Genomic DNA, 55,554 nt, shown 5'->3' with positions numbered 1-55,554 from the left:
GTCATCTCATGGGCGGGCGGGGGGAGCCCCTCGGTGTCCTCTCGGTGTGCGCCCTGGCGGTGACTCCTCAGCTTTTCCTGGTGCCCCTCAACGTGCTGCTGGTTCTGGCCAAGGTTGCCGAGCCGGTGGTGGCGAGCGTGGGGCTGGTGGCCGGCCTGGCGGTGGCCGTGTGGATGCTGGTGCTCCTGGCGGCGGGGCTGCGAGAGGAGCACGAGCTGGCTACGGGACAGGCGGTTCTGCTGGTGCTGATTCCTATACTCGCCACCGTGTTTCTAGCCCTCCTCTTCGCGGTCGTGGTGGGGTTGATAGCGGCTGCGGGTTTAGGAGGATTGAAGTAGGCCTTGAGCTACGTGCTGGTGATCGACGACGAGCCGCTGGTGCGGCTGGTGGTGCGGGAGGCCCTGAGCGCTTCCGGCTGGCGGGTGGCCGAGGCGGCCGGCGGGGAAGAGGCTTGGGAGCTGATCTCCCAGGAGCGGCCGGATCTGGTGCTGCTCGACCTGCGCTGCTCCGGCGGGGAGGAGCTCCTGGCCCGTTTGCGGGGGAAGGTTCCGGTGGTGGTCATGACCGGGGACGAGGAGGCGGCGCAGGGGCTAGGGGTGGAGGTGCTGCTTAAACCCTTCGACCTGGACAAGCTAAGAAAGCTGGTCCGAAGCAAACTTTCCGGTATTTGAGTGCAGGAATTGTGCCGGTCGTAGCGAAATAATTAAGCCGAATTTAGCTCGGCGGTTCACCCTTGACCGATCTGGGAGGCTCTGAACTATGGTTGTGCGCACCGATACTTACTTCCTTTTGTCCTGTTCCTTCTGTTCCCGCGAGGACCTTTCTCCCCTTTCCCGCTTCGCCGTCACCCCCGAGCGGCCGCTGCGTCTCCTCTGCTCCTGCGGGGAGGAGAAGGCCAGGATTTCGACACGGGACCGGGTGAGCTACACGGTGGAGGTCCACTGCCCTTACTGCGACTACCCACACTCCTTCCGGCTGAAAGGCAAGAAGATCTGGGGCAGCTCGGAGGTTACCCGCCTTTTCTGCTCCCAAACGGGGCTGGAAATCGGGTACATCGGCCCCTACGAGAAGATACGACACCTCTCGCGCACCGTGCGGGAGGAACTGGAGGCGCTCATAGAGGAGCTGGGCGGAGCCGACTATTTTGTCAACCCGGAGGTGATGTTCGAGGTCCTCTACCAGGTAGAGGAGCTGGCGGAAGAGGGAGGGATCTATTGCCCCTGCGGGCGTGATGAGGTGGAGGTGGAGATCCTTCCCGACCGGCTGGTTTTGCGCTGCCGGGCCTGTGGACGTAAGCTGGCGGTGCCGGCGCGGAGCCAGTCCGATCTTCAGGCTCTAGAGGAGGCGGGGCATCTCCTGCTTTCCCGGTCGGGGCGGGTGGAGACCACCTCCCTGGCGCGGCGGAAAAAAGGAGCGAAGCGGAGAAAATAAAAGCCGAGTAGGATTTCCGGGGAGGTGGTTTTCTTGCCGCTGGTCACTCTGCGGGAAGTGTTGGGCGCGGCTGCGGCGGGAGGATACGCGGTGGGCGCTTTTAACTGCAACAATATGGAGATTTTGCAGGCCATTATGGCGGCGGCCGAGGCGGAGAGGTCGCCGGTGATCATCCAGGCCAGCCAGGGGGCCATCAAGTACGCGGGCCTGGACTACATAGCGGCCATGGCCAAAACGGCTCTGGCCTCCGCTACCGTCCCGGTGGTCCTGCACCTGGACCACGGCACGAGCTATGAGCAGGTGATAAGGTGTCTGGCCGCTGGCTTTTCCTCGGTGATGATCGATGCCTCGCGCCTTCCCCTGGAGGAGAACATTGCCCTCACCAAAGAAGTGGTCAAGGCGGCCAGGGCGGTAGGGGCTTCGGTGGAGGCGGAGCTCGGCCGCATAGGGGGTACCGAGGACGATATCTCGGTGGCGGAGCGAGAGGCCTTCTTCACCGACCCCGACGAGGCGGCCTACTTCGTGGAGCAGACCGGGGTGGATGCTCTGGCGGTGGCCATCGGCACCGCCCACGGCCCTTACCGCTGGGAGCCCAAGCTCGACTTCGAGCGGCTAAGCCAGATAGCGGCCAAGGTGAAGGTGCCCCTGGTGCTGCACGGCTCCTCGGGCGTCCCGGCGGAGGACATAAGGGAGGCCATAAAGCGGGGCATCCGTAAGATCAACATCGACACCGACATCCGCATCGCTTTCGTCAAGCGGATGCGGGAGGTGCTGGCGGCCAACCCGGACGAGATCGACCCGCGCAAGATCCTGGGGCCGGCGCGCGAGGCGGCCACGGAGGTAATCCGCGAGAAGATGCGCATTTTCGGTAGCTCTGGCAAAGCTATCGGCGTATAATTCTTAAGTAAAGGGGGAATGCAGCCATCAAACTCTTTCTCGACACCGCCAACCTGGAAGAGATCCGCACCGCCGTTTCTTGGGGAGTAATCCAAGGCGTGACCACCAACCCCACCCTGGTGGCACGGGAAGGTCGGGAGTTCAAGTCCCTCATCAAAGAGATAGCTGAACTGGTCAACGGCCCGGTGAGTGCCGAGGTGATAAGCACCGAGGCGGAGGGGATGATCGCGGAGGCGGAGGAGCTGAGCCGCCTTCACCCCAACGTGGTGATAAAGATCCCCATAACGCCGGAGGGCTTAAAGGCCGTGAAGGCGCTGAAAGCCCGGGGAATCAGGACCAATGTCACTCTGGTCTTTTCCGCCAACCAGGCCTTGCTGGCAGCTCTGGCGGGGGCCAGCTACGTCAGCCCCTTCGTGGGGCGCCTGGACGATGCCGGTCACGACGGCATAGCCCTGGTGCGTGAGATCGCCGAGATCTTTTCCCTGCACGGCATTGCCACCGAAATAATCGCGGCCAGCATTCGCCATCCTTTGCACGTGGTGGCCGCGGCGCAGGCGGGGGCGCACATCGCCACCGTTCCCTTCCGCGTGCTGGATCAGATGGTGCGCCATCCTCTTACCGACATCGGTATTGAACGCTTCCTGGCCGACTGGGCCAAAGTGCAGAACCTCCCCCAGAAGTAAAAGCCATTCCTTTTCGCATTAAGTGAGGTAGATCATCTTGACCCCACTGGTTTGGTACAAGGTTCCCCGTGGACAAGTGGATAGAGGGAAAGGGGTGAGTCAGGTGACCCCGGCTGGCGACCTGGAAAGCAAGACTGTGCTGGAGCTGAGGGCTATAGCCAAAGAGCTAGGGGTGCCGGAGTACTACCGTTTGCGCAAGCAGGAGCTGATCGAGGCCATAAAGGCGCGGTACGCGGCGGAAAAAGAGGAAGAAGCGGTTCGAAGCGCACCCGAGGTGGTGGCTGAAGCCAGGCCACCGGAGCCGGAGCCGTCCGCCCTCCCGCGCGCCCGGGGGGTGCTGGAGATCCTGCCCGACGGCTACGGTTTCCTGCGCCCGCACAAGTACCTCCCCTCCCCCGATGACATTTATGTTTCCGCTTCGCAGATTCGCAAGTTTGACCTGCGCACGGGCGATCTGGTGGAAGGGGTGGTGCGCCGGCCCAAGGAGAACGAGAAGTACTTCGCCCTTCTGAGAGTGGAGCGGGTGAACGGCGTGCCGGCGGACGAACTCCCTCCCCGCCCCCACTTCGACAACCTCACCCCCCTTTACCCCTGCGAGCGCATCCGCCTGGAGACCACTCCCGACCGCATAGCCGTGCGGATAATCGATCTCATAGCCCCCCTGGGCAAGGGGCAGCGGGGCTTGATCGTGGCTCCTCCCAAAGCAGGCAAGACCACGCTCCTGAAGGAGATAGCCAACAGCATAACGGCCAACCATCCCGAGATTTACCTCATCATCCTGCTCATCGACGAACGCCCGGAGGAGGTAACCGACATAAGCCGCTCGGTCAAGGCGGAGGTGGTGAGCTCCACCTTCGACGAGCCGCCGGAGAACCACGTTAAGGTAGCGGAGATGGTGCTGGAGCGGGCCAAGCGCCTGGTGGAGCACGGGCGCGATGTGGCTATACTGCTTGACAGCATCACCCGTCTGGCGAGGGCCCATAACCTGGTAATCCCTCCCAGTGGGCGCACCCTTTCCGGCGGGGTGGACCCGGCGGCCTTACACAAGCCCAAGCGGTTCTTCGGGGCGGCCCGCAAGCTGGAGGAGGGCGGGAGCCTCACCATCCTGGCGACGGCTCTCATCGAGACGGGAAGCCGCATGGACGAGGTGATCTTCGAGGAGTTCAAGGGCACCGGAAACATGGAGCTGGTGCTGTCAAGAGCCTTGGCCGAGCGCCGGATCTTCCCCGCCATCGATGTCAAGCGCTCCGGCACCCGCAAGGAGGAGCTGTTGCTGAGCCGCGAGGAGCTGGAGCTGGTTTGGTACTTCCGGCGGGCCACCAACGAGATGACTCCCTGGGAAGCTATGGAGCACCTGCTGGAGGAGATTCGCCGTACCCGCTCGAACGAGGAACTGGTGCGCAACTTCCAGGCCTTCAAGCAGGCCAGCGGCGAAGAGGTCCTGGGCCTCTCCCCTCAGTGCCGGTAAGTGACCGGGGCGAAGTTCACTTGGTCGTTCCACATCCGCTCGAACTCCCGGCTACACGCCCGGCTAAGTTCAGCTGATTTTACCACCAGAAACATCTCGTCGTTTTTCTCGCTGGCGCTGCGGGTGAAGTTGTAGCTGCCGGTGGTGACTATCTCGCCGTCGATCACGACCATCTTGAGGTGCATGAGCCCCGCGTGCCGGTTCTCCTTAACCGGTATGCCCGCCAGCAGAAGCACGTTCACGGCGTGGCGCTGGGAATCATTCCGCTGCCACTCTTTGTCGGTGATGACCCTGACCTTCACTCCTCGTTTGTGGGCCTGCACCAGAGCCTTTACGATGTCGGGATGAGTGAGGCTGTAGATGGCCACGTCGCAGGAGGACCGCGCCTGCCCGATTAGGCTGCAAAGGGCGGGGGCCGGGTCCTGCCCTGACCGGGGAAAGTAAAGGGCCCAGCTCCCTTCCTCCAGCCGTCCGGTGGCCGTCGGGCCTGTGCTCAGGCAGCCGGAGGCGAGAAGGAGCAAAAAAAGGAGCAGGAAAAGGGAGAAAGCTTTCGGCTTCGAGCGCATGCTCTTAAAAGCCAAAAGTCGCTATGGGTTCCTTGAGCCGGTAAAGCCAGCCGGCCAGGTTTTCCTGCTCAGCTGCTCCCTCTTCCTGCCCGCCCTTCTGGAGGTAGCTCACGGTCATGTGGGAGATAATGGTTTCGTTCAGGCGCTCGAGCTCCTCCTCCCGATAGCCCACCCGGCCGCAGCGGGGGCACTCCAGGTAGTGCAGCCACCCCAACCAGGCCGCTCCCGCTCTCAGAGGCAGGGGGAGAAGGGAAGAAACCTCGGAGGCGAAAGAGCCGCAGAAGGGGCAGCGGAGGCTTGCCTCTTCACCCATCGCCGACCTCACCTCGCACCCTGAAAGGAATTCCTCGTTTCAAGATCTAATATTCGCCGGCCTCGCCCCTTAATCCTGCCGCAATTGCGGAGGGAAAGGGCCTAATGTTATAATAGCAAGCGGTTTCTGGAGAAAGAGAGGTGACAGAAGATGAAGAAGGGGATCCATCCGGAGTACGGCCCGGCGCGAGTTATTTGCGCCTGCGGCGCCACTTTCGAGACTATGTCTACCAAGAAAGAATTGCGGGTGGAGGTCTGCTCCCAGTGCCATCCCTTCTACACGGGACAGCGGCAGATGATCGTGGAGCGCCGGGGGCGTGTGGAGCGCTTCAAGAAGAAATACGGACTATAAACCGGAGGAGCCTGCCCCGCTACGGCGGCCAGGCGGTCATCGAAGGGGTGATGATGCGCGGGCCCGGGGCGTGGGCAGTGGCGGTTCGCCGTCCCGACGGTTCCATTGCGGTTAGGCGCGAAGAGCTCCCCGACCGGCCGGGCGGGTGGCGCCTCCCCTTCCTGCGCGGGGTGGTGCTTCTCTACGAGGCGCTGGTCCTGGGGGTGAAGGCCCTGAGCATTTCCGCCGCCGAGGCGGCAGGCGAGGAGGAGAAGCTGGGCCGCGGGGAGATAGCGGCCACCCTTATTTTCGGCTTAGGCGCGGGAGTGGTGCTCTTCGTACTCTTCCCAGCTGGGGCGGCTTATTTCTTCCGCCACCAGATACCCGCTTACTGGTTGCAGAACTTGCTGGAGGGTCTGGTGAGGCTGGGAGTTTTCCTGGCCTATCTCTGGCTCATCGGGCTTCTGCCCGACATCAAGCGGGTTTTCGCCTATCACGGCGCGGAGCACCGGGTAATCAACGCCTACGAGGCGGGAGCGCCCCTTACCTTAGAGGGGGTAAGAGGTTATCCGATTATTCACCTGCGCTGCGGTACGAGCTTTCTTCTCCTGGTGCTGCTTTTGAGCATTTTCTTCTTCTCGCTGGTAGGGCAGGGACCGCTCTGGTGGCGGTTCCTCTCGCGGCTTTTGCTGCTGCCGGTCATAGCCGGGGTAAGCTACGAACTTTTGCGCTTGTCCAGCGGAGTTCAGCATCTATGGCTTAAAGTTCTGGTCGCTCCCGGCCTGTGGCTGCAGCGGCTCACCACGCGGGAGCCCGACGAAGGACAGGTGGAGGTGGCCATAACCGCTCTGCAAGCCGTTTTGCCGGAAGGAGGTGAGGGTGATGTGGGAAAAGCTAGCGGATCTAGAAACTCAGTTTGAAGATCTCACGCTGAAGATAGCCGATCCAGAAGTGATGGCCGATCAGAAGCGCTGGCGGGAGTACGTTAAGCGCCACGCGGAACTCGAGCCCATCGTCAGCACCTACCGGGAATACAAGCGGGTGCTGGAGGGGATCGAGGAGGCCGAGATGCTGCTCGATCAGGAGCAGGACGAGGAGCTCCGGGAGCTGGCCGAGGAGGAGCTGGAGACGCTCAAGGAGCGGCGGGAAGAGCTGGAGAAGGAGCTTAAGATTTTGCTTTTACCCAGGGATCCCAACGACGAGAAGAACGTAATCCTGGAGATAAGGGCCGGCACCGGTGGCGAGGAGGCCGCCTTGTTCGCGGCCGATCTCCTGCGCATGTACCTCCGCTACGCCGAGAAGCGCGGCTGGAAGACGGAGCTTTTGAGCGCCAGCCCCACCGATCTGGGGGGGTTTAAGGAGGTCATCGTCTTAATCGAGGGGCGGGGGGCCTACAGCTTTCTCAAGTACGAGAGTGGCGTGCACCGGGTGCAGCGAGTGCCGGTGACCGAGGCGAGCGGGCGCATTCACACTTCGGCGGCCACGGTGGCGGTGCTGCCCGAAGCGGAGGAGGTGGAGGTGGAGATAGATCCCAAAGATATCCGCGTGGACACCTTCTGCTCCTCCGGGCACGGCGGGCAGTCGGTGAACACCACCTATTCTGCCGTCCGCATCACCCACCTGCCTACGGGGATCGTGGTCACCTGCCAGGACGAGCGCTCGCAGCTGAAGAACCGCGAAAAGGCCATGAAGGTCCTGCGGGCCAGACTTCTGGATCTCAAGCGGCGGGAGCAGGAGGCGGCTATAGCTGCCGAGCGCCGGGCACAGGTGAGAAGCGGCGACCGGAGTGAGCGGGTGCGTACCTACAACTTCCCCCAGAACCGGGTGACCGACCATCGCATCAACCTGACTCTTTACCGGCTGGAAGAGGTTCTGGAAGGGGATCTGGACGAACTGATAACGGCGCTGGCGGCGGCGGACCAGGCAGAGCGCCTGCGCCAGATAAGTTAAAGGATTTTATGCGGGTAAAGGAGCTCTTGGCGGCGGGCACGCGAAGACTTCTGGAGGCGGGAATCAAGGAGGCGCGCTTGGAGGCGGAGGTCTTGCTGGCGCATCTCATGAAGCGCGACCGCCTCTTTTTGTATGGTGCGGCCGATCTGCCGGTGCCTTTTCTTACGCAGCTCCGCTTCTGGGAACTGGTGGGACGCCGGCTGGCCGGAGAACCGTTGGCCTACCTCCTTGGGAAAAGGGAGTTCTGGGGGCTGGAGCTGGAGGTTACCCCGGCCGTGCTTGTTCCCCGTCCGGAGACCGAGCTTTTGGTGGAGACCGGTTTGGAGAAGGTGAAGGGGAAGGAAAGCCCCCTCCTGGTGGACGTGGGGACCGGCAGCGGAGCGGTAGCGGTGAGTTGGGCGGTAGCTTTGCCGCAGGCCCGCCTTCTGGCTCTGGACGCCAGTCCGGAGGCCCTGTCCTGCGCGCGGCGTAACGCCCGGCGCCACGGGGTGGAGGAGAGGATAACTTTCCTGGCGGGCGACCTCCTTTCCCCCTTAGAAGCTTCGCCGGTGATGGGGAAGGTGGACCTGGTGGGGGCCAATCTCCCCTACATCCCCCGCGCCTTTCTTCCCACCCTGAGCCGTGAGGTGCGGCGGGAACCCCGGCAGGCGCTGGATGGTGGCACGGACGGGCTGGCTTTCTACCGGCGCCTGGTGCCCCAGGCCAAGAAGATCTTACGCCCGGGGGGCTATCTTCTTTGTGAGGTGGCTCCTTGGCAGCGCTCGGGGATGCTCGAGCTTTTCGATGAGGATTGGGAAGAGCTCGAGGTGAGGCACGATCTGGCGGGCAGGGCGCGGCTTGTGCTGGCCCGCCTTCGGGGGAAGGCCTGAGGTAAAGGTGAGGGTGAGTTGGTGGCCAGGATCAGCAAGCTTCTCCGGCCTTTTGAAACCTTCCTTAAGCACGAGGTGGCCAGTGGTATTGTCCTTCTCGTCGCCACCGCAGTGGCCCTGGCCTTGGCCAACTCGCCCCTATCCCCCTCCTATCACCAACTGCTGGAGCGTCCGGTTTCCGTCGGTATCGGGCCTTTTACCTTTACCGAGCCGGTGCAGCGGTGGATTAACGACGGCTTGATGGCCGTCTTCTTCTTTACCGTGGGCATGGAAATTAAGAGGGAAATCTTGCGGGGGGAGTTGAGCGCCCCGGGTAAAGCCACCTTACCCGTGGTGGCCGCCCTCGGTGGAATGGTACTTCCTGCCGTCATTTACCTCGCCATCAACTGGGGCACCCCTACCGCCCACGGCTGGGGAATTCCCATAGCCACTGACATCGCTTTCGCCCTGGGGGTGCTGACCCTGGCGGGCCGCAATGTTCCCCGGGGGCTGGCCGTGTTTCTGGCCGCCCTGGCCATTGCCGACGATCTGGGCGCCATTATCGTCATCGCCCTGTTTCTCACCGAGAAGCTGTTTCCTCCGGCCCTGCTGGCCGCGGGCTTAGTCTTTCTGGCACTCCTTCTGCTGAACAAGCTCGGGGTTAGGTGGACGCCAGCTTACTTCCTCCTCGGGATCGCCCTGTGGGTAGCTGTCTTCGAATCGGGCGTGCACGCCACTTTGGCCGGTGTTCTCCTAGGTATGACTGTCCCCGCCGAGCCCGGGCCCGGCGAGCAGCATTCTCTCCTGGAAAGACTGGAGTGCAGGCTGATTCCGTGGGTGTCCTTCGGCATTCTCCCCATCTTCGCCTTGGCCAACGCCGGTGTCACCCTGCAGGCGGAGTGCTTCAAAGAGCTGGTTAAAAACCCTGTCTTCTGGGGCGTGGTGCTGGGCCTGTTCGTGGGGAAGCAGCTGGGGGTTTTTCTCTTTTCCTACGTCTTGGTGCGCGCCGGGATGGCCACCCTTCCGGACGGAGTTAGTTGGGGTAAGCTTTACGGGGCAGGGATTTTGTGCGGTATCGGTTTTACCATGGCGATCTTCATCGCCGAGCTTTCCCTGAAAACCCCGGTATCTCTGGAAGCTGCCAAGCTGGGGATCATCTGCGCCTCCCTGGTTAGTGGAATGGTGGGGGTTGGCGTGTTGAAATTAGCGCAGGAGGTAGGGAAATGACCAAGGTGTGGCGGATCGACCCCTTGCATCCCGAAAGCCCGGCTCTGGAGGAGGCAGGGGAGCTCCTGAAGCGGGGGGAGTTGGTGGCCTTCCCCACGGAGACGGTGTACGGCCTGGGAGCGGTGGTTCGGGAGGAGGCCCTGTGCCGGGTCTTCGCGGTAAAAGGGCGCCCGGCTCGCAAGCCCCTCACCCTTCACCTGGCGGATCCTGAGGAAGTTTCCCGGTACGTGAAGGAAGTTTCCTCTGTGGCTGGCCGGCTTATCTCCTCCTTCTGGCCCGGGCCCCTCACCCTGATACTTCCTGCTGCTTCCGGGCTGCCGCCGAGCCTCACGGCTGGGAGGGAGACCGTGGGGGTTCGGGTGCCCGATCATGCGGTGGCGCGAAAGCTTATTCGCACAGTCGGTCTCCCCTTGGCGGCGCCCAGCGCCAACCTCTCCGGTCGGCCTGCTCCTACCAGGGCGGAGCACGTTCTCGCCGAGCTGGGAGGTAAGATAGCGGGAGTGCTGGACGGCGGTCCCACTCCCTTGGGGATAGAGTCCACGGTGGTGGAGGTGAGGGGAGAAGAACTTGTCGTCCGGCGGGTGGGAGCTCTTCTACCGGAGGAAATAGAAGAGAGGACGGGAATTAAGCCCTTGGTGGACCTGGCCAGAGGGAGCTGGCGGCTTAAAGCCCCGCTTGTCTTGGTGGAGGGGGAAGAGCCCGAGCCGGTGGTGGCGCGGGTTATGGCCGAAGCTTCCCGGCAGGATCGGGTGGGCCGGCGGGTGGGGGTGCTCACCCGCGAAGAGCGGGTAGCGCTCTACCGTCCCTTCACCGTCCTGGCCTGTGGCCGGGTTAGGGACGGGTCCCGCAGCGTGGCCGCCGCTTTTTACGCCGCCTTGCGGGACATAGAAGGGCGGGTGGAAATCATAGTGGCGGAAGCGGTGGTGGCGGAGGTGGGGAAGGCGGTGCTCCTGCGGCTGCGGGAGATGGCCGCCGAGAGGTACAAGGTAGGTAGGGTAGGTAGGAGCTAAGCCTATGGAGTGGCTGACTTTATTCTTGCTGGCGGTGGTGCTGGGTACCGATGCCTTCTCGGTGGCAGTGGGACTGGGCTTGAGCGCTCTTTTGGGCCGGAGGCGGGCGCTGGGCCTGGTCTTCACCGTGGCCACCTACCACGTCTTCATGCCCCTGGCAGGCTGGTGGGCGGGAAGGGCGGTGGAACTCTTCTTGGGCAGGCTGGCTTCCTTTCTGGGGGCAGCCGTGCTGATTTACCTGGGGCTGCGTTTGGTCTGGAGCAACTTCCGCCCGGCCGGGGAGGAACCCCCTGTGCTGCGCCCCGGCTTTTGGGGTATATTGCTCTTGGGAGCTTCGGTGAGCCTCGACGCCTTAAGCGTGGGCTTCTCTTTAGGGGTTTACCACTTCCCCCCCTTGCTGGTGGCCCTGGTTTGCGGAGCGATAGCGGGTCTCATGACCGCACTGGGGCTGGGGCTTGGGCGCCTGGCCGGGGTTCTGGTGGGGCGCCGGGCGCAGCTTGTGGGAGGATTGGTGCTCATAGGAGTGGGGCTTCACTTTCTGCAAGGAGTGGGATAGATGGGGCGCAAGGGCAAAGTGCTCTTCGTGTGTAGCGGTAACACCTGCCGTTCCCCCATGGCCGAGGGGATCTTCCGGCAGCTGCTGGGGGCCTACGGGGTGGAGGGCGTGGAGGTCTCTTCCGCCGGGCTTTACGCCCTCGAGGGCATGCCGGCTTCGGAGGAAGCGGTGACGGTCTTGGCCGAGTGGGGGATAGACATAAGCGGACACCGGGCGCGCCGGGTGACGCAAGAGATGCTGGCAGAAGCCGACCTGGTGCTGGCCATGACCGAGCGGCACAAGGCCCACCTTCTGGAGCTGGCGCCCGAGGCTAAGGAGAAGATCTTTACTCTGGGGGAATATGCGGGCCGGCCGAAAGATGTGGACGACCCCATTGGCCTCCCTCTGTACTACTACCGACAGTACGCCGAGGAGATAAGGCAGCTTTGCCGACTGGCGCTAGAAAGGTTCCTGGAGGAGCAGGAACGCTGAGACTCGCGTGCGAATTAACTCCTTTTTAAGGGAAGAAAAGAGGAGAGTGAGCGACGCGTGAAAATAGCCATAGGTTCGGATCACGGCGGCTTTCAGCTCAAGAAGGCCATTTGTCGCTTCCTTGAGGAGCAGGGCCTAACCTACCAGGATTTCGGCACCTATTCCCCCGAGTCTTGCGACTATCCGGACATAGCCTTCGCCGTGGCGGAAGCGGTGGCGCGTGGGGAGTTTGATCGGGGGATTCTGGTCTGCGGCACCGGCATAGGGATGGCCATTGCGGCCAACAAGGTGCCGGGGATAAGGGCCGCCTTGTGTCACGACACCTACTCGGCCCGCATGTCCCGTGAGCACAACGACGCCAACGTGCTGACTCTGGGGGAGCGGGTGGTAGGACCAGGCCTGGCTTTGGAGATCGTTAAGACCTGGCTCTTTTCTTCCTTCGCGGGGGAGCGGCACAGCCGCCGCGTGGAGAAGATAAAGGCGCGGGAAAGAGGAGGTATGTAGCAATTGCGCAGGATTTTGCAACCTTTGGAGGAAGTCGATCCGGAAGTTTTCCGGGCTATAGAGGAAGAAAAGCGGCGGCAGGAGGAGAAGCTGGTGCTCATCGCCTCCGAGAACTTTGCTAGCCGCGCCGTGATGGCGGCTCAGGGCTCGGTCTTGACCAACAAGTACGCCGAGGGCTATCCGGGGAAGCGCTACTACGGGGGTTGCGAGCACGTGGACGTGGTAGAGGAGCTGGCCATCAAGCGGGCCAAGGAACTCTTCGGAGCGGAGCACGCCAACGTGCAGCCGCATTCAGGGACCCAGGCCAATTTTGCCGTCTACTTCGCCTTGCTCAAGCCGGGCGACGTCATCATGGGCATGGACCTGGCCCACGGCGGCCATCTCACCCACGGTAGCCCAGTTAATATGTCGGGTGTTTACTTCCGCTTCGTCCCTTACGGGGTAAGGCGGGACACCGGCACCATCGATTACGACGAAGTGGCGGAGCTGGCCAGGCGCCACCGCCCCAAGCTCATCATCACTGGAGCGAGCTCCTACCCCCGGGAGATAGATTTCGCCCGCTTCGCCGCCATTGCTCGGGAGGTGGGAGCCAAGCTCATGGCGGACATAGCCCACATAGCGGGGCTGGTGGCGGCGGGGCTGCACCAGAGCCCCGTGCCTTGCGCCGACGTGGTCACCTCCACCACCCATAAGACGCTCCGGGGCCCGCGCGGGGGGCTCATCCTCTGCAAGAAGGAGTACGGACCCTTGATCGACAAGGCGGTGTTCCCCGGCACCCAGGGTGGCCCCTTGATGCACGTCATTGCTGCCAAAGCGGTGGCTTTCAAAGAAGCTTTGCAGCCGGAATTCAAGGAGTACCAGCGGCGGGTGGTGGAAAACGCTCGCGCCCTGGCAGAAGCCCTTAAGGAGTATGGCTTTGAGCTGGTTTCCGGCGGCACGGATAACCACATGGTACTGGTCGATCTCCGCAACAAGGGGATCACGGGGGCGGAGGCGGAAGCCGAGCTTTACGAGGTGGGGTTGGTGGTCAACAAGAACGTAGTTCCCTTCGATACCCAGCCTCCCCGGATTACCAGCGGTATCCGGTTGGGAACGCCGGCGGTGACCACCAGGGGCCTGGGGCCGGAGGAGATGCGGGCCATAGCCACTGCCATCCACTACGCCTTGGATCACCGTGGGGAAGCTCGGTACCAGGAGATGGCTCGTGCCATAGTGCAGGAGCTCTGCCGGTCCTACCCCCTTTACCGGGAAGGTTAAGCCCATGCGGCCCGACTGGGACACCTACTTTATGACCGTGGCCAAGGTGGTGTCCCTGCGTTCCACCTGCCTGCGTCGGCAGGTGGGGGCAGTGCTGGTCAAGGATAACCGCATCCTGGCCACGGGTTACAACGGCGCCCCTTCGGGGCTCAAACACTGCCTGGAGATAGGCTGCCTGCGCGAGGAGAAGGGCATACCTTCGGGGGAGAGGCACGAACTCTGCCGGGGTCTTCATGCCGAGCAAAATGCTCTTTTGCAGGCGGCCGTCTATGGGGTGAGCATCGCCGGTGCCACCCTTTACACCACCCACTTCCCCTGCTCCCTCTGTGCCAAGATGCTTATCCAGGCGCAGATAAAGAGGGTGGTGTACCTGGAGTTTTACCCAGATCCCTTCGCGGAGGAGCTCTTCCGCGAAGCGGGAGTCAAGCTGGAGCCTTTCCGCGGAAAGCTCCGCTTTCCTGGGGAGAGAGGAGAAAATGGAGAGGAAGCATAAGGTTATTGCCCTGCCGCGTCTCAACCGCCTTTCCCCCACACTGGAGTCCACCGCATTGAAGCTCATGGAGGAGGCGGGGGAGCTGGCCCAAGCCATAGGAAAGCTGCGCGGCCTTTCGGGGGAGGCCTGCCCGGTCGATGAGCGGGCGGTTATGGAAAAGGTGACGCGGGAGCTTTTAGATGTGGCCCAGACGGCCGTTTCCATGATGTTCGTGCTGGAGGAGCAGTACGGCATCGACATCGAGTCGGCCTTGGAGCAGCACATCCAGAAACTCATCGCCAAGGGATATCTCACCCCATGAAAAGGATACTGGTGATTTTCGGCACCCGGCCGGAAGCCATCAAAATGGCGCCGGTGGTTAAAGCCTTGGAAAACTCAGACTATTTTCAACCGGTGGTGGCAGTGACCGCCCAGCACCGCGAGATGCTGGACCAGGTGCTGGAACTGTTCGGTATAATACCCGATTACGACCTGGGCATCATGCGCCCTCGGCAGACCCTCTTTGAGGTCACCGTACGGGCACTTCAAGGGCTGGAGAGAGTGCTTCAAGAAGCGAGGCCCGATCTGGTGCTGGTACACGGCGACACCACCACCACTTTCGTGGGAGCCCTATCCGCCTTTTACTTCCAGATACCGGTGGGGCACGTGGAGGCGGGGCTGCGGACGGGGAACAAATATGCTCCCTTTCCCGAGGAGATGAACCGCCGGCTTGCGGCGGTATTGAGTGACCTGCATTTCGCTCCCACGGCCCGCGCCGCCGAGGCTCTTAAGCGGGAGGGGGTCGACCCGGAAAGGATTTTCGTCACCGGCAACACGGTGATCGACGCCCTGCAGGCGGTGGTGCGGGAGGATTACCAGTTTGCCGATGAGCGTCTGCTCCGCTTTCTGGGAGAGGGAAAGAGGATTATCCTGGTGACCACGCATCGGCGGGAGAACTGGGGGGAGCCCCTGCGCCAGGTCTACCGTGCCCTGCGCCGGGTAGTGGAGCGGTTTGAGGATGCGGCGGTGGTTTTTCCCGTGCACCGCAATCCGGTGGTGCGGGAGGCGGCGGAAGAGATTTTCGCTGGGCTTAACCGCGTTCACTTGATGGAGCCTCTTCCCTACGCCGACTTTGCCAACCTCATGGCTCGATGCTACCTGGTGCTGACCGACTCGGGAGGTCTTCAGGAGGAAGCGCCTTCGCTGGGCAAACCGGTTCTGGTCCTGAGGGAAGTGACCGAACGTCCTGAGGCCCTGGAGGCGGGCACGGTGAGGTTGGTGGGAACGGGGGAAGAGCGGGTGTTCCGAGAGGTGGCGCGCCTTTTAACGGACGAGGCGGCTTACCGCCAGATGGCCAGCGCGGTGAATCCCTACGGGGACGGACAGGCATCCAGGCGCATTCTCGAAGCCCTTCTTCATCACTTCGGCCAAGGTCCGCGGCCGGAACCCTTTCTCCCTAAAGTGCTTGCGAGCACAAGTTTTTGTTCGCCACCACAATTTTGTGGTGGCGAGGAGGAGGAATAAAATCGAGAGCGTAGAAGATATATAGAGGACAAGAGCCCGCCTGCATGTACCATGCAAGAAAAGGTTTTGGTGTTTAGTGGTTAAAGCGGGTAGAATCTTGTAAAAAAAAGCACAAGGGGAACGAGCTGAGTGGCCAACGGTCGATCGGGATGGGGGAAGGCCTTAAAAGCCTTCGCTCTGGCCTCCAGTATTAGCATTCAATTTGCAGCCTCGGTAGTGGTGGGCTGGTGGATAGGAAACTACCTTGACCACCGCTGGCATACTGCGCCCTGGCTCGGGCTTCTGGGATTGCTTCTGGGGATCGGGGCAGGGGTGTACGGCATCGTGCGGTTGCTCAGCCGGTTTAGTACCAACAACCGCGCTTAGAAGGCGGGGAGGGAAGGCATGGGCTTCAAAGAGCTGGAGTTCGAGGTTTTCGCCCGGCGCATACTTTTGCGGGCAGGCTGGCTGCTCGTAGCGCTGCTTCTCCTTCTGACTTTTTACCCGCACAGCTCCCTCTGGGCTGGAGCAGCGCTAGGGCTAGGGGTGGGCTGGCTCAGCGCCTTCTTTCTCTGGCTGCGCCTCACCCGGTCGGTCCAGATCATGGCTTGGGGCATGGACAAGGCTAGGTTGTTCCTCAATATGGGTTTCCTGGGGCGCTGGGGAATGCTTTTCGCCGCTCTCCTCTTTGCCGTACACACTGGCTGGTTTGATCTGCGTGCTTTCTTGGTGGGGATTCTATTCGTTCCCCTGCTGGGGGTGGCGGAGGCAATAAGGGTTCTTAGACATAGCCGGGTTGAAGCGGAAGTCTAGGAACCCTTGTTCTTCTTTAGTTGCTCTTTAAGGGAAGGAGGTGAAGGCGAGTTTTGCAGGAGAGGAAGCGGGCCAAGAGGAGTTGGCTTCTGTGGGCCTTGCTCGGCTTCGTGCTCGTCACGGCAGCGGGTTGCGCGGAAGACTTTTCCCTGGAAAAGATTCACCACGACCTTAATGTCTGGCATATCCCACACGGTCCCTGGCACCTGGGCACCATAGCGGGGTTCCCGGTAGACGTTAATCCCAGCACCATTATCTTTACCTGGGTGGCAATGCTTTTGACTCTGCTCATAGCCCTCGCGGCCGTGAGGGGCGCGGACGTGCGGCGTCCCACCAAGATGCAGGCCCTTTTCGAGATCATGTTGGAATCTTTCCGGGGCCTCGTTTACGACAGCATGGGGGAGAAGAAGGGACGCCCCTTGTACTACCTCTTTGTAACCTTCTTCTACTTCATCCTGATCTGTAACCTTCTGGGCCTAGTGCCTACCTGCGTAGCCCCGACGGCGGACCTCAACACCACTTTGGGCCTAGCGGTCATCACCTTTGTGTTGATGTACGTCTGGGGGCTGAGGTTCAAGGGGCCAAAGCTTTTCCTCCATTACATTTATCCTATACCCCTTCTCCCCATAATCGAGGACCTGGCGAAGCCGGTCACCCTGGCCTTCCGACTCTACGGAAACATGTACGGTAAAGAGGTAATGCTACTGGCCCTGCTGGGACTTATCCGAGGAGCGGCGGAGTGGTGCGGGGGATTCACGGCTTCGGTTATCTGGCTAGCTTTCGGTGTATTCGTCTCCTTCATCCAGGCTTTCGTGTTCGCCGTGCTGAGCATCGCCTACATATCCTTAGCTTCTGCTGAGGATCACTAAAATGCTAGATTACTAACCGAGGAAGGAGGGGAAACGCGTGACGACGGGTGCTGCGGCTGCTTTGGGCATGGCGCTGGCGGCTGGGCTCGGTGCCCTCGGTGCAGCCATCGGCGACGGAATCTGCACCTCCAAGCTCTTGGAGGGTGTGGCTCGTCAGCCGGAGGCGCGGGGGCAGCTCATGACCCTCATGTTTATCTCCGTGGGTCTGATCGAGTCCATACCCATCATTGCCGTAGTAGTAGCGTTCATGCTCATGGGCAGGATTGCTTAAGAGGCGCTTTAAAAAAGCTAGAGGGGGACCCCCACCGAGGTCATCTCGGTTGGGGGCGGGAATCATCGTCAGGTTCTTTTTCGGTGGGCAGGCGCAGGTTTCGGCCTCGTCGGTGGGCTCGAAACCTGCCGCCCGCACCCTTTTGTGCGGAGGGAGGAGAAAACTTGTTGGGGCTTAATGCCACCCTGGTGATGCAGATATTCCACTTTCTGCTCCTGCTGCTCCTGCTCTGGCTGGTGGCTTACAAGCCACTCATGCGCCTCCTGGAGGAGCGGCAGAACCTCATAGCCCGGAATATCGAGCAGGCGGAAGCCCAGCAGGAAGAGGCCCGGAAGCTCAAAGAGGAGATGGAGGCCACCCTGCGCCGGGCTCGGGAGGAGGCCCAACTCATCATCGAGCGGGCTACCAAGGCCAGCGAGGAGCAGGCTCAGGCTATCTTGGATGCTGCCAAGGAAGAAGCCGGCCGCATAAAAGAGAGCGCCCTGGCGGAAATCGAGCGGGAGAAGGAGCGGGCCTTGGCCGAGCTCAAGGATCAAGTGGCCAGCCTGGCCATTTTGGTGGCCGGCAAGGTGATAAGGGAAGCTTTGCCGGAGGAGCTGCAGCAGAAGCTTGTCCAAGAGGCCATAAGTGAGGTGAAGCGGCTGCCATGCTAAAAGGGGCGGTGGCGCAGCGCTACGCTGAGGCGCTCTTCGAGTTAGCCCAGGAGAAGGGTCTCTTGGACAGAATAGAGGAAGATTTGCGCGCGGTGGAGGAGGCGCTGGCTGCATCAAGCGATCTGCGGCGGGTATTTTATCATCCCCAGGTGCCGGCGGAAGTTAAAAAGGCTATTGTCAAGGAGCTCTGGGAAAAGGACCTTCACCCTTACTCACTTAACTTCCTCAACGTGGTGCTGGACGCCCGGCGTGAGATCTTCTTCAAGGACATAGTGGCGGAGTACCGGCGCCTGCTCAACGAGACCAAGAATTTGGTCGAGGTGGAAGTGACTTCGGCCATCGAGCTCTCGCCGGAGCAGGCCTCTGCCTTGACCGAGGCTTTAAAAGAAGCGGTCAAGCGGGAAGTTACGGTTCGCTACCGCGTCAACCCCGACATCTTGGGGGGGCTGGTGGTACGCATAGGCAACCGGGTCATAGACGCCAGCGTGGCGCGGCAGTTGGAGAGGCTACGGGAGCAAATCCGTGAAATTCGGGTAGGTTAAAGGGGTGACGGGAGGAGATGAAGCTTAGGCCCGAAGAGATAAGCTCCATAATTCGCCAGCAGATAGAGAAGTACGAGGTTCAGGTCGAAGTGGCCGACGTCGGCACCGTAATTTACATCGGTGACGGCGTGGCGCGCGTTTACGGCCTGGAGGGTTGCATGTACTCCGAGCTTTTGGAGTTCCCGGGCGGCGTCTATGGAATGGCGCTGAACCTGGAGGAAGACAACGTAGGCGCTGTTATCCTGGGCCCCTACACGCATATAAAGGAAGGGGATGTGGTCAAGCGCACCGGTCGCATCGCTTCGGTGCCGGTAGGGGACGAGCTCATCGGCCGGGTGATCAACCCGGTAGGTGTGCCGCTCGACGGTAAGGGACCCATTAAGTCTCAGAAATTCCGTCCCATCGAGCGCATCGCTCCCGGTGTTATCTACCGCGAGCCGGTGAACACCCCCGTGCAGACCGGCATCAAGGCCATTGACTCCATGATTCCTATCGGGCGCGGGCAGCGCGAGCTCATATTGGGCGACCGGCAGACGGGTAAGACGGCCATCGCGGTGGACACCATCATCAACCAGAAAGGGCAAAACATGATTTGCATCTACGTGGCCATCGGGCAGAAGGCTTCCACCGTGGCCAATGTGATCGAGAAGCTACGGGAGTACGGCGCCATGGACTACACCGTGGTAGTGGTGGCTACTGCTTCCGACCCGGCGCCGCTGCTCTACATCGCTCCCTTCGCCGGGTGCGCCATCGGCGAGGAGTTCATGGAGCAGGGTAAAGACGTGCTCATCGTCTACGACGACCTTTCCAAGCAGGCGGCGGCTTACCGTGAGCTCTCGCTTCTGCTGCGGCGTCCGCCGGGGCGCGAGGCTTACCCCGGTGACATCTTCAACCTGCACTCGCGCCTGCTGGAGCGGGCTTGCAAGCTGCATCCTAACTACGGCGGTGGCAGCCTGACGGCCCTGCCCATCATCGAGACCCAGCAGGGTGACGTTTCGGCCTACATTCCCACCAACGTGATCTCCATCACCGACGGGCAGATCTACCTAGAGCCGGACCTCTTCTACGCCGGTATCCGGCCGGCCATCAACGTAGGTCTTTCGGTGTCGCGCGTAGGTGGTAAGGCACAGCGCAAGTGCATGCGGCAGGTAGCTGGTCGGCTGCGTCTGGATCTGGCCCAGTATCGCGAGTTGGCGGCTTTCGCTCAGTTCGGCACCGACCTCGACAAGGCCACGCTGGCTCGGCTGCGCCGCGGCGAGCGCCTGACCGAGCTCCTGAAGCAGGACCAGTACTGTCCCATGCCGCTCGAAGAGCAGGTCATGTCGATTTACACCGGCGTGCATGGCTACCTCGACGACCTGCCGGTAGATAAGGTGCGCGACTTCGAGGCCGAGTTCCTGAAGTTCATGCGCACGCAGTACCCCGATGTGGGGGAGTCCATCAGGAAGGAACTGGAGATCAAGCCGGAGGTTGAGGAGAAGCTTAAGCGGGCCATTGAGGAGTTCAAGAAGGACTTTAAGCTCCAGCATGGGCTGGCCTAAGAGCGGGGGTGGGAGACGATGCCCAGTCTGCGCGACTACCGACGTCGCATAAAAAGCCTGCAGAGTACCCAGAAGATCTGCCAGGCCATGAAGGCGGTGGCCACCGCCAAAATGGCCAAGGCGCAGGCGGCCCTGCTGGCGGCGCGACCCTACTCCCGCCACTTGCGGGAGGTCCTGGCGCGGCTTGCCCGCGCGGCAGGTGACGTGCGTCATCCCTTGCTGGCCGTGCGCGAGCCCCGGAAGGTTTGCTATGTGGTCATGACCGCCGACCGGGGCTTGTGCGGCGGTTTTAACAGCAACCTGCTGCGCCTGGCCATGCGGGAGATAGGCGCCTGCACGGGCGAGGTAGCTCTGATTGCGGTGGGGCGCAAGGGGCGCAACTTCTTCCGCTTCCGGCGCATGGCCATGGACGCGGAGTTCACCGGGCTGGGGGAGGAAATCCGCTTCGCCTACGCCCGGGAGATCGCCAAGGTCATTATCAACAAGTACTCGGCTGGGGAGTACGATGCGGTCTACCTGATCTACCCCCAATTCATCAACATCTTGGTGCAGCGCCCCATTGCGCAGAAAGTGCTTCCCATCGAGCCGCCGACGGAGGAGCCCAAGGCCAAAGGGCCGGAGCCACTCTATATCTTCGAGCCTTCGGCAGAAGGAGTGCTCTGCGATCTCCTGCCCAAGTACGTGGAAACGGCGATCTTCCACGCTCTGCTTGAACTCAAGGCGGGTGAGCACAGCGCCCGCATGACGGCTATGGACGCGGCCACCAAGAACACGGAAGATCTCATTGCCCGTTTGACCCTCAAGATGAACCGGGTGCGGCAGGAGAGCATTACAAAGGAGCTGCTTGATATCGTGGGTGGCGCGGCCGCACTCGAGTCCTAAACAAGTTTTCCTGGAAGGGGAGGTTGGCGAGGAAAGATGGCGGAGAAGAATGTAGGCGAAGTGGTTCAGGTTATCGGCGTAGTGGTGGACGTGCGCTTCCCTCCGGGTCATGTGCCGGAGATTTACAACGCCCTTAAGGTGGAGTTCGACGACCCCACCACCGGGGAGAAGAAGGAGCTTACCCTGGAGGTGGAGCAGCACCTGGGGAACAACGTGGTGCGGACGGTAGCCATGTCCACCACCGACGGCCTTAAGCGGGGCACCAAGGTCATCGATACGGGGGCGCCCATATCGGTGCCCGTGGGGCGGCCGGTGCTGGGGCGCCTGCTGGACGTGCTGGGCAACCCCATCGACGGCAAAGGCCCCATCAAGGCCGAAAAGTACTACCCCATTCACCGGCCGGCTCCGCCCCTGGTGGAGCAGTCCACCAAGGTAGAGCAGCTGGAGACGGGGCTTAAGGTGATCGACCTGCTGGTGCCCTTCATGAAGGGCGGCAAGATCGGCATGTTCGGGGGCGCCGGCGTGGGCAAGACGGTTATCGTCATGGAGCTCATCAACAACATCGCTAAGCAGCACGGTGGTATCTCGGTGTTCGCCGGCGTAGGTGAGCGCACCCGCGAGGGTAACGAGCTTTACCTGGAGATGACCGAGGCCGGCGTGCTGGACAAGACGATGATGGTCTTCGGGCAGATGAACGAGCCTCCGGGATGCCGGTTGCGCGTGGGCTTGACGGCTCTCTGCCTGGCCGAGTACTTCCGCGACGAAGAAGGGGCGGATGTGCTCCTCTTCATCGACAACATCTTCCGCTTCGCCCAGGCAGGTACCGAGGTCTCCGCTCTCCTGGGCCGGATGCCCTCGGCGGTAGGATACCAGCCCACCCTGGCCACGGAGATGGGCCAGCTGCAGGAGCGCATCACCTCCACAGTGAAAGGCTCCATCACCTCGGTGCAGGCCATTTACGTGCCGGCAGACGACCTGACCGACCCGGCGCCGGCTACCACCTTCGCCCACCTGGACGGTACGGTGGTGCTCTCGCGGCAGATCGCCGAGCTGGGCATTTACCCGGCGGTGGACCCGCTCGACTCCACTTCCCGCATCCTGGACCCCAAGGTGGTGGGGGTGGAGCACTACCAGGTGGCGCGAGGCGTGCAGAAAGTCCTTCAGCGCTACAAAGAGTTGCAGGACATCATCGCCATCCTGGGCATGGAGGAGCTCTCGGAAGAGGACAAACTGATCGTGGCTCGGGCCCGGAAGCTGCAGAAGTTCCTGTCCCAGCCCTTCCACGTGGCCGAGGCCTTCACCGGTCGCCCCGGTGTCTACGTGCCGCTTAAGGAAACCATCCGCGGCTTCAAGGAGATCCTGGAGGGCAAGCACGACGACCTGCCCGAGGATGCCTTCTACATGGTGGGCACCATCGACGAGGCGGTGGAGAAGGGCAAGCAGCTCCTGGCGGCGGCCTCCTAAGGGGTGAGGGTATTGGCGGAAAAGTTGCAGAAGCTGGTGGTGGTAACCCCGGCGCGCGTGGTCTTCACCGACGAGGTGCGCATGGTGGTTGCCCGGGGGGTAGAAGGGGAGCTCGGCATACTGCCCGACCACGCGCCCCTCATCACCCGCCTGAAGACTGACGTGGTGCGCATCCAGAAGGATGGACAGTGGCGGGTGATGGCGGTAAGCAATGGCTTTTTAGAAGTGAAGAACAACCAAGTGACCATTCTGGCCGATGCGGCGGAGCTGGCGGAGGAGATCGATGTGGAGCGGGCGCGGCGGGCCAAGGAACGGGCGGAGGAGCGCCTTAGGGCCCGCACGCCGGACATAGATGTGGCGCGGGCTGAAGCGGCCTTGATGCGAGCCTTAGCCCGCCTCAAGGCGGTGGAGCTGGCCCAGCGCTACCGCGGCGCGGCCAGATAGAAACTCTCAGACGCTTGCCTGAAACCGGGTTTTAAGGCCCGGTTTATTTTTTGGGTAGAGGTAGGCAAAAGGTGGCATATTGATAAAAAAAAGGAGGTGGAAGAGTTTGCGGCGGTTGGTGGGGCTAGTGCTGGTGCTTTGCGCCCTGGCAGGGCTTTTGTGGCTGGCCAAGAAGCAGAGGGAGCCTAAGATAAGCCCGCTTGAACCCAAGGAGGTACGCCTTTATCGTCACGCTACGAGAAAAGTCGAGGTTCTCCCTCTGGAGGAGTACGTGGTGGGGGTGGTAGCGGCGGAGATGCCGGCGGAGTGGCCACTGGAGGCCCTTAAGGCGCAAGCGGTAGCGGCCCGCACTTACGTGCTGCGGCGCATAGTGGCCGGAGGGGTCTACAACAACCCCCACCCGGGAGCGGACATAAGCGACGACCCGCAGAGCGGACAGGCCTACATAGACAGGGAGGAGCTCAAGCGACGGCTGGGACTCATAGACTACTACCGTTATTACCCTAAGATTCGCCGGGCGGTGGAGGAGACCAAGGGGCTGGTCCTGGTTTACCGGGGGCAGCTTATCGAGCCGGCCTATCACGCCTGCTGCGGTGGGCACACGGAGGACGCAGCGGAGATCTGGGCGGTTTCCGCTCCCTACCTCAAAGGAGTTCCCTGCCCTTGCGCCGAGGCGGAAGTGGTGAAGGAGACGCGCGCTTACGCTCTAGCCGACTTCTACCGGATCCTTCTGGGGGAGAAGGCTCTCCCTGCTCTAAAGGAAAGGACTCCCGCACTGGCGGTGACCAGGCGGAGCAGCACCGGCCGGCCCCTGGAGGTGGCGGTGGCCGGAGTGCGCCTGCCAGCCGTGCTGGTCCGGGAGCGCTTGGGCCTCAAGTCTACCCGCTTCACCTGGGAGGTTAAGGGGGAGCGGGTGGAGATCTCCACCGTTGGCTACGGGCACGGCGTGGGTCTTTGCCAGCGCGGGGCTAAAGTGCTGGCTGAGAAGGGCTACGACTTCCGGCGCATCCTGTCCCACTACTACACCGGGGTGGAGATTGTCAAGTACTAGAAAAGGCGAATACAGGCGATTGAACTGACCTAAACGCCGCTGGAACAAGCATTAGCCCCCTTTTCACGCATATAGATGTATCAAGCTCAGGGACTCGGCCCAGGAGGTAGAGGGATGCAGGACTACATCCAGCGGCGGGTTCTGGAAATCTGTGCCTATATCCTGGAGACCAAGGCTACAGTAAGGCAGGCAGCCAAGGTTTTCAACGTCTCCAAGAGCACCGTGCACAAGGACATGACGGAACGCCTTCCCTCTCTCAATAAGACCCTGGCCCGTAAAATCCGCGCCATCCTGGACCAAAACAAGGCGGAGAGGCACCTGCGTGGAGGAGAGGCCACGCGTCGCAAGTACCGGGAGAAAGCCGAAAAGGAGGAAAAAGAGGAATTTCTTCGGGCTTAGGCGAAGAGAAAATACCGGGTGATGCTAATGCGACGCCGTGGCCGGTATCTAGCCTGGCTTTTCCTCTTGGCTCCTTTATTATTCCTTTTGGCCCTGTCCGGAGGAGACAAGCCCTCTACTTCTTCGCGGGTCTCTGGGGCCGAGCAGAAAGCGGTGGCTGGCAAGGTGGACAGGCCGGAGAAAAAGCTTTCCCCTGAGCTTGAAAAGCCCGGAACCGGTCCCAAGCGGGTCACCGTCCTTTTCCGGGATGCCAGCTCTAAGGAACGCCTGGCTTCCTGGGTGAAGGAAAAAGGGGGCCGGGTGCTGCGGGGAACTGAGGGGGCGGGCACTGCTCTGGAAGTGATCCTGCCGGCGGAAGCGCTTTCCGCCCTGGCCTCCGACCCGGCGGTGGAGTGGGTAGAACCCACCTACGAGCGCCGCTTTCTCTCCGACCGGGCGGCCGGGGTGATAGCCAGCGCCCCCTTGCGGGTTCCGGGCTTTGTGCTGCCCCAAGGGCTCGACGGGAAGGGGGAAGTGGTGGGGATAGCTGACAACGGCCTGGACAAGGGAGACATAAACGACTTGCCTCCACCTTTCAGGGGGAAGGTTCAACTCTTGCGTTCCTGGGGAGGAGGGGGACTGGCCGATCCCACCGGGCACGGGACGCAATTGGCGGGCATCGTGGCCGGAAGGGGGGAGCGCTTCCCAGGTATCGCCCCCGGAGCGCACATCTACTTCCAGGCGATAGCGGGACCGGACGGCAAAACCCCCAACCCTCCGGCCGACCTAGGGGATCTTTTTGCCCCTGCCTATGCGGCGGGGGTGCGGGTGGAGCTTTGCGGCTGGGGAGGAGGAGAGGCCCGCTACGGGGCGGCCGCCTTCCAGATAGACCGCTTCTGCTACCTGCATCCCGACTTCCTGCCCGTATTCGCGGCGGGCAACGGAGGTCCGGCTCCCGGCAGCCTCACGGCCGAAGCATGCGCCAAGAACGCTTTGGTAGTGGGGGCCACAGAAAACCCCCGCCCTCTCTTCGGCACTTACGACCCCACCAAAGTGGCCGACATTTCTAGCCGAGGTCCGACCCAGGACGGGCGTCTGAAGCCTGATTTGGTGGCCCCAGGCACGGGCGTCATTGGGCCGTGTTCGCGGCTGGTCACCTCCAATCTACCGGGCAACCCCTTTTACCTCCGCGGCGACGGGACCAGCCAGGCGGCGGCGGTAGCCGCAGGCGGAGCGTTGCTGGTGCGGGAGTACTTGAAGCAGGAGGGCTACCTTTCCCCGCCGGCGGCTCTTATCAAGGCCCTTTTGATCAACGGGGCGCGGTGGCTCGGAGACAAACCCAACAACGCCACAGGCTACGGCCTGCTGGATGTGGGGGGGACGGTGTTGGCCCTGAAGGAGGGGACTTTTCGCTGGGCCACGCCGGCCAAGGGCATCTCTAGCGGCGAGAAGGTCACCTTCTGGTTCCCGGTTACCGACCCCACTCGGCCCTTAAAGGTGACCCTATGCTGGACTGATCCCCCGGCTCCGCCCGGTTCGAGCGAGGCTCTGGTGAACGACCTCGACCTGGTGGTTTACGGGCCGGGGGGGCAGCGCTTCCTGGGCAACGACTTTGAGGGCAGGGGCCTGCCCGATCACCGTAGTAATGTGGAGCAGGTGGTCATCCCTCGGCCGCTCCCCGGGTCTTACCGGATAGAAGTAACCGCTCGACGCACGGTTTCCCCTCAGTCTTTCGCTCTGGTGTACGGCCAGCCTTTGGCTCACGGGGTAGTTAAGTCGGTGGAGGGGGGCAAGCTTCTCCTTGCCGATGGCCGGACGCTTGCGCCGACCAGGGTGCGAGAAGTGGTGAACGGCGAGTTGGTCTCTTCCCCCGGTCTTCTTCCGGGAACCGACGTGTACTACCTTCCTGACGGCACGACCTATGCCGTGGTGGAAGAGAAGGTGCTGGCTCCGGCTCGCTTTTTCTCCCTGGCCCAAGGGGCTGTGGTAGGAGCGGAAACGCCGGCCTTGCAGGACGGCGGCTACTTCTTGGCGGAGGAGTGGGTGGAAGCGCAGGGGAAGTCAATCTCTCCCCGGGACTTACCTCCCGGCGTGCGAGCCAGCTTCACCGTGAATCCCCGCACTCAGGAGGCTTGGGGGGTGAAGGCTTCCTGGCGCGAGAGGGAAGGATTCCTCCTCTCCTTCAACGCGGCGGAAGTGACCCTTGTGAACCAAGGGTCCTTCCCTTTAGCCTCCGGCTTTGTAATAACTCAGAGGTCCCAGGAGGAAGGACTTGATCCCTTTGATCGCCTCTTCGGTGTTCCTCCCACCCCCAGTCTTCTCCCCGGTCTGAAGGTGCTTCTCCGGCTCGATCCTCAAACCGGCCAGGTTCTGCACCTAGAGGTCAAGCAGCGCCTGGTGTCCGGCGTCCTTGGGTCTTTCACCCCGCAGGAAGTGACTCTTACCGACGGCCGCACTTTCCCGCTTTTTCCCGGGGTCTCTCCCCCTCCCGGCCTCGCTCCCGGACAGCGCGTCGTGGGGGTGCTAGCGCCGGACAAGCCGGAGCTCTTACAGCTACGGGCCGAGCCGGCCCTCTACGGCCGCCTAATCCTGGTGGAGGGGAGAAGGGTTTATTTCCAGGATCAGTCGGGAGAGGCTCGTTTCTGGGAGCTGACACCGGAGGCCGACCTTTATCGGGATGGGGTGCGGGTAGGTCCGGTAGCGGCCCTGCCGGGTACCTTTGCCCGCCTGCTGCTGGACGAGCAGGGGAGGGTTAAGCGGGCCGACCTTCTGCGGGGAGAGGCTTCATCCTTCGAGGGCCGAATAGAAGCAGTGAGGGAAAGCAGCCTCTGGGTAGGTGGCCAAAGTTTCAGGGTGGGCGAAGGAACCATGATCCTCAAGAACGGTCAGCCGGTTTTGCTTTCCGACCTTCGGTCCGGCGAGGAAGTGAAGGTGGTGGCGGCTGCACTGGACGGGAACTACTGGGCGCTCATGGTATGTGCCTCCACTTCCGAGCCCCCTCCCCGCCTCTGGGTGAGGAACACCGGGGAAGGGCAGTGGGAAGGGTTCACCTCGGCACGGCGCCTTTACCTGATTGACGGGGGGAAACGGGTAGAGATAAGGCCGGACGAAAGGGGGTACTTCGCCTTGGCCGCTCCGCCGACAGCCCGGTTGGTGGCGGTGGACGGGGGGGTGAAGGGCTTGCGGCTGGGTGAGGCGGCCGACTTTACTCCTTTCCGGGATCTCAAGGGGCACTGGGCCCGAGATGATATCGCTGCCCTCTGGGCTGTGGGGATTTTGAGCGGCTACGAGGATGGCACTTTCCGGCCCGACAAGCCTATCACCAGGGTGGAGATGGCGGCCCTGCTGGCCCGCTTTTACGCCTTATCTCCTCCGGCTCCGAGCGCTCCTCTGCCTCCGGATGTGCCCGCCTGGGCGGCTGAGGCGGTCAAGGCGGCCTTGGCCGCCGGCTACTTCAGCCTTTACCCTGACGGGAGCTTCCATTCCTCAGAGCCTCTTACCCGCGCCGGGGCGGCGCTCGTGCTGGCCAGAAAAATGGAGATAAAAAAGACGCCTCCTCCTTCCTACCGCGACTGGGAAGAGGTGCCTCTAGAAGCGAGAGCGGCCGTAGCTTACCTCACGGCCTCAGGGATCTGGCGGGGGAGAGAAAACGACCTTTTTGCCCCCTCCGCCCACCTCACCCGCGCAGAGGCGGCGGTTCTCTTGTACCGGCTACGTTTCCTGCATTAAGCACACGGTAACGGTGTACTTGGCGGCGGCTTCCTCCAAGTCCTTAATTTGTTGCTCCAGCGCTGGACGCTCTGCCGGCGAAGCAGAGACCAACTGCACCTTAAGGTTGGCCAACTCTTGCGTCACGTCCCGGCTGCTGTTTTCCCAACTCTGCAGGCTGCCCACGCCCGCTCGGAGCAAGGCGTTGACGAAAGCTTCGCCTTCGGAATCGGGCAGGAGGAACTGCAACACCACCATTTGCTCGAAAGGCTTGACCTGGTTCACCTTCTGCCCCCCGAACTGTCGGGCTAGAGTCTCAACCTTACCTTGAGCTACTATCACATCTGCCACCTGCAGGCGCAAAAGAGTGCTCCGTACGGTCTGAGAATGGCTGAGGAAGACCCGGTTGGTAGACTCGGTTGCCCCCACTCCTTTCCCCGCTCGGGGTTCTCCCTGGTTGGACGAAAGGGAGGGAGGAGCAGGGACCGCGCTCTTTCCCGGTTTCTCGGCTTCTCCCTGCCGCTGTTGTGTTCCCTTGTCCGGGGGCGCTTCCGGCTTGCTTTCTTGCTTGGCCGGAGGAGTAGCTGGTGCTTGGCTCGTAGGCGTGCCTTCCCTTTCGGCTACTACTCTAGCCTGGGTAGGTGGGGGGAGGAAGTGCTCGCTCTTCTTGAAAAAGGCCCAGGCGCTCCCGCTGAGCAACAATAGGCCCGCGGCCGCCAGGGCCAGCCAGCGCCACCCCCGACTCCTTCTTTCTCCCCGGAGTCTATCTACCACCCGATCCTTGAAACCGGGAGGGGCAGGTGGAGCGGGCAGGAACAGGGCGCGCCGCGTCCTCTGCCACAGGCAGTAAACCTGTTGGCAGGAAGGGCAGTTGGCTACGTGCTCCCTTGCCTCCTCAGGAAGCTCCTCACTCTCCCAGATTAACCTCCTTGCTTCCTGGCAGTACACTTACCTTTCCCTCCCCCGGCAGAAGTTCCAGGCCGGCTTCTCGGGCCATTTTGACGAGGGCTTTTTGCAAAGCGGCGCGCGCGCGGTTGAGCCGCGACTTCACCGTACCCGGCGCCACCCCCAGAACGGCGGCGATCTCCTCGTAGCTCATCTCTTCCACCTCGCGCAGCACCAGGATGGCCCGGTGCTCGCGGCTGAGGCTATTTAACGCCCGTCGTACTAGGCGGATGAATTCCTTTTTTTCGGTCTCCTCTTCTGGATGCAGGTGGTTTCCGTCCGCTACCTGCCGGGGGAGCTCCCCCTCGGGAACCGATACGGGATCGTCCAGAGATAGAGTGTTGTGGTTGGCCTTCCGGCGGTGATTGAGGAAGAGGTTCACCGCTATGCGGTGCAAGTAGGTTCCAAAGTCGGCCTCGGCGCGAAAGTTCCTCAACCCCCGGTAGGCCCGTACGAATACCTCCTGGGCCAGATCCTCGGCATCGTCATGGTTTCCCGTAAGCCGGTAGCAGAGCCCATACACCCGGTCCTGGTAGGCAAGCACCAACTCCTCGAACGCCTGGTGGCAGCCGGCGCGGGCCTGCTCCAGAAGATGTCTGGTTTCTGCCAAAGGAGCTTACCTCCTCTGGGTCCGGAAAATTATCCGGACACTTATTTAGACCACCGGGGAGGGGAAAAAGTTCCCTTTCCATTATACTGGAAGGCCGGGTAAGAGAGGGAACGACGGCAGGAAGGGAAAAGGAGCGATTTCGGCGAACTTCTCCCCTGAGAGGGGGAAGATCGAGCCCGTGACGTCGATTTTGGTCATCGTTCCCGCCTACAACGAAGAGGCCACGGTGGCCCGCGTGGTAAAGGAAGTAAAAAGTTTTTTCCCTGAGGCAGAGGTTCTGGTGGTGGATGACGGCTCGGAGGACGGTACAGCGGAAGAGGCGTTGCGAGCGGGGGCCAAGGTGCTGCGCCTCCCCTTCAACGTGGGGGTGGGAGGGGCGGTGCAGGCTGGTTACCTCTACGCCCAGCGGTGCGGCTACCGGGTAGCGGTGCAGATGGACGGCGATGGGCAGCACGATGCCGCCGACCTGCCTGCCCTTTTGGCTCCCTTACTGGCGGGTGAGGCCGACATGGTGGTGGGCTCGCGCTTCTTGAATCCCCACTCTTACCGCTCTACCCCGGTGCGGCGGTTAGGCATTGTCCTTCTCCGGAAGTTGATCTCTTGGCTTTCCCGCCAGCACTTTACTGACCCTACCTCGGGCTTTCGGGCGGTGGGGCCGGAGCTCATCCGCTTCTTCGCCCGGCATTACCCTTACGAATATCCTGAGGCAGAAAGCCTGCTTCTGGCCAAGCGGCAAGGTTTCCGGCTGCGGGAGGTGCCGGTGACCATGCGCCCGCGACAGGGAGGGGTCTCTTCCCTCAGCGGTTGGCGTTCGCTTTACTTCATGGCCAAGGTACTCCTGGCGGTGGGCGTTACTGCTTTGCGGCGAAGGGAGAGGGTGGGAGCTGATGGCAAATAGCGGGCCAGTCTACTACCTTACCTTTTTTCTGGGCCTGGGCTTAGGGTTGGTGGTGCTGGAGCTAGTGCGCCGGCGCTGGCTGAGGGAGCGCTATGCCCTACTCTGGCTCCTTACCGGGCTTTTCCTCATGCTCTTCTCCTGGAAGCGCTCTCTGGTTGAAGGGCTGGCGCGCGCTCTGGGCATCTACTACGCCCCCTCAGCTTTGTTCCTCCTAGGCTTCTTCTTTTTCTTACTACTGAACCTGCAGTACGCGGTGGCTTTGTCCCGGCAAAGCGAGATGGTGGTGCGGCTGGCGCAGGAGGTAGCCCTTCTGCGCCAGGAGATCCTGGAACTTAGGGCCGAAAGTAGGCGGAGGAAGGAATGAGGGTTTACCTCTTCGGGGACCTGCCGGCGCGGCCGGGTTACCGTCCCGGCTGACCGCCTCCGGGCAAGTCGGCCGAGCTGGTGCTCGGCTATCACCTCCTGCGCCAGGCGTTGAAGAAGCGCTTCGGCGAAAGGGTAGCTCTTGTCTATCAGGAGGTACACCGTCCCGGACCTTGGGCGGAGGCCGCCACTTTAGCCCGGCGCATAGTGGAGGAAGGACTTCCCTTGCCGGTGGTGGCGGTGGGGGAGGAAATAGTGGCGACGGGGGGCCTGCCCCGGCCCGAAAAGTTGGTAGCTAGGTTGGAGAAGGCGCTGGCGGGAGGGGAGAATTTTGACCTTTAAAGATTTGCTACTAATTCTGCTCAACGCTTGTCTCTTGGTGGCCGGGCAGATCTTTTGGAAAGTCGGGGTGCAAAGAAGCGGGCTCAATTGGGTTAAGCTTTTCTTGGATGTCAGGGTGTGGGTCGGGTTCCTAGCTTTTGCTTTGGCTACCTTGATTTGGTTTCGGGTGCTGGCCAAGGTGCCGCTTTCGCGCGCTCTTCCCGTCCAGAGCGTGGCTTACGTGCTGGGCGTGCTGGCCGGTTGCCTTTTCTTCCACGAATCCTTCTCCTGGGAGAGATGGCTAGGGGTAGCTTTCATCGTGGGCGGGATCTGCCTGGTGGCGCGATGAGGGGAAAGGCCGAGATCCTTCTTATCCTTTCCCTGGCCTTAATGGTGCGGCTGGTCTTTGTTCATCATTGGGGAAGCACCCTCACCCTTAACAGTGATGATGTGGGTTACATCAACTCGGCCAAGCTGTGGTTAGAAAAGGGTGTCTTCACTTATGTTCGGCCAGCGCTGACCCTGTCGCCCGAAGAGATCCGGCCCTCGGCCTACATCACCCCCGGTTACCCCCTCTTCCTGGCTTTTTTTCTTAAGCTGGCCCCGGAGAGTCGCGCCTTGGCCCTGGCCCGCTACGCTCAGGTTCTTTTGTCGGTAGCCAGCGTTTTTTTCGTTTACCGCCTGGGGAGCAGGTGGGGAAAGGGAGAGCTGGCAGCCGCCTTGGCTGCCCTGTACCCTCCCTTTATTCTCCTCAGCGGGCTCCTTCTCACCGAGACTTTATTTACCTTCCTGCTCCTACTCTTCCTGGATCAGTGGCTTGAAGCGCGGGAGAACTCTTTTCGGTGGTTTTTGCTGGGGCTTATCGGGGGCTTAGCCACTTTAGTGCGTCCTACGGGGGTGGTGCTGGTCGGCCTGGCATTGGGAGGCTTGGCTTGGGAGATCTGGCGGAGAAAGCAACTTTTTAAGGCCCTTTTGCTGTGCCTTTTGGGCTTTTGTTTGGTTCTTTCTCCCTGGTGGGTGCGCAACTACCTCACCTTTCACCGCCTCATTTTTCTCTCCACCGGGGGAGGAAATCCCTTGCTTTTGGGGACCTACGTGGAGCTGGAGGGGATAGAGCACGGCTGGAACCCTTACTGGCCGGTGGGGCGCACGCCGGACGAGACTAGCGCTTTGCAGCAGGCTTACGCCTTGAAGCGCCTGAGGGAGGGCTTTAGCCGCCAGCCCAAGCGCTACCTTTACTGGTATACCTGGGGAAAATTTAAGCTCCTGTGGGGCAAGGTCTTTCTCTGGGGCGGGGAGGATAAGCTACCCCAAACCTTCACCTGGTGGTTTCATCGGGCTCTTCTCTTGGCGGGGGGAACGGGGCTTCTCCTCCTGCTTGTCCGGAGAGCGGAAGGCGGCGGCAAGATTTTGGCCCTGCTCGCCGCCTTCACCCTGGTGCACTTAATCACCTGCGCTTATTGCCGCTATGCCCTTCCCCTTTTGCCGGTGCTGGCTGCTTGTGCTGCTGCCTGGTGGCCCTCTCTTAGAGCTTCGCCAGCTCGATAGTCCACTCGTAGGTGGCGGAAAGGGGTGCCAGCTCACTTCCACAGTAGGGGCAAAAGCGTCCGGGGGTCTCCAGCACAAAGGCGCCGCACTTGGTGCAGATCATTTCTATGCGGCTGGGATTGAGAACGCAGCTGGCGGTGTGAGGGTCGTAGTGAACGCAGTTGCCGCAAACACGGGGAGGCTCGTGATAAATCAGGCTTTCTTTGACCTCGGTTGTAGGCTCGTAGTCGGGGCAGCTTTCCGCTCTGCTCACCTTAAAAACCCGGCGAGCCAGGGTGCTGACGCACCGTCGGCAGAGCACCACCTGCCCCCTTTTGCCCACTACCCTCTCCCCTTCAGGCGAACCGCAAAGTTGACACACGGGCTTGGTCATACTATCACCCCGCAAAAGTGAAAAGAAGAACTATCTCGTATACAGGATACCAGGATCTTCTTGCTGCTGTCAAGAGGTAAGGGAGGAGGAAAAAGACCGGCCTGGGGCGAATCTTTATAAACTCTAGAGAAGTAAGAAGGAGGGGGAGCTTGTGTCGGCGGAAGCGCGGGCTGGAGAATGGAGTCGGTGGGACAGGTTTAAGGCTTATGTGGAGGTCACCAAGCCCCGCTCGGTTTTCTTGCTGGTCTTCACTTCGTTGCCTCCCATGCTACTGGCAGCACAAAACTATCCTTTCTCTTGGGGGCAGGGCATTTTGGCTCTGTGGGCAGTCACCCTGGCCTGTGCGGGGGCCAATGCGGTGAGCTGTTACGTGGATCGGGATCTGGACGCGGCTATGATCCGCACCTGCCATCGCCCTATTCCTTCGGGGAGGATTTATCCTCCAGAAAAAGCTCTTTATTGGGGTCTGTTGCTTTTCTTTGCAAGCTTGTTTTTGGGATGGCAGCTAAATCCGGTTGCTGCCCTCTGCCTGGGCGGTGGCATGTTAGGGTACGTCGGGGTTTACAGCTTATGGCTTAAGCGGCGCTCGGCCTGGAATATCATCTTGGGGGGCTTGGCCGGAGGGCTGCCGGCGCTTTTCGGCTGGACGGCCGTAAGCGGCAGGCTCGACTTGTTGCCCCTACTCATGGCGGCTCTAGTAGTGCTTTGGATACCTAACCACATCTGGAGCTTGGCCATCTTCTACCGCGAGGACTACGCCCGCGTGCGGGTGCCCATGCTGCCGGTGATCACCACGCTGGGCAAAGCTCTGCACTGCCTTCTGCTCACCGTGGTGCTGATGGTGGCCCTCTCCCTTTATATCGGCTACCTGGGAGATTGGGGCTACATTTACTGGATAACCGCTCTCTTGACCGGTGGGGCCGCCTTGGGCTTGAGCGTGTACGTGGTTCTGCGTCCCAGCCCCCGCAGTGCCTGGCTCCTCTTTAAGTTCTCCAGTCCTTACCTCTTTTTCATCTTTCTGGCCATGATGCTCGATACCCTGTGTCGCTAAAAGATTTAAGGTTTAGCTCCTCTTTTCCCGTTGACCTGCGGGCGAGGAGGAGCTATTATTTTTTAAGCGAATAGTTAAACAGTTAAAGTATCGCGGTAAAGGGGGGTGGGGGATGGAAGAGCTGCAACGCAAAATGGAGAAACTCATGCGGCTCATGATCCGCCGGCTGGCCAGCGCTGCCGCCTTAGGAAGCGAGACCCGGCGAGGTCTGCCCTTGCTGGCGGTGGTGGCCGGGGGGCCGTACTTTTTCTTGCAGGTGCTAGCAGAAAAGGGGAGGGCTAGTGTATCGGAGATGGCGGCGGAACTGGGGGTAACCCTAGCGGCCATCACGGCGCTGGCCGGGAAGCTCAGCCGGGCCGGCTGGGTGCAGCGCACGCGCTCGGGCCCCGACCGGCGAGTGGTGTGGCTGGAACTCACTCCGGCGGGACGGGAAGTTTTGGCCAAGGCTCGGGCTATGAGGCAGGAGGTCTGGCAATCTTACTTCGGCGTTCTCTCGGCCGAAGAGAAGGATCTTTTTGACCGTCTGATAACTAAAGTGCTTCGTATGGCGGAGCAAGGAGGGGAGAGGTGAATGCGGCGTTTGGCGGCTTGGCTTGCCATCCTGGCCTTGGTCTTCCCGGTGGCTGGCTGCCGGACTTCCCCGGCCAAGGGCGGGGAAGTGCCCCAGGTGCTGATAGCCCAGGCAACGGAGGGAAGGGTGGGGCAGGTGGACGAGCTTCTGGGCAAGGTAAAGGCGGTGCAGGAGGTCAACCTGCTTCCCAAGATCCCCGGGCGGATAAGGGAAATCAACTTCAACCTAGGAGATCGGGTCAAGGCGGGTCAGGTGGCCTTCACCTTGAGCGTGCCCGAAATCGAGGCGGCGGTAGCCCAGGCGCGAGCGGGGGTAAAGCAAGCCCAGGCGGCGAAAGCGATGGCTGAGGCGAGCTTGGCCCAGGCGGAGCTGCAGGCGGAGCAGGCCAAGGCGGGGCTTGACCAGGCCCGGGCGGCTTTGCAGCAGGCTCAGGAAAGCTTCCGCTTGGCCGAGGAGAACTACAAGCGCGGCCAGTTCCTGCTGGCTCAAGGGGCCATCGCCAAAGCCACCTTCGAGAAGGATTTTGAAACTCCTTACATCAACGCCAAAGCGGCGCTGGAGCAGGCCCAGAGCGGTCTGGTCCGAGCAGAAGCGCTTTACAAGCAGGCGGCGGATAACCGGGACAGAATAGTGCCGGCCCAAATAAGGCAAGCCCAAGCGGCCGAGGAAGCGGCGCAGGCAGCGCTGGCGGCGGCCGAGGCTAACTTGGCTCAGGCGGTGGTGGTAAGCCCCATCGACGGTTACGTGGTTGCCCGCAACGCCGAGGTAGGGGAACTGGTGGGTCCCCAGATGCCCATGCCCGTCCTGACCGTAGCCCAACTCGACCCCATTCTGGTCGAGGTAATGGTGCCTGAGGACAAGATAAACCAGGTGAAGGTGGGGGAGAAGCTGGCGGTGCGCTTTCCGGCGCTGGAGGAGCGGGTTCTGGAAGGTAAAGTCAAGCACGTAAGCCCGGCCAGTGACCCCCGGACCAAAGGGTACACGGTACAGGTCGAGCTTTCCAACCCCGACCTGAAGCTCAAACCCGGCATGGCAGCGGTGGTCCTCCTGGGTGGCGAGAAAGGGGTGCTCGTCCCCCGCGAGGCAGTCACCTGGCGCCAGGGAGAGCCGGTGGTTTTCACACTGAAGGGTAAAGAAGCCCAGCCTCAGAGGGTATTGCTGGGTCCTTCCGACGGCCGGTGGGTGGTGGTGCGCGAAGGGATAAAAGCGGGAGATTGGGTGGTGGTTACGGGCCAAGACCGACTAGGCGACAAGGGCGGTAAAGTGGAAATTGCTGGTAAGTGGCAGGTAAGCCGGTAGCGGAAGGGGGCATAGCGGCAGATGCCTAAGCCTAAAGCGGCCTTTGTAGCGGTACTGCTTTTCTTTTTGCTGACCATAGGAGGAATAGGCTTTTATTACTGGTACCAAAATGCCCACTACGTGACCACCGAGGACGCCTACGTGGATGGCCCCATGTGGCGGCTGGGCCCTTCCGTGGCGGGTAAGATAGCCTCCATTCCGGTGAAAGAGGGAGACCAGGTGGAGCCGGGACAGGAAATTTTGCGCTTGGACAACCGTTCCCTGCCTCCTGGGGCCGACCCCGACCTGGCCATCGTGCGTTCCCCGGTGAAAGGGATAGTGTTGAAAGTGAGCGCCCGCCCGGGGGAAGTGGTAGGAGCAGGACAGCCGGTCGTCCTGGTGGGAGACCCGCGGCAGTTCTACATCACGGCCAACGTGGATGAAAGCAAGATCTGGCGGGTTCACCCGGGCCAGCGGGTGGTGGTTCGCATAGATGCCCTTCCCGGCCGGGTTTTTGAAGGAAGGATAGCGGAAATCAACACCGCGGTGGCTTCCACCTTTTCCCTGATTCCTACCCGCAGCACCAGCGGCAGCTTCGTTAAAGTTTCTCAGCGGGTTCCGGTGAAGATCTACCTGCTGGATGCGAAAGGGGCCGACTTGCGCCTGGGCGAGAGTGCCGAGGTTAAGATCTTTGCACGGGAGTAGATCGGGCATGGAAGAGAAGCGGGCCTTGCCCTGGAGTTCCCTAGGAGTTCTGGTGCTCGGAACCTTTATGGGGGTTCTCGACTCCAGCATCGTCAACGTGGCTTTGCCCCACCTCATGGCTCTTTTCAGCGCCACGGAAGACCAAATCCAGTGGGTCATGACCATCTATCTGCTCGTGGGCGGGATGGTCATACCCGCTGCCGGCTTCTTGGGAGACCGCTTCGGCTACAAGAAGGCCTACCTGGGCAGTGTACTGGCCTTCGTTTTGGCTTCGGCGCTCTGCGGCCTTTCCTGGAACACCACTTCCATCATTGTGGCCCGGGCTATCCAGGCTCTGGGCGGCGGCATGGTCATCCCCTTGAGCATGGCTTACCTCTTCCGCATCTGGCCCCGGGAAAAGATAGGGGTAGCCACCGGACTCTGGGGGATGACCATGACCGTGGCTCCGGCCATCGGCCCCACCTTGGGGGGCTACCTCGTCGACTATGTCTCCTGGCACTGGATCTTCTATATCAACCTGCCCATCGGCATCTTCACCGTTCTCTGGGGATGGCTGGTCCTGGAAGAGACTCCTGTCCAAGAGGATCTGAAGCTCGACTGGCCGGGCCTTTTCTTGGTGGCAAGTTCGGCTTTCGCCCTACTTTTGGCTCTGAGCAAGGGGCAGGACTGGGGCTGGACTTCACCCAGCATTGTTTTCCTCATCGTCGGCGCCCTCTTCGGCACCCTGCTTTTCATCCTCTGGGAGCTGAGTGTACCCAACCCGGTGCTGGACGTGCGGCTGATCTTGAACCCCACCTTCATGGCCAGCTTGGTGGCTAGCAATCTGACTTCCATCGCCCTTTTTGTCGGGATATTCTTGGTCCCCCTCTTTTGCCAGAACATCCAGGGCTATTCGGCCATGCAGACGGGCCTTATCCTGATGCCAGCGGCCTTGACCACTGCCTTTTTCATGCCGATAGCGGGAAAGCTCTTCGACACAGTAGGGGCGGTTTTTCCCGGCCTTTTGGGCATGAGCATAGTAGCTGCAGTTACCCACGCCCTTATCCATCTGACAGCGGACATGCCCATCCACCATCTGCAGCTTTTGCTCTGTATTCGCAACGCCGGGCTGGCTCTGGCCATGATGCCTCTCATGACCGCGGGTATCAACACCATCCCGACGGCGCGCACGGGGCAAGCCACCGCCATAGCTTCGGTTACTCGCCAGGTAGCTGCCTCCTTCGGCATAGCCCTGGTGAGCTATGTCCTGACCAACCGCATGGCCTTTCACGCGGAACGCCTGGCGGAAGAGGTGAGTCTGACCAACCCCCTGGGCTACCACTATTACACCCAGTTCAAAGGCCTGGTGGCGGGGATGGGCGGGGGCGACGGATTGGCGCAGACCTTGCTTGCGGGGATCGCCCAAAAGCAGGCCATGGTGCTGGCCATGGGGGATGCTTTCTGGGTGGCCCTGTGGCTGGTCTTTCTCGCCTTTCCCTTCATTCCTTGGCTTACGCCGCGGCGGGTAAAGGAAGAGCTTAAGCGACAGGAGGAGCGGCTCGAAAGAGAAGAGGTTTTGTTCGCTTCCCGTCGAACCTCTAACTAGGTATGGGGGAAAGAGTAGTCATTTTAGGGGCCCCGGTGGATCCGGTGACCCTGGAAGAAGCGGTAGGGAAAATCTTCTCGCTTTTGCAGAAGGGGGGAAGCCACCAGATCCTAACCCTCAACCCTGAGTTTCTTTTCCGAGCCCAGAAGGAGAGGGATCTTCTGGAAATCGCCTGGAGGGCCAGTCTGGTCACGGCGGACGGTGTGGGAATACTCTGGGCGGCGCGCCAGCTGGGCTTTTCCTTGCCCGAGAGGGTGGCGGGGATAGATTTGATGGTGGCCCTTTGCCGGCGAGCAGCGGCTGAGGGTCTAAGGGTATATTTCCTTGGGGGCAGGCCCGGGGTGGCGGAAGAAGCGGCGCAAAAGCTTCTCCAGCGCTTCCCCTCCCTCAAGGTAGCGGGCACCCAACACGGTTACTTTACGCCGGCGGAGGAGCCGGAGGTGCTGGAGCGGGTGCGCCGAGCTTCTCCCCACTTTCTCTTTGTAGGGCTAGGCTCTCCCCGCCAGGAGCGCTGGATAGACCGGCACAAAGAGGAGCTGGGAGTGCCGATCCTCATGGGGGTAGGGGGAAGCTTCGACGTTCTGAGCGGGCGCGTAAAACGGGCACCACTCTGGTGGCAGAAGATGGGGCTGGAGTGGCTGTGGCGTCTGATAAACGAGCCGCGGAGGCTGGGGCGCATGACCTCTCTGCCGCGCTTCGCTTGGCGGGTCTGGCGCTCAAGAAAAGGAAAGAGCGGGGGAGTTGGGTAGTGCCCAGGGTGCTAATTTCCGGATACTACGGTTTCGGCAACTGCGGGGACGAAGCCATGCTCCTGGCCATCATAACCCAGCTTAGAAATGCGCTCCCCGAGGTAGATATCGTGGTGCTTTCCGCCCGACCGGCGGACACGGCGCAAAACTTCGGGGTGAAGGCTGTTCCCCGGCGCCATTTGGCTTCCGTCTGGCGGGAGCTTTGCCGGGCCGATCTTCTGCTGAGTGGGGGCGGCAGCCTCTTCCAGGACGTAACCAGCAGGGGCAACGTGCTTTATTACGCCTTGCTCGTCTTGGGGGCCAAGCTCTTGGGCAAAAAGGTTTGCCTCTACGGGCAGGGTATAGGGCCGCTCAGCCGTTTCTTCAGCCGCTGGTTGGTGAAGCAGGTGGTACGCCTGGCCGATCTCGTCACCTTGCGCGATGAGGACTCGGCTCTGGAGTTGGAAAGGCTTGGGGTAAGACGCCCCCTCTACGTTACCGCCGATCCGGTGCTAGCCTTGGAAATGGGAGGGAAGAAAGAGCAGGGAAGGGAGATACTCCGCCAGGCGGGGGTGGGAGAAGGCAAAATCCTGGGAATTTCCTTGCGCCCCTGGCCGCGGGTAGAAGAGGCCCGGGAAGCGGTGGCGGACCTGGCCCGACATCTGCGGGAGGAGGGCTGGCAGGTGGTGCTCGTGCCCTTCCATCCCGACGACATCCAGATTCTTTCCCCTCTAAGGGAAAAGATCGAGGGGGCGGTCTTATTATCGTCCGGGCTTTCTTTCCAGGAGGCTGTGGGGGTTCTGTCTCACCTCACCTGCGCCGTAGGCATGCGGCTTCACTTTCTGATCTTTGCCGCCATGGCCGGGGTACCTGGAGTGGGCTTGAGCTACGATCCCAAAGTGGATCGTTTCATGAACCAGGTGGGCCTACCTTCCCTGCCGCTGGCTCCTCTTTCGGCCGAGGAACTCCTGCGAGCAGTTAAAGGGCTGCTGGCCGAGGAAGAAGAGGTGCGCTTGTGGCTCCGGCAGCGCGTGGCCGAACTTTCCCAGCGAGCGGCGTTAGATGCGCGGCTGGTGGCGCGCCTTCTCACCAGTGATAAAGGGAAAGGAGAGAAGCACCCCTAATAGAAGCCAGAAGAAGGTACTCATGAGAGGGGTTTCGAACACGTTTTCCACCGTATTGTGCAGGAGTACGGCGCTTAAGCCTCCCAGATAAGCGGCTGCCCAGAGGCGGTGGTTCCCTTCCAGCCGCATGACGACCTGGTAGGCAGCCCGCCAGGCAACGACGATGAGCCATACGAAGACACCTAGGCCTATAAGGCCGCCCTCGGCGGCGGTCTTCAGATAGAAGTTGTCCACGTAGAAACTGCCGGGGATGGAGCGGGCGGCTACGGCTCCGCCGAAGCGCCCCCATCCCTCTCCTGCCAGGGGGTGGTGCTGAAGCTTCTCCAGAGCGGCCTGCCAGCGGATGAAACGCCCTCCCCGCTGGCTGGAGACGTAGTAGCTGTAAGAAAAGAGGTAAAGGAGGCGCTGGGCCACACTGGGGAAGACGAGAGGGGTGGCTCCGGCGGCTACCGCCAGCCCCCAGATGAGCGGGGGATAAGAAAGCAGGCCCAGGAGGACGAGCCCCAGGACGGCACTAAACCAGGCTCCCCGCGAAAAGGTGAAGATGAGGGCCAGGGCCAAGGCGGAAGTTACGGCCAGGTAGAGTAGGCGGCTGTAGCGATGGCCAGCGGTAAGGAAGCCAGCCACGCCCAGGGGTAGAACCAGGCTTAACAGCGAACCCAGTATGTTGGGACTCTTGACTAGGGAGAAGGCGCGTGTCCTTATTTCCCTCTCGGCCTGGTCGACCCACTCCGGGGGAATGGGGACGCGGTTTATGTACTGCCAGATGCCGTGGCAGGCCAGGACGGCCGTGAAGAGAAGGAGGCATAGGGAGAAAAGGTGAAGCTGGCGCTCGTCGTCAAGCAGGTAAAAGCCTACCCAGAACCAGAGGGCGTACTCCAGGTAAATGCGCAACCCCTCAAAGGCTATGCCGAGGTCAGGGGAGCGGACGAAGAAGAGGAAAATGTAAACGGCGAAATAGACGGCCAGGGGAAAAGCTATGGGGTTGGGGCGATAAGCTTCTTTACCGCGCAAGAGGAGCTTGGCCGCCACCAGTCCCAGGCCGAGTATAAGGGCCGCTTCCTTCCAGCCGCCTGCTACACTTCCTACCGGCTGGCCGTAGCGGATGAAGTAGTCGATTATGGGGTAGGCGGTGAGCATCAGCAAGAGGTAATAGCTTCTCGGTTCGCTCCAGCGCAAGAGGCTGCTTCCGGCGGCCCAGGGGAGAGGAGGCGTCCCTTCCTCCCAGCGTACCCGCCAGGAATGGGGCGCCAGCTTGGCCAGAGTTGCCATGACCAGGGAAGCCTTTCCTTCCCAGAAGGGCCGAGCGGCCAGAAAGCGGGCCAGCCGGCTGCTCTGCCAGGCACGACCCAGGAAATTTTGCATCCGGGAGAGCAGACTTCCCTGCCACCAAGAGGAAAGGGTGGAGGTCAAGGGAATCTTCCTCCTCTTTCGGGTGGTTCGCTATGATATATCATTGTAGTTCAGGTGAGGGGCGAGGGCAAATCCGCAAAGTCACACGGGGGAGGGAAAATCCATGCCTATCCTGAAGCTCGCTGTCTTAGTTTTGTTGCTCAATCTCCCTTTCGGTTACTGGCGGGCCTCCGTGCCTAAGTTCTCCTGGCAGTGGTTCGCTGCCGTGCATCTGCCCGTGCCGGCAGTGGTTTGGTTAAGGTTTACCTCTGGGCTGGGCTGGAGCTGGTTTACCTTTCCTCCTCTGGTCCTGGCCTTCTTTACGGGTCAGTTTGCCGGCGGATGGTTAAGGAGGGTCGCCCCTTCTTGGTCCTGGTGGCCGACTTCGGCCTGCTTGGCCTGGGATTGCGTGCGGGCGCTGAAAACCTGGGTTCGGCGCTTGAACTAGGAACGCCGGAAGATCGGACGGGGGTAGGGGATGAAGGTTCTCCACGTTATCGGCGGAGGAGAATTCGGTGGGGCCGAGAAGCACATCCTGACCCTTTACCGGGCCTTTGACCCGGACAAGGTACGGATGGAGGTGGTTTGTCTTTTCCCCGCCCCCTTCGCCGAGTTGGCCCGAAAAGCGGGCATGCGCGTGGAAGTGCTGCCCATGGCGAACAAGTTCGACCTGCGGGTGGTCCGGCGGCTACGGCAGCTCCTGACCAAGGGGGGGTACGATCTCCTACACACCCACGGCGTCCGGGCCAACTTTTTGGGGCGTCTGGCCGCCTGGACTTGGCCCGGCCCGGTGGTTACCACCGTCCACAGCCGCCTGGCCCAGGACTACCCCCGCTGGTGGGATAGGAAGATAAACTTACTTATCGAGAAGTGGACCTGTTCCCGTACCGATCACTTCATCGCCGTGTCCCGCTTCTTGGCCGAGTGCCTGGTGCAGGAGGGGATCGCGCCGGAGAAGGTAACCGTAGTCTACAACGGCATCGAGCTTCCCTCCTCTTCCTCCTCCGGCGCCGGTTTCCGTAAGAGCTGGAACGTGCCTTCTGACGCCCCCCTGGTAGCTACGGTGGGCCGGCTCCACCCGGTGAAAGGTCACCGCTATTTCCTGGAGGCGGCGGCAGAGGTGGGGCGCCGTCTGCCTCATGCCCGTTTCGCCGTCATCGGCACGGGTCCGGAAGCAGAAGAGCTCAGGGAGCTGGCCCAGCGTCTCGGCCTCGCCGACAGGGTAATCTTCACCGGCTTTCTGCCCGAGGTGAGTTCCTGCTACCCGGAGTTCGATCTGCTGGTACTGGCCTCGCTCATGGAGGGTTTCGGCCTCGTGGTGCTGGAGGCGCTGGCTCGGGGGGTTCCGGTGGTGGCCACCCGAGTAGGCGGGGTTCCAGAGGTGGTGCGGGAGGGGGAAACGGGGCTTTTGGTTCCGCCGGCCGATTCCCAAGCTTTAGCCCAAGCCATCCTCTGGATGCTAGAACACCAAGAGGAAGCGCGGCGCATGGCTTCCCGGGGCAAAGAGATGGTGGCGCGCGATTTTTCCTCCACCCGCATGGCTCAGAACACTCTGGAGGTTTACCGCACGGTTCTGCTTCGGAAGGAGAGGGCAAATGGCTGAACTCGCAGGGCAAGAAATTCTCTGCCTGGCACCGGTGGACTGGAGTTCCCTTCTAGCCCGCATCCACCAGATCATGCTGCGCCTGGCCAGGAGGAACCGGGTTCTTTACGTTAATCCGCCCGCCACTCTGCTTTCTCCCTTCAAAGATCCGGCCTTCTGGCCCAAATGGCGCCCCTGGGGGAAGAGGTACTCCGAGGGCACCTCTTTGACCGTCTACCAGCCCCCTTTGGTTTTGCCCCTGGGAAGCTACTGGCAGCCGGTGGCCTGGCTCAACCAGCGCTGGCTGGCCCCCTGGATCCGTCGGGAGATGCGCCGGCTTAAGCTGACCCAGCCCATCGTTTTCACCTATCTTCCAGGCACGGCCGAGCTTATCCGTCTTCTCCCCCATCGACTGGTAATCTACGACTGTGTGGACGAGCACGGAGCCTTCAAAGGGCTTATTCGGCCCGAAGTGGTCTGGGAGCAGGAAAAGGCGCTTTTGCGTCTGGCCGACCTGGTCTTTGCCACCACGCCCGGCCTTCTGGAGCGCAGACGCCCCTTCTGTCGCCAAATTTACCTGGTGCCCAATGCCGCCGACGTGGAGCTCTTCTCTCAGGCCCTGAGAGAGGAAACCCCCGTGCCGGAAGAGGTAGCTTCTTTGCCCCGCCCGCGCCTCTGCTTTGTGGGGGCCATCCAGGAGTGGATAGACACCGGGCTTCTGGCCGGAATGGCTCGTCTGCGCCCCGATTGGCAGCTTCTGCTGATCGGTCCTGTCGCCCCTGGCGTTCCGATGGAAGGACTGGACAGGTTGCCCAATGTGCATTTCCTGGGTCCCCGGCCGCACGAAGTGCTCCCCCGGTACCTTAGGGGGTGTGACGTCTGTCTGGCTCCTTTCCGGCCCGGGGAACTCACGAGCAAGGTGAACCCCCTAAAGCTTTACGAGTATCTGGCTGCTGGCCGACCCGTCCTGGCCACTCCTTGGCTCGATTTCGGAGAGCTTAAGGACCTGGTGGTTCTGGCTCAGACGCCGGAAGAAGCAGTGGCGGCGGTGGAGCGCATCCTAGCGGAGGAAACCGAGGAGAAGAAGAGGGAAAGGCTAGCGCGCGTAGCCTTCCATTCCTGGGAAGCCCGCGTGTCCTTCATGGAGGAGAAAATAGCGGAGCTACTGTCAAGCCAGCGCTAGAAGCGATCGGTGGCTTCGTGTCAACACCAAGAAGCATCAAAGGCTTCCGGTAATCTACCGGAAGCCTTGATTTCCCTGGTGGGCGGAGCTGGAATCGAACCAGCGACCTTCTGCGCGTCAAGCAGACGTTCTCCCACTGAACTATCCGCCCTCGCTGCCTCCATTATTGCACATCGTTTTCTATCTGTCAAGTTAGCCGCGGCCCGGTCATATAGAATCAGCAGAAGTCGGGGAAGGTGGTGGAGGGGTGCGTCCGGCCACCGCCAGAGCTCTGGCAGGCTCGTTGCTCGTTGTTTTTTTTATTCTTATGATTACCCACCCCGCTGCCGTGTACCGGGGAGCGCTGAGAGGCCTTAACGTCTGGTGGGAGGTAGTTTTCCCTTCTCTACTCCCCTTTTTCATCACCACCGAGCTCCTTCTGGCTTTTGGAGTGATCCACCTCCTGGGATCGCTGCTCGAACCCATAACTTTTCGCCTATTCCGCCTGCCAGGAGCGGCAGCCTTCGTGCTGGCAGTGGGTTTCACTTCAGGTTACCCCATGGGGGCGGCGGCGGCAGCCAGACTCAAGAGCCAGGGTCTCTTGACCGCCGCGGAAGCGGCGCACCTAGCCGCTTTCGCCAACAACGCTAGCCCCCTTTTTATTCTGGTGGCAGTTGCCGTGGGGATTTATCACCTGCCGGAAATGGGGCCTTTCTTGGCGCTGGTGCACTACGGCAGCAATTTGCTAGTGGGACTGACTTTCCGCTTCTTTTCTCCCAGTAGACGCCCTTATCTTCCCCGCTCCCGCCCCTCGCCGACCGAGGGGCGGAAGCCTGCCTCTCTAGGACAAACACTGGGCGAGGCTGTGCGACAATCGGTAACCAATCTTCTGGTTATTGCGGGATTCATCGGTCTTTTTGGCGTACTATGGGAGCTTATAAGAGAGGTGAGCAACTGGCAGGGGAGCGCTTCGCTTCTCTTCGAGGCGGGGGCGGGCTTTTTGGAGGTGACGCTGGGGGTCAAAGGAGTAGCCGAAACGGCCCTTCCCCTAAAGATAAAAGTATGGGTCACGGAGGTCTGGCTTGCCTGGCAAGGGCTGAGCGTCATAGTTCAGGTTTGGAGCTTTCTGGGGCAAGCCGGGGTTTCTCTCCTCCCTTTTTTCGGGGGGAGGTTCCTGCAGATCGTCTACGCTTCTATTCTCACCTTTGCCCTTTTTCCCTTTTTTGCCCCCGGCTGGTCCCAGGCCGCTGCCGGTCACTTTTCTTTCTCCCCCTCCTTCTCCTGGATTCTCCTACGCTCCACCGGTCTCTGCCTCGCGAGCTTTTTGTTCCTGCTTCTTCTAGCTCTGGTCACGAGTTGCTGCCGATCTCGCCTGTGAGAGCTATTTCATGCCGCGGAGCTCAGACCTTCCCTCCTGGATCTCTCTTAGCAGCCGATTGAGCCGGTCTTCCAGCTGGGCCAGCACCTCGTCGGCGTACTCTCTGGCCCTTACCTTTATCTCCCGAGCTATCTCCTCAGCCTTGCCTACCACCGCTTCGGCTCGCTCTTTAGCTTGGCGCACGATTTCACTTTCCTCGGCGCGGCGAGCCACCTCCTCTTGGGCGGCCGAGATTATCCGCTCGGCTTCCTTGCGGGCATCTTCCAGCACCTTTTCCCGCTCCTCGACCAACCACTTGGCTCTGCGCAACTCCTCTGGCAGGATGCTCCGTAGCCTGTCTAGAAGGTCGAGCACTTTATCCTCGTCTACGATCACTTTCCTGGTCAGCGGTATGCGGTTGGACTGCTCGATAAGCGCCTCCAGCTCATTAAGCAGTTCTAAGAATTCCAAGGTTTTACTCCTCCCCCAGTCTTTTTATTTCCCGGAACTTGGCCCTAAGACGGACTTCCACTGGTGGTGGCACCATGTCCTTGAGGCATCCGCCGTAGTAGGCCACCTCTTTCACGGCGCTGGAGCTTATAAAGGAATATTGGGCTTCGGTCATCAGAAAAAGGGTCTCGATTTCGGGGGCCAGCTTTTTGTTGGTGAGAGCCATAACGAACTCGTTTTCGAAGTCAGATATGGCTCTGAGGCCCCGAATTATGGCGCAGGCCCCCTGGCGGCGGGCGTATTCCACCGTGAGGCCGTGGTAAGCGTCGACGCGCACCTTGGGCAAGTCTTTTAGGACCTCGTGAAGCATCTCTAGCCTTTCTTCCAGGGTAAAAAGCGCTTTCTTTTGGGGGTTTTCGGCGATGGCCACGATCACTTTATCGAAGAGCTGGCAGGCACGCTTTATGATGTCCAGGTGGCCGTTGGTTATAGGATCGAAGCTTCCCGGATAGACCGCTACTCGCAAACCTTTTCCTCCTCCAGGGCATAAAAAGATAAAGCGGTATCGCCGTAGCGCTCGCGGCGCTTGAGCACCAGCCGGTGTACCTTGTCCGGAGGCAGCTCGCGGGCCGAGCTTTCCACCACGACCAGGCCCTCTGCTTCCAGCAGATCCAGTTCAGCAAGTAGCCGCAGAACCTTCTTCTCGTACCCCCTCTGGTAGGGGGGATCGATGTAGACCAAGTCGAAGCGCTCTTTTTTGCGGGCTAGGTAGGGAAGGAGGGAGAGGACGTCGCGGCCGTAAACCTGCGCCCGGTTGGAGAGGCCGGTGCGCTCGAGGTTTTCTCGGATAAGCTTCACCGCTCGCGGGTCCCGCTCTACGAAAACAGCAGACTCGGCCCCCCGGCTGAGGGCTTCAATACCTATGCCTCCCGTCCCGGCGAAGAGATCGAGGAACCGGGATCCGGGAACCCGGTTGGCCAAGATATTAAAAAGGGCTTCCTTCACCCTTTCCGAGGTGGGTCTAAGGTCTTTCCCTTTCAGGGTGGCTAGCCGGCAACGCTTGGCTTCCCCACCGATCACCCGCATAATATCGCCCCACATCGATATTCGGCACTTTACTCGAACTTAATTATAGCCGGAACGGTCAAGCGCCGTAAATCCTGGAAAAACCAAGACCGCCCAGAAGCCCCACCTAAGCCGCATAGGAGGCTGGGGTTGGGGGGAAAATAGGGGAAGGAACGCCGGGGAGGTAATAAAGTGCTAGATCTGGCGGTAGAAGCCCACGATCTGGCCCGGGCACGAACCGGTAAAGAAATTCCCGGGGTAAGGGTGGAAAAAGAAGAGCGTCCTTACGCTCTGGTAACCACTGTACGGGTGGAGACGGAAGAGGCGGAGCGCTTGATGCAAAAACCCAAGGGGACTTACATCACCATCGAGTCCCCTGCACTTTTAGAGAATAACCGGCAAATCCACCAGGAATTGATAAAGCTTCTGGGGGAAAAGCTCCGTCTACTGCTGAAAGACTTGCCCGAGACGGCCAGCGCTTTAGTAGTGGGCCTGGGAAACTGGCACGCCACCCCGGATGCTTTGGGCCCCCGCACGGTCGATTACACCCTGGTTACCCGGCACCTCTTTCACTATGCCCCTCAGGAGTTGCGGGGAGGGCTCAGGGAGGTGAGTGCCCTAGCGCCGGGAGTGCTGGGTACCACAGGAATCGAGACGGCGGAAATAATTCGCGGCGTGGTGGAGAAGATAAAACCTGACGTGGTCATCACCATAGACGCGCTGGCGGCCCGCAGCGTGGCCCGGATAGCCACCAGCATACAGTTGGCCGATACAGGTATAAGTCCCGGCTCAGGCATAGGCAACGACCGGGCAGGTATCAACCGGGAAACCATGGGGGTGCCGGTGATAGCTGTAGGGGTTCCCACCGTTGTTCACGCTGCCTTTATCGCCCAGGACGCCATGGAAAAGCTCTGGCAGGAACTCAACCAGCACCCGCGCTTGCGAGAAGTGTATAAATGCCTGCATCCGGAGCTGGTTCAGCGGGTGATCGATCAGCTACTGGCTCCCTTCGGCGGGCGTTTGATGGTTACGCCCAAAGAGATCGACACGCTGGTGCAGAATACGGCGCGCATTTTGGCCGGGGGCTTGGCGGTAGCTCTTCATCCGGGCATGGATCCGGAAGAGGCCTACCTGTATCTATATTAAAACCGCGGGTGGAGGAGGTTTATAAGGTCGCGCCTTTCCTCTTCCACCCGCGGGTAAGCAAAGCTTAACGGGTGGTGCCCAAGACATTGGCCGCCAGGTTACGCTCGTACTCCAAGATCATCCGGCGGACCATGTGACCCCCGATGGCCCCGTTCATACGGGAGGGGACGTCACCGAGGTAGCTCCCGGGCGGCAGGTTGATGCCCACCTCGCGGGCGATCTCCCACTTCATCTGGTCGAGCGCCGCCCGCGCCTCGGGCACCAGCACCCGGTTGGTGCGCTGACCCTGTGCCATTCTTTTCACCTCCTTCGCCGCCTTTCTGGTCTTATTTTTCGTGGGTATAAGGGGAGTCATACGCGGTAAAACTTAGCCCACGAAGTCTCTGAAGGCGGCGAAACGGTGGGCGATCTCTTGGCGCAAAACCCTGCCCAGTGGGGAGGAAAGGGAGGGATCTTTTTCTAAAAAGCGCCCAGCTTCTTCCCGGGCCAAGGGAAGGAGCTGATGGTCGCGCAAAAGATCGGCCACTTTCAGTTCCGGCAGGCCCGACTGGCGGGTGCCGAAAAATTCCCCTGGCCCTCTTATCCGGAGGTCTTCTTCGGCCAAGGCAAAGCCGTCTCTCAAGTTGGTGAAGGCCTTGAGCCGGGCCTGGGCTTCAGGAGTCACCTTGTCGGCCACCAGGATGCAGTAAGAGGGCTTATCGCTGCGCCCCACCCGGCCGCGCAGTTGGTGCAGTTGGGCCAGGCCGAAACGATCGGCATCGTAAATCACCATCACCGTGGCGTTGGGAACGTCGACCCCTACTTCCACCACGCTGGTGGTAACCAACAGTTTAATCTCTCCGCTCCGGAAGGCGGCCATTACCCGCTCTTTTTCCTCCAGCTTAAGCCGCCCATGTAGGAGACCTATCGGAAAGTCAGGAAAGAACTTCTTGAGTTCCTCCGCCAGTTTACTGGCCGCCTGTGCGTTGAGTTCCTCCGACTCTTCGATAAGGGGGCAGACGAAGAAGGCCTGGTTCCCCTGAGCTGCTTCCTGGCGGATGAAGTTATAGACGCGGGGGAGGGCGCTCGGCTTTATCCATACGGTCTTTACCGGCTGCCTTCCCGGAGGGAGGGAGTCTATCACGCTAAGATCCAGATCGCCGTAGAGAGTAAGGGCCAAAGTGCGGGGGATGGGGGTGGCGGTCATGACCAGGACGTCCGGCGCTTCCCCTTTCTGGCGCAACACGGTTCGCTGGCGCACGCCGAAGCGATGCTGCTCGTCTATCACCACCAGCCCCAGGCGGTGAAAGTTCACTTCCTCCTGGATCAAGGCGTGGGTGCCTATGACTATATCTATGTCCCCCCGGGCTATGGCCGCGATTTGCCGCCAGCGCACCTCTTTTTTTAGATTGCCGGTAAGCAGCCCCACCTTTACGCCAATCTTTTCTAAAAGTGGGTGAAGATTTAGGTAGTGCTGCTCGGCCAGTATTTCGGTGGGGGCCATGAGGGCGGCTTGCTTCCCGTTTTCCACTGCTTTAACCAGAGCCAGGGCCGCCACCACCGTTTTGCCTGCCCCCACGTCTCCCTGAAGTAGCCGGTGCATGGGGCGGGGGCTTTCCATGTCTCGAGCGATTTCCCGCCAGGCCCGCTTCTGGGCCGGGGTCAGGGAGAAGGGGAGGCTGGCCAGGAACTGCTGCACCAGAGGGCCATCGGGAGCGCAGGGCTGCGGCTTGCGGGCCGCGCTTAGGTGGCGCCGGCGCTGCCCCAGGGCCAGCTGAAGGAGGAAGAGCTCTTCCAGCACCAGCCTCTTCCGGGCTTCTTCCGCCCTTTCCAGGGTGGAGGGGAAGTGAACCTCCCGCAGAGCCTGAGCGCGGGTGAGAAAGCCCTGGCGGAGGAGGTGCGGAGGCAGGAGCTCCGGGAGCTCAGCGGCATTTTCCTCCAGCGCCCGGAAGATTAAGGAGCGGAGGGTGCGCTGGGGCAGCTTCTCTGTAGAAGGGTAAACGGGGACGATGCGTCCCGAGTTAATTCCTTCCTCGTCTTCTCCGATCTCGAAGTCAGTCACCTGGATTTCTACCAAGCCCAGCAGCCGGCGCACCTTCCCGGTGACCGTAATTTTAACTCTCGGCTTGAGGATTTGAGTGAGGTAGGTTTGGTTAAACCACAAGGCGTAAAAAGTTCCTTCGGGGTGACGCAGAGCGGCCCGGATTATCTTGAGCCCAGAGCGCGTCGTGCTTTCTTCTGCGGTTAAAACCTCTCCCCGAACCGTTACCGTTTCCCCGTCGGCCAAAGTTTGCAAAGGTCGGCTGAAGGTGCGGTCCTCGTAGCGGCGGGGGAGGTGGTATAAAAGGTCTCCTACGGTGTTTATGCCCAGGCGAGAGAGCCAGCGCGCCCGCTGCGGCCCTACTCCCTTAAGGTATTGTACCGGTCTTTCCCATATGGTCGCCACCTTACTCCCCCTCTCCCCTAAAATTTAGCGCGCCGGGAGATCTTGCGCAACGCGGGAAGGGAAAAGAGGGCACCCGCCTAAGTATTTAAACCATGGAGGTTTTGCCTGGCTACTCCTGGGCGATAGGGCTCTTTTGCCTCTTTTGGAGCGCAGTTGTACTGGCCTGCGTGCTAGTGGAGCTTTTGGAGGGAAAAAGAAAGAGGAAGAACGATGAGGGCAAGGGAGAAGAGTAAGTTTAGTCCCGATCTTTTGGCTCTTTTGCGCCGAGTCCCGGGGGAGGGCCGGCAGCTGGTCTCCGAATGGGAGGAACCGGCCAAAACCCCGGTCTACGGCGAAATCGATCCCCCCCTTCCTTTGGTCCTGGCTTCCTGGCTCAAAAGGCGGGGAATTAAGCCCTACCTACATCAGGCGGAGGTTTTGCGGCGGGTAAGAGGCGGGGAAAACGTGGTCCTGGTAACCCCCACTTCCTCGGGTAAAACTTTAGCCTTTTGCCTGCCGGTCTTCGAGCACCTGTATGAAGATCCCCAGGCTACCGCCCTCTTTCTTTATCCGCTTAAGGCCCTGGCCTACGATCAGTTGAAGTTTTTACGGGAACTGGAAAGGGAAACGCGGGGAAAGATTTTTCCCGCCGTTTACGATGGCGATACTCCAGGAGAGAAGCGCAGAGAGATAAGGGCCAAGTCCCGCCTTATCCTCAGCAATCCCCACGCTATGCACCGCTACCTGCGCTACCACCGCCAGTGGGCCCGCTTCTGGTCTAATCTCCGCTTCGTGGTGGTGGACGAGGCGCACTGGTACCGGGGGATTTTCGGGGCCCATGTAGCTTACTTCTTCCGGCGTCTGCGCCGGGTACTCTCCTACTACGGAGCTGACCCCCAGTTCATCCTTTCTTCTGCCACCATGGCCGACCCGGCAGAGCACGCGGCCAGACTCACGGGGAAGGAATTTCAGGTGGTGGAGGAGGACGGGGCAGCGCGAGGCAGGAGGCGCTATCTCCTCTTCAACGCGGCTCTTTTCCCCGATCTCTCTCCTTTCCTGCAGGCGGCGCGGCTAGTGCAGACCTTTGTAGAGGAGGGCTGGCAGGTTCTCTGCTTTACCGGCTCGCGCAAGATGGCGGAACTCATCGCCATCTGGGCCGGGGGAGAAGAGAAGGGAATAAGCCCTTACCGGGCCGGCTACCTTCCGGAGGTTCGTCGGAGCATAGAGAACCGGTTAAAGGAAGGAAAACTCAGGGGAGTGGTAACCACCAACGCCATGGAGCTCGGTGTGGACCTGGGGGGCTTGGACGCAGTGATAATTGCTGGCTATCCCGGGACGGTGGCCTCCTTCCGCCAGCAGGCGGGAAGAGCGGGGCGGGGGAGGCGCGAGTCGGTGGTGGTGCTGGTGGCTACGGAAGAACCTTTGAACCAGTATTTTGCCCGGCACCCTCATCGTCTGTTTTCCGCCCCTCTGGAGCAGGCGGTGATCCCCCTGGATAACCCTTATGTTCTTTCCCAGCACCTGCGCTGCGCGGCCGATGAGTTGCCGCTTTGCCCTGCCGACGTGGCCTTTTTCGGCCCCAAGCTTTCTTCCTGCCTGCAGGATCTGGAAAAGGCGGGCCTGGCGTGCCGCATGGGTCACCGGGGCTACGTCAGCACCGAAGAGGTTCCCCCTTCCCTCAAAGTATCCCTGGATGCTTTTGAGGAAGGGGGTGTTTGGCTTTTGCACGAGGGGGAAAAGCTGGAGGAGGTGGAGTACCGGCGGGCTTGCCTGGAACTTTACCCGGGAGCCATTTACCTCCACCAGGGGCAGGCCTACGAGGTAGTGAAGCAGGACCTGGAAGGCCGGCGCATATATCTGCGGGAGGCGCCTCCCAACGTCTATACCGAATCCAGACGTCTGGTAGAGGTCTCCGTTGACCGCTTGCAGGAGGAGCGGAAAGTCGAGGAGTTATCCCTTTGTCGTGGTGAAGTCACGGTAGTGGAGAAAGTGGTGGAGTACGTGCTGAAACGGGTGGGGAGCAAGGAGGAAGGCAGGAGCTACCCTTTGCCTCAGGCGCCGGCCGTGAGGTTTTCCACTTCCGGCTTGTGGTTGGGCATAGCTCCTGAGCTTTTGCGACGGGCCGGTCCGGGGGATCCCGCCGGGGCCCTGCACGCCATAGAGCATCTTTTGATCGCCGCTGCCCCTTGCCTTACTATGGCCGACCGCTGGGATCTGGGTGGTTTGAGCACCCTGTACCATCGGCAGCTAGGTGGCCCGGGGATTTTCCTCTACGACGCCTTTCCCGGAGGGTCGGGGATCACGGAGCGTCTCTTCTTCGCTTTTCCCCAGCTTTTGGAGGTGGCCCGGGAACTGGTCTCTTCCTGCCAGTGCGAGGACGGCTGCCCTTCCTGCGTGATGTCTCCCAAGTGCGGCAGTGGCAACCGGCCTCTAGATAAAGGAATGGCCCTGCGCTGTCTTAGGCTCTTGCACCTTCTTTTCTCCTAAACTCCCCAAGGACTGTCACCGCCGAATCTGGCACCCAAAAGTTAAAAAATCGCACCGGGAAGACTCAATTTCTTCCTGGTTAGCTCGATATCTGTCTAAAAAGAACTAGGCGGCAAGGAGGGAGGCTAAGGAGCTCCGCCCTTGGGCGGAGTGGAGCTAAGGGATGAAAGGGTTGAAGCTTGAAGCGCTAAGGGGAAGTTTGCGCACCAAAATGACCGTTCTTTTCGGACTCATCGTTTTCCTGGGTTGCCTGGCGCTGGCCTACGCCAGCTGGAGGCAGGCCAGCAAGGCTCTGGAGGCACAAATCCTGGAGGCTCTGCAAAAGACTGCGAAGCAAGCGGCGGAAACGGTGGACACGCAGCTCCAGGCGCAAATGCGCCTTGTCGAGGACATCGCCAACCGCAACATCATCCGCGGGCGCTCGGGCGACCGCGCCTCCACGCTGGAGGAGAAGCTGGCGCTTCTGCGGGAAGAGCTGGAGCGTTCAAAAAGGCTGGGCTTCAAGCGGATGGCTATTATTGACAAGGAAGGAAATGCCATCTACCAGGACGGGAGCCGCGTCTATTTGGGAGATCGGGAGTACTTCAAGAAGGCTCTGGCCGGGCAGACCAACGTCAGCACCACCGTGATCAGCAAGGTGGACCAAACGGCGGTCTTCCCCATCGCCGCGCCTATCCGCTCCTACCAAACGGGCGAGATCGAAGGGGTGCTGCTGGCGACTCTGGACGCGGAAAAGTTTAACGCCTTTGTCTCCTCCATCAACTACGGCCGTACCGGCTACGGATTCATGCTCGACAGCACGGGCAAGATTATAGCCCATAAGGACCGCAAACTGGTGCTGGAGCAGGCCAACTTCATCGAAAAGGCCAAGACCGACTCTAGCTTGGCTTCCCTGGCGGCGGTGCACTCGCGCATGGCGCGGGGAGAGGAAGGCGTGGGGCTTTACACCTATCAGGGGGTGGAGAAGTATCTGGGCTTCGCTCCCATTAAGACCACCGGCTGGTCCATAGGGATCAACGTGCCCGCTGAGGAGGTGCTGGAAAAGACGGCGGGACTTACCCACGCCGTTATTTGGATAAGCGCCCTGATCATAGGGCTGGTTCTAGCCCTGACCTGGTTCTTCGCACGCAACATAACCGCGGGCGTCGCCGTGACCGCGAAGCACCTGGGACTGCTGGCCGAAGGGGATTTCACGGCCGAGGTTCCCGAAAAGTACTTGCGGGCCCAAGATGAGATAGGCAGGATGGCTCAAGCCTTAAAAACTCTGCAAGCAAAAATGCGTCCTCTTCTCTCCCAGCTCAAAAGCGATGTCAAAACCCTGGCCGCGAGTTCGGAGGCTCTGAGCGCCACGTCGGAAGAAATCGCTTCCTCCTCCAGCGAGGTGGCCAAGGCCATCCAGCAGGCGGCTTCCAGTTTAGAGCGGATCAACACCGAGCTCGGCCAGACCAAGGCCAGCAGCGAAGAGACGGCGCGCCTGGCTCAGGCGGGGAAGCAGGAGCTCGACGAACTCATCGCCTCCATAGGGAAGGTACGGGAAGCCTTCGGCGTGGTGGCCCAAAAGCTCGCGTCTCTTAAAAACTCTGTCGGCCAAGCGGGCAATATCCTGGAGGTCATCAACGAGATAGCAGACCAGACCAATTTGCTCGCCTTGAACGCCGCCATAGAAGCGGCGCGAGCCGGGGAGGCGGGCCGGGGCTTTGCGGTGGTGGCGGAGGAAGTGCGTAAGCTGGCCGAGCAGTCCCGAGCTTCCTCGGACAAAATAAGGGAGCTTTTGCGCCATATCAACGAAGAGACCGGCGCGGTGGTGGCCACCTCCGAGGACGTGGCCCGGCAGATAGCCAACCAACTGGAGAACGTGGAGCATACCATCAAGGACTTCGATGAAATCCTTGGCGCGGTGGAGAGTATGGTTCCCATGATTGAAGCCTCCCACCGGGAGACGGAGGCGATCTCTGCTTCGGCGGAGGAAGTGTCAGCTTCGGCTGAGGAGCTTTCTGCCTCCACCCAGGAAATAGCTGCCAGCGCCCAGCAGGTGCTGGAAGTGGCCAAGAGGGTGGAGGATCAGGTAGCCCGTTTCAAAGTGTAGCCGCTTCCTCCTTCTTGCCCCCACACTTTCTAGCTTAGAGCCCAGTTAGTGTAAAGTTACCGTAGGAGTTCTTGCAGGAGCCGAGGGAGGAGAAAAAGAAGAAGAGACCTCACCGTCCTTTTGCCAGGGACGAGTAGTTGACAATCCAACCACTCAGGAGGGTGAGGTCTCTATGCAGATTATAAAGCAGATTTGGGAGAAGTTCCAGAGGGTAGCGGAGC

62 protein-coding genes and 1 tRNA gene (1 of these 63 only partly in view) are annotated in these 55,554 nt (G+C 61.0%); 51 read left to right on the top strand and 12 right to left on the bottom strand.

Going from position 1 to position 55,554, the window contains the following annotated elements:
• The 6 genes from DXX99_RS00310 to rho all read left to right on the top strand — a co-directional run.
• Positions 1-338: the 3' portion of a YIP1 family protein gene (locus DXX99_RS00310; protein WP_115791532.1), read on the top strand. It extends 280 nt beyond the left edge of the window; the window shows 338 of its 618 coding nt (coding positions 281-618); its start codon lies off the left edge, out of view; it ends in the stop codon at positions 336-338.
• 12 nt (positions 339-350) lie between these two features.
• Positions 351-671 (top strand): response regulator, encoded by a 321-nt coding sequence (locus DXX99_RS00305; protein WP_240610774.1) that lies wholly within the window; start codon positions 351-353, stop codon positions 669-671.
• Between the two features lie 88 nt (positions 672-759).
• Positions 760-1,431 (top strand): hypothetical protein, encoded by a 672-nt coding sequence (locus DXX99_RS00300; RefSeq protein ID WP_115791530.1) that lies wholly within the window; start codon positions 760-762, stop codon positions 1,429-1,431.
• Between the two features lie 33 nt (positions 1,432-1,464).
• Positions 1,465-2,328 carry a class II fructose-1,6-bisphosphate aldolase gene (locus DXX99_RS00295; protein ID WP_115791529.1) on the top strand — a complete coding sequence of 288 codons (864 nt, stop codon included), beginning with the start codon at positions 1,465-1,467 and terminating at the stop codon, positions 2,326-2,328.
• A gap of 26 nt (positions 2,329-2,354) precedes the next feature.
• Complete coding sequence (gene fsa / locus DXX99_RS00290) at positions 2,355-3,011, top strand: fructose-6-phosphate aldolase (protein ID WP_115791528.1); 657 nt, start codon at positions 2,355-2,357, stop codon at positions 3,009-3,011.
• A 94-nt stretch (positions 3,012-3,105) separates the two neighbouring features.
• Positions 3,106-4,479, top strand: coding sequence for a transcription termination factor Rho (gene rho, locus DXX99_RS00285; protein WP_115791893.1), 1,374 nt, complete (start codon positions 3,106-3,108; stop codon positions 4,477-4,479).
• On the opposite strand, the gene DXX99_RS00280 is transcribed toward rho, so the two are convergent.
• The gene (locus tag DXX99_RS00280) at positions 4,467-5,060 is read right to left on the bottom strand and encodes a phospholipase D family nuclease (RefSeq protein WP_115791527.1); all 594 of its coding nucleotides are present in this window, start codon (positions 5,058-5,060) and stop codon (positions 4,467-4,469) included. The two genes, rho and DXX99_RS00280, sit on opposite strands and share 13 nt — an antisense overlap.
• Positions 5,050-5,358 carry a hypothetical protein gene (locus DXX99_RS00275; RefSeq protein ID WP_115791526.1) on the bottom strand — a complete coding sequence of 103 codons (309 nt, stop codon included), beginning with the start codon at positions 5,356-5,358 and terminating at the stop codon, positions 5,050-5,052. The genes DXX99_RS00280 and DXX99_RS00275 overlap by 11 nt, the downstream gene beginning before the upstream one ends.
• Positions 5,359-5,508: 150 nt before the next feature.
• Between DXX99_RS00275 and rpmE the strand changes: the two genes are divergently transcribed.
• From rpmE to DXX99_RS00150, 26 genes are all read left to right on the top strand, one after another.
• Positions 5,509-5,709, top strand: coding sequence for a 50S ribosomal protein L31 (rpmE, locus tag DXX99_RS00270; RefSeq protein WP_012818217.1), 201 nt, complete (start codon positions 5,509-5,511; stop codon positions 5,707-5,709).
• A 50-nt stretch (positions 5,710-5,759) separates the two neighbouring features.
• Complete coding sequence (locus DXX99_RS00265; RefSeq protein WP_240610758.1) at positions 5,760-6,608, top strand: DUF1385 domain-containing protein; 849 nt, start codon at positions 5,760-5,762, stop codon at positions 6,606-6,608.
• A complete protein-coding gene (gene prfA, locus DXX99_RS00260) occupies positions 6,571-7,638 on the top strand; it encodes a peptide chain release factor 1 (RefSeq protein WP_115791525.1) in 1,068 nt (355 codons plus the stop codon). Before DXX99_RS00265 ends, prfA begins: the two co-directional genes overlap by 38 nt.
• Before the next feature lie 8 nt (positions 7,639-7,646).
• Positions 7,647-8,507 (top strand): peptide chain release factor N(5)-glutamine methyltransferase, encoded by an 861-nt coding sequence (gene prmC / locus DXX99_RS00255; protein WP_115791524.1) that lies wholly within the window; start codon positions 7,647-7,649, stop codon positions 8,505-8,507.
• A gap of 21 nt (positions 8,508-8,528) precedes the next feature.
• Positions 8,529-9,713: a Na+/H+ antiporter NhaA gene (gene nhaA, locus DXX99_RS00250; protein WP_240610757.1), complete on the top strand. Its 1,185-nt coding sequence runs from the start codon at positions 8,529-8,531 to the stop codon at positions 9,711-9,713.
• Positions 9,710-10,723, top strand: a complete 1,014-nt coding sequence (locus DXX99_RS00245) for an L-threonylcarbamoyladenylate synthase (protein WP_115791522.1) — start codon at positions 9,710-9,712, stop codon at positions 10,721-10,723. Before nhaA ends, DXX99_RS00245 begins: the two co-directional genes overlap by 4 nt.
• Positions 10,724-10,727: 4 nt before the next feature.
• On the top strand, positions 10,728-11,279 hold the full coding sequence (locus DXX99_RS00240) for a manganese efflux pump MntP (RefSeq protein ID WP_115791521.1): 552 nt from the start codon (positions 10,728-10,730) through the stop codon (positions 11,277-11,279).
• Positions 11,280-11,750: a low molecular weight protein arginine phosphatase gene (locus DXX99_RS11785; RefSeq protein WP_240610756.1), complete on the top strand. Its 471-nt coding sequence runs from the start codon at positions 11,280-11,282 to the stop codon at positions 11,748-11,750.
• 57 nt (positions 11,751-11,807) lie between these two features.
• Positions 11,808-12,254: a ribose 5-phosphate isomerase B gene (gene rpiB / locus DXX99_RS11780; protein WP_240610755.1), complete on the top strand. Its 447-nt coding sequence runs from the start codon at positions 11,808-11,810 to the stop codon at positions 12,252-12,254.
• 12 nt (positions 12,255-12,266) lie between these two features.
• Complete coding sequence (locus DXX99_RS00230) at positions 12,267-13,511, top strand: serine hydroxymethyltransferase (RefSeq protein WP_276308318.1); 1,245 nt, start codon at positions 12,267-12,269, stop codon at positions 13,509-13,511.
• A 4-nt stretch (positions 13,512-13,515) separates the two neighbouring features.
• Entirely contained in the window at positions 13,516-14,004 is a 489-nt protein-coding gene (locus DXX99_RS00225; protein WP_115791519.1) for a deoxycytidylate deaminase, read from the top strand.
• Complete coding sequence (locus DXX99_RS00220; RefSeq protein WP_115791518.1) at positions 13,988-14,305, top strand: MazG-like family protein; 318 nt, start codon at positions 13,988-13,990, stop codon at positions 14,303-14,305. The genes DXX99_RS00225 and DXX99_RS00220 overlap by 17 nt, the downstream gene beginning before the upstream one ends.
• Positions 14,302-15,507 (top strand): non-hydrolyzing UDP-N-acetylglucosamine 2-epimerase, encoded by a 1,206-nt coding sequence (wecB, locus tag DXX99_RS00215; protein ID WP_115791517.1) that lies wholly within the window; start codon positions 14,302-14,304, stop codon positions 15,505-15,507. Before DXX99_RS00220 ends, wecB begins: the two co-directional genes overlap by 4 nt.
• Before the next feature lie 129 nt (positions 15,508-15,636).
• A complete protein-coding gene (locus tag DXX99_RS00210) occupies positions 15,637-15,873 on the top strand; it encodes an AtpZ/AtpI family protein (RefSeq protein ID WP_115791516.1) in 237 nt (78 codons plus the stop codon).
• A gap of 18 nt (positions 15,874-15,891) precedes the next feature.
• Positions 15,892-16,299: an ATP synthase subunit I gene (locus tag DXX99_RS00205; protein ID WP_115791515.1), complete on the top strand. Its 408-nt coding sequence runs from the start codon at positions 15,892-15,894 to the stop codon at positions 16,297-16,299.
• 53 nt (positions 16,300-16,352) lie between these two features.
• Positions 16,353-17,168 carry a F0F1 ATP synthase subunit A gene (gene atpB, locus DXX99_RS00200; RefSeq protein WP_115791514.1) on the top strand — a complete coding sequence of 272 codons (816 nt, stop codon included), beginning with the start codon at positions 16,353-16,355 and terminating at the stop codon, positions 17,166-17,168.
• A 37-nt stretch (positions 17,169-17,205) separates the two neighbouring features.
• Positions 17,206-17,439, top strand: a complete 234-nt coding sequence (gene atpE / locus DXX99_RS00195) for a F0F1 ATP synthase subunit C (RefSeq protein ID WP_115791513.1) — start codon at positions 17,206-17,208, stop codon at positions 17,437-17,439.
• A gap of 167 nt (positions 17,440-17,606) precedes the next feature.
• Positions 17,607-18,092 (top strand): F0F1 ATP synthase subunit B, encoded by a 486-nt coding sequence (gene atpF, locus DXX99_RS00190; protein WP_240610754.1) that lies wholly within the window; start codon positions 17,607-17,609, stop codon positions 18,090-18,092.
• Positions 18,086-18,634, top strand: a complete 549-nt coding sequence (gene atpH / locus DXX99_RS00185) for an ATP synthase F1 subunit delta (RefSeq protein ID WP_115791512.1) — start codon at positions 18,086-18,088, stop codon at positions 18,632-18,634. Before atpF ends, atpH begins: the two co-directional genes overlap by 7 nt.
• 17 nt (positions 18,635-18,651) lie before the next feature.
• Positions 18,652-20,175: a F0F1 ATP synthase subunit alpha gene (gene atpA, locus DXX99_RS00180; protein WP_115791511.1), complete on the top strand. Its 1,524-nt coding sequence runs from the start codon at positions 18,652-18,654 to the stop codon at positions 20,173-20,175.
• Positions 20,176-20,193: 18 nt separating this feature from the next.
• Positions 20,194-21,057 (top strand): ATP synthase F1 subunit gamma, encoded by an 864-nt coding sequence (atpG, locus tag DXX99_RS00175; protein ID WP_115791510.1) that lies wholly within the window; start codon positions 20,194-20,196, stop codon positions 21,055-21,057.
• A gap of 36 nt (positions 21,058-21,093) precedes the next feature.
• On the top strand, positions 21,094-22,521 hold the full coding sequence (atpD, locus tag DXX99_RS00170; protein ID WP_115791509.1) for a F0F1 ATP synthase subunit beta: 1,428 nt from the start codon (positions 21,094-21,096) through the stop codon (positions 22,519-22,521).
• Between the two features lie 12 nt (positions 22,522-22,533).
• On the top strand, positions 22,534-22,965 hold the full coding sequence (locus DXX99_RS00165) for a F0F1 ATP synthase subunit epsilon (RefSeq protein ID WP_115791508.1): 432 nt from the start codon (positions 22,534-22,536) through the stop codon (positions 22,963-22,965).
• A 106-nt stretch (positions 22,966-23,071) separates the two neighbouring features.
• Positions 23,072-24,016, top strand: a complete 945-nt coding sequence (gene spoIID, locus DXX99_RS00160) for a stage II sporulation protein D (protein WP_115791507.1) — start codon at positions 23,072-23,074, stop codon at positions 24,014-24,016.
• Between the two features lie 114 nt (positions 24,017-24,130).
• Complete coding sequence (gene spoIIID / locus DXX99_RS00155; RefSeq protein WP_115791506.1) at positions 24,131-24,415, top strand: sporulation transcriptional regulator SpoIIID; 285 nt, start codon at positions 24,131-24,133, stop codon at positions 24,413-24,415.
• Positions 24,416-24,442: 27 nt separating this feature from the next.
• Positions 24,443-28,123 (top strand): S8 family serine peptidase, encoded by a 3,681-nt coding sequence (locus DXX99_RS00150; protein ID WP_165847631.1) that lies wholly within the window; start codon positions 24,443-24,445, stop codon positions 28,121-28,123.
• Here the strand turns inward: DXX99_RS00150 and DXX99_RS00145 are convergent.
• Both DXX99_RS00145 and DXX99_RS00140 read right to left on the bottom strand, forming a co-directional pair.
• On the bottom strand, positions 28,106-29,050 hold the full coding sequence (locus DXX99_RS00145; protein ID WP_115791504.1) for an anti-sigma factor family protein: 945 nt from the start codon (positions 29,048-29,050) through the stop codon (positions 28,106-28,108). The two genes, DXX99_RS00150 and DXX99_RS00145, sit on opposite strands and share 18 nt — an antisense overlap.
• Complete coding sequence (locus tag DXX99_RS00140; protein WP_115791503.1) at positions 29,010-29,657, bottom strand: RNA polymerase sigma factor; 648 nt, start codon at positions 29,655-29,657, stop codon at positions 29,010-29,012. Before DXX99_RS00140 ends, DXX99_RS00145 begins: the two co-directional genes overlap by 41 nt.
• Positions 29,658-29,835: 178 nt before the next feature.
• Here DXX99_RS00140 and DXX99_RS00135 point away from each other — a divergent pair, with 178 nt between their 5' ends.
• The 5 genes from DXX99_RS00135 to DXX99_RS00115 all read left to right on the top strand — a co-directional run bounded on the left by DXX99_RS00135 (position 29,836) and on the right by DXX99_RS00115 (position 32,787).
• Positions 29,836-30,555, top strand: a complete 720-nt coding sequence (locus DXX99_RS00135) for a glycosyltransferase family 2 protein (protein WP_240610753.1) — start codon at positions 29,836-29,838, stop codon at positions 30,553-30,555.
• Positions 30,545-30,919, top strand: a complete 375-nt coding sequence (locus DXX99_RS00130) for a DUF2304 domain-containing protein (protein ID WP_115791501.1) — start codon at positions 30,545-30,547, stop codon at positions 30,917-30,919. Before DXX99_RS00135 ends, DXX99_RS00130 begins: the two co-directional genes overlap by 11 nt.
• Positions 30,920-30,999: 80 nt before the next feature.
• Entirely contained in the window at positions 31,000-31,260 is a 261-nt protein-coding gene (locus tag DXX99_RS00125) for a DUF1462 family protein (RefSeq protein WP_115791500.1), read from the top strand.
• Entirely contained in the window at positions 31,250-31,588 is a 339-nt protein-coding gene (locus DXX99_RS00120; protein ID WP_115791499.1) for an EamA family transporter, read from the top strand. The genes DXX99_RS00125 and DXX99_RS00120 overlap by 11 nt, the downstream gene beginning before the upstream one ends.
• Positions 31,585-32,787, top strand: a complete 1,203-nt coding sequence (locus tag DXX99_RS00115) for a glycosyltransferase family 39 protein (RefSeq protein WP_165847630.1) — start codon at positions 31,585-31,587, stop codon at positions 32,785-32,787. Before DXX99_RS00120 ends, DXX99_RS00115 begins: the two co-directional genes overlap by 4 nt.
• Here DXX99_RS00115 and DXX99_RS00110 read toward each other — a convergent pair.
• Positions 32,765-33,160, bottom strand: coding sequence for a hypothetical protein (locus tag DXX99_RS00110; protein WP_134642915.1), 396 nt, complete (start codon positions 33,158-33,160; stop codon positions 32,765-32,767). The two genes, DXX99_RS00115 and DXX99_RS00110, sit on opposite strands and share 23 nt — an antisense overlap.
• Positions 33,161-33,311: 151 nt before the next feature.
• Between DXX99_RS00110 and DXX99_RS00105 the strand changes: the two genes are divergently transcribed.
• From DXX99_RS00105 to csaB, 7 genes are all read left to right on the top strand, one after another.
• Positions 33,312-34,211 (top strand): heme o synthase, encoded by a 900-nt coding sequence (locus DXX99_RS00105; protein ID WP_115791496.1) that lies wholly within the window; start codon positions 33,312-33,314, stop codon positions 34,209-34,211.
• Positions 34,212-34,323: 112 nt separating this feature from the next.
• On the top strand, positions 34,324-34,782 hold the full coding sequence (locus DXX99_RS00100; protein ID WP_115791495.1) for a MarR family winged helix-turn-helix transcriptional regulator: 459 nt from the start codon (positions 34,324-34,326) through the stop codon (positions 34,780-34,782).
• Positions 34,783-36,081 carry an efflux RND transporter periplasmic adaptor subunit gene (locus DXX99_RS00095; RefSeq protein ID WP_115791494.1) on the top strand — a complete coding sequence of 433 codons (1,299 nt, stop codon included), beginning with the start codon at positions 34,783-34,785 and terminating at the stop codon, positions 36,079-36,081.
• 21 nt (positions 36,082-36,102) lie between these two features.
• Positions 36,103-36,765, top strand: a complete 663-nt coding sequence (locus tag DXX99_RS00090; protein ID WP_115791493.1) for an HlyD family secretion protein — start codon at positions 36,103-36,105, stop codon at positions 36,763-36,765.
• Positions 36,766-36,772: 7 nt separating this feature from the next.
• Positions 36,773-38,350: a DHA2 family efflux MFS transporter permease subunit gene (locus DXX99_RS00085; RefSeq protein WP_115791492.1), complete on the top strand. Its 1,578-nt coding sequence runs from the start codon at positions 36,773-36,775 to the stop codon at positions 38,348-38,350.
• Positions 38,351-38,385: 35 nt separating this feature from the next.
• Positions 38,386-39,099: a WecB/TagA/CpsF family glycosyltransferase gene (locus DXX99_RS00080; protein WP_240610752.1), complete on the top strand. Its 714-nt coding sequence runs from the start codon at positions 38,386-38,388 to the stop codon at positions 39,097-39,099.
• A complete protein-coding gene (csaB, locus tag DXX99_RS00075) occupies positions 39,099-40,202 on the top strand; it encodes a polysaccharide pyruvyl transferase CsaB (protein WP_165847629.1) in 1,104 nt (367 codons plus the stop codon). Before DXX99_RS00080 ends, csaB begins: the two co-directional genes overlap by 1 nt.
• Here csaB and DXX99_RS00070 read toward each other — a convergent pair.
• Entirely contained in the window at positions 40,137-41,615 is a 1,479-nt protein-coding gene (locus tag DXX99_RS00070; RefSeq protein ID WP_115791489.1) for an O-antigen ligase family protein, read from the bottom strand. The two genes, csaB and DXX99_RS00070, sit on opposite strands and share 66 nt — an antisense overlap.
• A gap of 103 nt (positions 41,616-41,718) precedes the next feature.
• Here DXX99_RS00070 and DXX99_RS00065 point away from each other — a divergent pair, with 103 nt between their 5' ends.
• From DXX99_RS00065 to DXX99_RS00055, 3 genes are read left to right on the top strand one after another with little or no spacing between them, the layout of a single operon-like run.
• Complete coding sequence (locus DXX99_RS00065; RefSeq protein WP_205664589.1) at positions 41,719-42,042, top strand: hypothetical protein; 324 nt, start codon at positions 41,719-41,721, stop codon at positions 42,040-42,042.
• 30 nt (positions 42,043-42,072) lie between these two features.
• Positions 42,073-43,197, top strand: coding sequence for a glycosyltransferase (locus DXX99_RS00060; protein ID WP_115791488.1), 1,125 nt, complete (start codon positions 42,073-42,075; stop codon positions 43,195-43,197).
• Entirely contained in the window at positions 43,190-44,359 is a 1,170-nt protein-coding gene (locus DXX99_RS00055) for a glycosyltransferase (RefSeq protein WP_115791487.1), read from the top strand. The genes DXX99_RS00060 and DXX99_RS00055 overlap by 8 nt, the downstream gene beginning before the upstream one ends.
• A gap of 76 nt (positions 44,360-44,435) precedes the next feature.
• Here DXX99_RS00055 and DXX99_RS00050 read toward each other — a convergent pair.
• A tRNA-Val gene (locus DXX99_RS00050) sits at positions 44,436-44,510 on the bottom strand.
• A 96-nt stretch (positions 44,511-44,606) separates the two neighbouring features.
• Here DXX99_RS00050 and DXX99_RS00045 point away from each other — a divergent pair.
• Positions 44,607-45,716 (top strand): nucleoside recognition domain-containing protein, encoded by a 1,110-nt coding sequence (locus DXX99_RS00045; protein WP_115791486.1) that lies wholly within the window; start codon positions 44,607-44,609, stop codon positions 45,714-45,716.
• A gap of 3 nt (positions 45,717-45,719) precedes the next feature.
• On the opposite strand, the gene DXX99_RS00040 is transcribed toward DXX99_RS00045, so the two are convergent.
• From DXX99_RS00040 to rsmD, 3 genes are read right to left on the bottom strand one after another with little or no spacing between them, the layout of a single operon-like run.
• Positions 45,720-46,166, bottom strand: coding sequence for an ATPase (locus DXX99_RS00040; RefSeq protein ID WP_115791485.1), 447 nt, complete (start codon positions 46,164-46,166; stop codon positions 45,720-45,722).
• 4 nt (positions 46,167-46,170) lie between these two features.
• Positions 46,171-46,671 carry a pantetheine-phosphate adenylyltransferase gene (gene coaD, locus DXX99_RS00035; protein ID WP_115791484.1) on the bottom strand — a complete coding sequence of 167 codons (501 nt, stop codon included), beginning with the start codon at positions 46,669-46,671 and terminating at the stop codon, positions 46,171-46,173.
• Entirely contained in the window at positions 46,662-47,231 is a 570-nt protein-coding gene (gene rsmD, locus DXX99_RS00030) for a 16S rRNA (guanine(966)-N(2))-methyltransferase RsmD (RefSeq protein WP_115791483.1), read from the bottom strand. The genes coaD and rsmD overlap by 10 nt, the downstream gene beginning before the upstream one ends.
• 171 nt (positions 47,232-47,402) lie before the next feature.
• On the opposite strand from rsmD, the gene gpr reads away from it, so the two are divergent.
• The gene (gpr, locus tag DXX99_RS00025) at positions 47,403-48,356 is read left to right on the top strand and encodes a GPR endopeptidase (protein ID WP_115791482.1); all 954 of its coding nucleotides are present in this window, start codon (positions 47,403-47,405) and stop codon (positions 48,354-48,356) included.
• 64 nt (positions 48,357-48,420) lie between these two features.
• On the opposite strand, the gene DXX99_RS00020 is transcribed toward gpr, so the two are convergent.
• On the bottom strand, positions 48,421-48,651 hold the full coding sequence (locus DXX99_RS00020) for an alpha/beta-type small acid-soluble spore protein (RefSeq protein ID WP_015738178.1): 231 nt from the start codon (positions 48,649-48,651) through the stop codon (positions 48,421-48,423).
• A 72-nt stretch (positions 48,652-48,723) separates the two neighbouring features.
• A complete protein-coding gene (gene recG, locus DXX99_RS00015; RefSeq protein WP_115791481.1) occupies positions 48,724-50,781 on the bottom strand; it encodes an ATP-dependent DNA helicase RecG in 2,058 nt (685 codons plus the stop codon).
• A 210-nt stretch (positions 50,782-50,991) separates the two neighbouring features.
• Between recG and DXX99_RS00010 the strand changes: the two genes are divergently transcribed.
• Both DXX99_RS00010 and DXX99_RS00005 read left to right on the top strand, forming a co-directional pair.
• Positions 50,992-53,247, top strand: a complete 2,256-nt coding sequence (locus tag DXX99_RS00010) for a DEAD/DEAH box helicase (RefSeq protein WP_115791480.1) — start codon at positions 50,992-50,994, stop codon at positions 53,245-53,247.
• A gap of 211 nt (positions 53,248-53,458) precedes the next feature.
• Complete coding sequence (locus DXX99_RS00005; RefSeq protein WP_240610751.1) at positions 53,459-55,333, top strand: methyl-accepting chemotaxis protein; 1,875 nt, start codon at positions 53,459-53,461, stop codon at positions 55,331-55,333.
• Positions 55,334-55,554 lie beyond the last annotated feature (221 nt).

The sequence above is a fragment of the Ammonifex thiophilus genome, from assembly GCF_003368535.1.
GTDB classification, from domain to species: domain Bacteria; phylum Bacillota; class Desulfotomaculia; order Desulfotomaculales; family Ammonificaceae; genus Ammonifex; species Ammonifex thiophilus.
This window is presented reverse-complemented; position numbering and strand designations above follow the sequence as displayed.

Bases quoted from the DNA above. Each gene is read 5' to 3' on its own strand.
- DXX99_RS00300 (WP_115791530.1), top strand. From the start codon at position 760: ATGGTTGTGCGCACCGATACTTACTTCCTTTTGTCCTGTTCCTTCTGT.
- DXX99_RS00275 (WP_115791526.1), bottom strand. From the start codon at position 5,358: ATGGGTGAAGAGGCAAGCCTCCGCTGCCCCTTCTGCGGCTCTTTCGCC.
- rpmE (WP_012818217.1), top strand. From the start codon at position 5,509: ATGAAGAAGGGGATCCATCCGGAGTACGGCCCGGCGCGAGTTATTTGC.
- DXX99_RS00265 (WP_240610758.1), top strand. From the start codon at position 5,760: ATGATGCGCGGGCCCGGGGCGTGGGCAGTGGCGGTTCGCCGTCCCGAC.
- prfA (WP_115791525.1), top strand. From the start codon at position 6,571: ATGTGGGAAAAGCTAGCGGATCTAGAAACTCAGTTTGAAGATCTCACG.
- prmC (WP_115791524.1), top strand. From the start codon at position 7,647: ATGCGGGTAAAGGAGCTCTTGGCGGCGGGCACGCGAAGACTTCTGGAG.
- DXX99_RS00245 (WP_115791522.1), top strand. From the start codon at position 9,710: ATGACCAAGGTGTGGCGGATCGACCCCTTGCATCCCGAAAGCCCGGCT.
- DXX99_RS00240 (WP_115791521.1), top strand. From the start codon at position 10,728: ATGGAGTGGCTGACTTTATTCTTGCTGGCGGTGGTGCTGGGTACCGAT.
- DXX99_RS11785 (WP_240610756.1), top strand. From the start codon at position 11,280: ATGGGGCGCAAGGGCAAAGTGCTCTTCGTGTGTAGCGGTAACACCTGC.
- DXX99_RS00225 (WP_115791519.1), top strand. From the start codon at position 13,516: ATGCGGCCCGACTGGGACACCTACTTTATGACCGTGGCCAAGGTGGTG.
- DXX99_RS00220 (WP_115791518.1), top strand. From the start codon at position 13,988: ATGGAGAGGAAGCATAAGGTTATTGCCCTGCCGCGTCTCAACCGCCTT.
- wecB (WP_115791517.1), top strand. From the start codon at position 14,302: ATGAAAAGGATACTGGTGATTTTCGGCACCCGGCCGGAAGCCATCAAA.
- DXX99_RS00205 (WP_115791515.1), top strand. From the start codon at position 15,892: ATGGGCTTCAAAGAGCTGGAGTTCGAGGTTTTCGCCCGGCGCATACTT.
- atpH (WP_115791512.1), top strand. From the start codon at position 18,086: ATGCTAAAAGGGGCGGTGGCGCAGCGCTACGCTGAGGCGCTCTTCGAG.
- atpA (WP_115791511.1), top strand. From the start codon at position 18,652: ATGAAGCTTAGGCCCGAAGAGATAAGCTCCATAATTCGCCAGCAGATA.
- atpG (WP_115791510.1), top strand. From the start codon at position 20,194: ATGCCCAGTCTGCGCGACTACCGACGTCGCATAAAAAGCCTGCAGAGT.
- atpD (WP_115791509.1), top strand. From the start codon at position 21,094: ATGGCGGAGAAGAATGTAGGCGAAGTGGTTCAGGTTATCGGCGTAGTG.
- spoIIID (WP_115791506.1), top strand. From the start codon at position 24,131: ATGCAGGACTACATCCAGCGGCGGGTTCTGGAAATCTGTGCCTATATC.
- DXX99_RS00150 (WP_165847631.1), top strand. From the start codon at position 24,443: ATGCGACGCCGTGGCCGGTATCTAGCCTGGCTTTTCCTCTTGGCTCCT.
- DXX99_RS00130 (WP_115791501.1), top strand. From the start codon at position 30,545: ATGGCAAATAGCGGGCCAGTCTACTACCTTACCTTTTTTCTGGGCCTG.
- DXX99_RS00115 (WP_165847630.1), top strand. From the start codon at position 31,585: ATGAGGGGAAAGGCCGAGATCCTTCTTATCCTTTCCCTGGCCTTAATG.
- DXX99_RS00110 (WP_134642915.1), bottom strand. From the start codon at position 33,160: ATGACCAAGCCCGTGTGTCAACTTTGCGGTTCGCCTGAAGGGGAGAGG.
- DXX99_RS00100 (WP_115791495.1), top strand. From the start codon at position 34,324: ATGGAAGAGCTGCAACGCAAAATGGAGAAACTCATGCGGCTCATGATC.
- DXX99_RS00095 (WP_115791494.1), top strand. From the start codon at position 34,783: ATGCGGCGTTTGGCGGCTTGGCTTGCCATCCTGGCCTTGGTCTTCCCG.
- DXX99_RS00090 (WP_115791493.1), top strand. From the start codon at position 36,103: ATGCCTAAGCCTAAAGCGGCCTTTGTAGCGGTACTGCTTTTCTTTTTG.
- DXX99_RS00085 (WP_115791492.1), top strand. From the start codon at position 36,773: ATGGAAGAGAAGCGGGCCTTGCCCTGGAGTTCCCTAGGAGTTCTGGTG.
- DXX99_RS00065 (WP_205664589.1), top strand. From the start codon at position 41,719: ATGCCTATCCTGAAGCTCGCTGTCTTAGTTTTGTTGCTCAATCTCCCT.
- DXX99_RS00060 (WP_115791488.1), top strand. From the start codon at position 42,073: ATGAAGGTTCTCCACGTTATCGGCGGAGGAGAATTCGGTGGGGCCGAG.
- DXX99_RS00055 (WP_115791487.1), top strand. From the start codon at position 43,190: ATGGCTGAACTCGCAGGGCAAGAAATTCTCTGCCTGGCACCGGTGGAC.
- rsmD (WP_115791483.1), bottom strand. From the start codon at position 47,231: ATGCGGGTGATCGGTGGGGAAGCCAAGCGTTGCCGGCTAGCCACCCTG.
- DXX99_RS00020 (WP_015738178.1), bottom strand. From the start codon at position 48,651: ATGGCACAGGGTCAGCGCACCAACCGGGTGCTGGTGCCCGAGGCGCGG.
- DXX99_RS00010 (WP_115791480.1), top strand. From the start codon at position 50,992: ATGAGGGCAAGGGAGAAGAGTAAGTTTAGTCCCGATCTTTTGGCTCTT.
- DXX99_RS00005 (WP_240610751.1), top strand. From the start codon at position 53,459: ATGACCGTTCTTTTCGGACTCATCGTTTTCCTGGGTTGCCTGGCGCTG.